This is a genomic window from Limosilactobacillus gastricus PS3, assembly GCF_000247775.1.
Taxonomy (GTDB): domain Bacteria; phylum Bacillota; class Bacilli; order Lactobacillales; family Lactobacillaceae; genus Limosilactobacillus; species Limosilactobacillus gastricus_A.
This window is the reverse complement of record NZ_AICN01000013.1, coordinates 1-56,718: the sequence shown is the minus strand read 5'-3', so window position 1 is coordinate 56,718 and position 56,718 is coordinate 1. Positions and strand designations below refer to the sequence as shown.

Sequence of the window (56,718 nt, the reverse complement as noted above, 5' to 3'; positions counted from 1 at the left end):
GGTAATGCCAACCTTTGATAATACGGATACGTCCTTGCCAGATGCAGTTAAGACCGCTGCTTACAAGCTGAAGAATGGTGAATACACCACCAGTCCAGTGCAAGGCGATGATGATACTTACTATGTAATTTATATGATTAAGCACCCTGCTAAAGGGAAGTATGCTAATCACATCAGTGACTTGAAAGACCAGATTGTCACAGAAAACATGAATGATAGTGATTTCGTCAAGAAAGTTGTTTCCAAGGCTTTGAAGAAGGGTGACGTCTCAATTAAAGATAGTGATTTGAAGAATATTCTTGCTGATTACTTGAATACTTCTTCATCTAGTTCATCCAGTTCTTCAAGTTCATCTTCTAGCAGCACTAGTTCAAGCTCAGCTAGCGATAGTAGCTCCACGGAATCAAGTTCGGCTTCCAGCAGTAGTGCGGAATAATAAATTGGTTGCAAGTCTAAGAGCTTTTTAATAATAATTATTGACAAATAGTAAGAGATCAGGTAAAGTTACTTCAATAAGCAAGCGAAGAAAGGAGCTGAGATTATGTTAAGAAATGTATTTTGTTGTTGTACTCGTCAAAATATCCGAACTGACATGGTCTCAGTTGGGTCTTTTGAGGTACGATAGGATCTCGAAAACCTTGATCTAAACGGTCACTAGCCATGTTGGTTAGTGACCGTTTTTGTTTGCAAAAGATAAAGGAGGGTGACTATAACGACTACGATTGGAATTTTAAATTTAATGCATGATAAGCTTGACACTCAAAAACGATTTTAAGAAGTTTTAAGGTTCGCTGCCCCCCAAGTTCAAATTGAATTTTTGTATCCGGTTGATCATTATCTTGATCGTCCCGTTCCAGAGTTAGTGGCTAAAATTTCGCAACCCCTGGCGATTGATCAAGTTTATCGGTATGATGCTTTTATTATCACCGGAGCGCCGTTAGAACAAATTGATTTTGAAGAAGTAACTTATTATGATGAGATAATCGCATTATTAGAACAATTAAAAGCTAATCGCACCCCGACCCTCTTTGTCTGTTGGGGAGCCATGGTCGCAATGCATCATTTTTATGGGATTGATAAGCACCCGTTAGCGAACAAATTATTCGGTGCTTATTCTCATCAAATTACCCAACCAACCGCCTTGTTAAAGGGGTTGCAGTCAGGTTTCATGGCTCCGCACGCTCGCTACGCGGAGATGGATTCAGATCAAATTGCTGCAACTAAAGATTTGGTAGTGAATGCGGTAGCTTCTAATCATCGAAACTTTTTACTCACCAGTCGTGAATTTCCGTTTACTTTCCTGTTTTCGCATTTGGAGTATGGTCAACGCGCTCTATTAAAGGAATACCAACGAGAAGTGCAAGCGACCCAAAGTTCGCCTGGCTTAATCGCCCGACCGGTAAATTATTATATGCAACTAGGTGAGCCAGTTTATCACTGGCAAACCGTTTCGCAACGTTTTTTTGAAAATTGGTTAACTCAAGTCAAAGGAGAAATAACAATATGACAAAGCAAATCTACAACTCAATCAATGAATTAATTGGCAACACCCCGATTGTTAAACTTAATCGGGTGGTTCCAGAAGGGGCCGCTGATGTTTACGTTAAATTGGAATTCTTTAACCCAGCCGGTTCGATCAAGGATCGGATTGCCTTAGCCATGATTGAAAAGGCAGAAGCAGATGGTCTTTTGAAAGCTGGGGATACCATTGTCGAACCGACTTCGGGGAATACTGGAATCGGATTAGCGGCCGTTGCAGCTGCTAAAGGTTATCATTTAGTCATTACCATGCCAGAAACCATGAGTGTAGAACGACGTAAATTGATGCAGGGCTATGGGGCTGAACTAATCTTGACCCCCGGAGCCGATGGAATGAAAGGTTCGATTGCTAAGGCTCAAGAATTAGTCGATCAAAAAGGCTACTTTATGCCGATGCAATTTGAAAATCCAGCCAACCCAGCGGCCCATGAAGCAACGACTGGGAAGGAAATTATTGCTGCATTTGGTGAAGATGATTTACCAGATGCCTTTGTTGCCGGGGTTGGGACTGGTGGAACTCTGACGGGAATTGGTCACGACTTAAAGGCGGTTAATGATCAAGTCAAGGTTTATGCTTTAGAACCGGCTGAATCACCATTACTAAAGGATGGTCAAGCTGGTAAACACAAGATCCAAGGAATTAGTGCTGGTTTTATTCCAGCTACTTTGGATCAAGATGTTTATGATGGAATCGTTGAAATTTCCAGCGATGAGGCGATTGCGACAGCCCAAGCGGTTTCCCGACAAGAAGGATTCTTGCCAGGGATTTCGGCAGGGGCTAATATTGCCGGAGCAATCCAATTAGCTCAAGAGTTAGGAGTAGGTAAGAAGGTCATTACAGTAGCACCGGATGGTGGGGAACGATACCTCTCAACCGATTTATTCAACTTTGAATAAGTAGACAATAAGCCGGAAAAGACATGCAGGAACTCCATCGAGATAGCTTGAAACTCATGGAGCACTTTTTGACATAATAGTTACCAGTGTGATAAAGAAAATGAGGATTGGAGGAACCAGCATTAGGTTCTTCCAATCCTCATCTTTTATGATTGATGATATTTTTCTAAAATATGATTAATTCGGTCCAAATGAGCTTGATTGCGGAAATTAAACAATTCCAGATCGTGATTAATTTCTGCAATCACTTGAGTTAAATTAGCCAGTTCATTCGTTAAGGTTTGGGCATGGTTACCTAAATCTTGACCGGCCTTTGTGATTGCTTTTAGATGATCCTGATAATCTTTAACTTCAGTTTTTAATTTGGTAAACATGATTAATCCTTGAACTGAGCTGCGATGGATTGGCGAACAGCTTCGTAATCTTCGCTAGCGTAATCGTTAGAGTGATCAGTAAAGTTAATCTTGAACTCATCATCACTAGAATAGCGTGGTAAGAGATGCCAGTGACTGTGGAAGACACTTTGATATGCCACTTCACCATTATTATTCATGACGTTCATCCCTTTGATGTCGGGATTTGATGCCTTAATTGCCCGAGCAATCTTAGGAATCCGTTTAAAAACTTCGGCCGCTAAATCTTCATCGTATTCAAAAATATCTTTGACATGCTTCTTAGGAATCACTAGCGTGTGACCAGGTGTATTTTGGGAAATGTCCAAGAAAGCCTTGACGACATCATCTTCGTACACGGTATAGCTAGGGATTTCGCCAGCAATAATTTTGCAAAAAATACAATCTTCCATCTTCATAACCTCGCTTTCATTTCCATTAGTATACCGCAACTGGGGTGATAATTGCATTTTGATCTTTGGATTACTATGATATAATCAGTGAACTAATAAAAGGAGCGACAAATGTTAACAATTGACCAACTGGTCGGCGGATATTCCCAAGTGCCAGTTTTAAAAAATATTAGCTTTCAAGTTCAACCCGGCGAATTAGTAGGGTTGATTGGCTTAAATGGGGCTGGTAAGTCAACCACGATTAATCATATTATTGGTCTGTTACAACCATTCTCGGGTTTGATTCAAGTTAATGGGGCCACTTTAGCCAATGATCCGCTTACCTACAAAAAAGCCATCGCTTATGTTCCAGAAACACCGGTTTTATATGAAGAACTGACCTTACGGGAACATCTCCAATTAACCATCAATGCTTATCAATTAGCGCCAACTTCAGCTTGGCAACGGGCCAAGGAGCTATTAAAGACTTTTCGGTTAGAGAATAAATTAGATTGGTTTCCAGTTGATTTTTCAAAGGGGATGAAGCAAAAGGTCATGATTTGTATGGCCTTTATGACCGAGGCAAAGTTATTAGTAATTGATGAACCTTTTTATGGTCTGGATCCCTTAGCCGTCCACGACTTACTGACAATTATTGATCAAAAGAAGGCGCAAGGGGTAGCCATTCTCATGTCGACGCACGTTCTTGATACGGCTCAAAGATACTGTGATCGCTTCGTTTTGTTAGCAGATGGACAAGTGCAAGCTCAAGGTAGTTTACAAGATTTGCAGGCTTTGAATGGTCATCAGGGAGAATCCTTGGATGAAATCTATTTGCAATTAGCGCAAGGAGATCGCCATGCTAAATAAATTATTTTGGCAGCGTCAGCAAAGTCGTTGGGTCCATTATCTGCATTACTGGCGACTGGTTTTTAATGATCATTTTATTATTGCCCTTTTCTTTATGGCAGGAGCGATGGCTTACAGTTATGATCAGTTGTTACCGCAGGTTAATTCGCAACCATGGTGGCGACTGATACTAATTGGATGGGTTACTTTAGCTATGCAAGTCGGACGCTGGGCCCTGTTTGTTGAACAACCTGATCCAGTTGTTTTATTGCCCTTAACTAGTCAAATCAAGCAGTACTTAAAACCAGCAAGCTATTATAGTGCGAGCCTAGGTTTAATTATGACGTTGGCCCTAACGGTTATTGCTCTGCCCTTGGCTTTAACTATCATGAAAATATCGACCCTTACTATGATCGTGATGGGGTTGACAGTCGTAACTTTAAAATTAAATTGGTTAGTTTGGGAAAAACAACGTTTCTTGAATTTTACGAAGAACACACGATTAATTAATTTCGTGCAGTGGGGCATGACCCTGGTGATTGCGGCGATCATGTGGATGGAGTGGCCATTGATGGCCTGGATTTTCAGTTTAATGCTTTTGTTGACTGGCCAATATTTAAATTCGCGAACCAGCTTCGATTGGTCAGCCGCCATTGCTTATGAACAGGCACGAACCGAATCGATCTATCGGTTTTTTAATCTCTTCACGGATGTTCCGCAAGTGCAAGGACGAGTGAAACGTCGGGCTTGGGCGGATGGAATTATCAAATATTTATCCCATCAAGATGGTCAGTGGGGCTATTTATATGCCCGAGGATTCGTACGAGGTTCCGATACTAGTGGATTGGTGGTGCGCTTAACATTAATCTTAGCAATCATTACCTTTTTCATTCCGATCAATTGGTTGCAGACGGTCGTATTAGCATTAAGTTTATATGTAATTGTCAGTCAATTAGGACCTGAGTATCATCAATTTGACAATAAGGTCTTTACTTATCTGTATCCCCTGGAAGTTAAGCAACGTCAAAATGCTTATCTAAGCTTAACTCGACGGGTGCTATGGCCAGTCGCAATTATTTTAATATTGGCGACGGTGATGAGTTCATACCTTATCTTAAATGTTTTCATTATTATAATTGAAGGTGAATTATTAGTGCATTGGTATTTGCCAATGCGAGTTTTTAAGGAGAAATAAATGCGTGTAAAACACAAGAAGTGGGCCGACCCTTATTTAGAAAGTCATCCCGAAACCGTGAGTATCAATCCGACAGAATACAAAGGTAAGTGGCAAAATCGCTTTGAAAAGGATCAACCTTTGCATCTAGAAGTAGGAATGGGGAAAGGACAATTCATCATTGGGATGGCTCAAAAATATCACCAGTTTAACTTCATTGGCTTGGAAATTGAAAGCACGGTGGCGGCGATTGCAGCTAAAAAAGCTGAACCCTTAGCTTTACCTAATTTGACCTTTGTGCGGGCCGATGGGGCAGGATTAGATACCTATTTTGCTGAAGACGAAATCCAACAGTTATATTTGAATTTTTCCGATCCTTGGCCTAAAACGCGACATGAGAAACGACGCTTAACTTATAAGAGTTTCTTGACCAACTATCAACGGGTGCTAGTTGACCAAGGATGTATTGAAATGAAAACCGATAACATGGGCTTATTTGAATACTCACTCCAGAGTTTAAATAATTATGGGATGGTTTTTGATGGAGTTTGGCTGGATTTGCATCATAGTGATGAGCAGGAAAACAATGTTGAAACCGAGTATGAACAAAAATTTGCGGCGAAGGGTCAACCGATTTACAAATTGAGGGCTCATTTTAAATAACGAAAAGGCAGGTAAACACCTTGATTGAACAAGGTGTTTACCTGCCTAAATATTTTTACTTGGCTTCAGTCGAATCCGTTAATTGTAACTCTACGACGGTTCCAGTTCGCCGATCAACGAAAAATTCATAGGATAAAATTTCATAACCAACTTGTTGACGAAATCCACCATGGTAAACTCGGAGAATCGAATCCTGATAAGGGTACTTTTCGGGGTGTTTGTGGATCCAAGTTCCGATAATTTCACCATTGGCTTCAAAAGTATTAATAACATGTCGCAAAACCTGTTCGGAAGATAAGCCACGATCAGCTAAAAGGTACCCAGCTGAGTAACCGGCAATTCCTGCTAAACCAAGGGCCGAAACCACGACTAGGGGATTTAGATGTGATGATCTTTCTGACATATTGAGCCCCCACATATCAATTTAGTAGTTTTATTTTATCATAAATTCGCTTGAGGTGCTGATGAGCGTTTAATTGGCATTTGAAGATTAAATTCAGTAGACTAAATAAAAAGCTTTCTGGAGGTTGGCAATGAAAGATTTACCAAAAACTAATTTAACTGATTTAGAAGCACAATTACAAAGCGGTCGCTACATCCTCTTTTTTACGGCTGATTGGTGTCCAGATTGTCGTTTTATCAAGCCTGCGATGCCGGAAATTGAAGCGGAATATGCAGATTTCACCTTTATTAAAGTTGATCGCGATGAAAACATTGATTTAGCCGCTGAAATGGGCATTATGGGGATTCCGAGTTTTGTTGCTTATCAAGATGGTCAAGAAATTGGACGATTTGTAAACAAGGATCGGAAAACCAAGCAAGAAGTAGAAACTTTTATTAACGGATTGAATAAGAATTAAACAAGGGATTTGGGATCAATTGATATTTGACCCAAGTCCTTTTTATAAGCAAATGACTATGGTAAACTAGACCCTGATTTGAAAAGAAATGAATGAGGTTAGAAATGTTAATTTCAAGTTACAATCAAGCTGGGATGGGGGACGTCCTAGTCACAATGGTGGCTCCAACAGTTGGTGGACAAACCGTCCACAAAGCAGGTCAAGTAGTGCAACTAACATCGAGTGAGAATGGTAGTTTGTTAGGATATAACTTCTTAGCAGCAAGCGAACTTTTACCAGAATTAACCAGTCAAGCTGCTGTGCAACTATTCTTAACTGATGGTCAGGTTGCTAAGTTGAACCAGGCAGTACAAGCGGCCGGCTTTGACCAATTATTAGTTGCGGATCATGACCCTAAATTTGTAATTGGCTATGTGGCTGAAATGGAAGATCATCCTAAGTCTGATCATTTGCATATTACAAAGGTGGACGTTGGCGATCAACAGTTACAAATTGTTTGTGGTTCACCTAACATTGCTAATCATGTAAAAGTGATCGTTGCCAAACCAGGAGCAATGATGCCAAGTGGTCAGATGATCTGGCCAGGTGAGTTAGTTGGGGTACCTAGTTTTGGGATGATTTGTGCCGGGAGAGAACTGAACCTGGCCAATGCACCACAACAACCAGGCTGTGTGATTCTACCAGATGACTTTGGCCAAGCTGGGGATGCATTTGATTTTGAAAAAGGAAATCAATTATTTGTCTAAGGGAAGTGACAAAATGAGTACATATTACTTTGTGGGAATTAAGGGAACTGGAATGGCTTCCTTAGCACGATTATTAAAGGATCAAGGGCATGAGGTACTTGGATCTGATATTGAAAAGGAAACGTTCACTCAGGCTCCACTTGAAGCTGCGGGAATCAAGATTCTACCCTTTAATCCTGACAATTTAAAACCAGGCATGATTGTGGTCCAAGGGAATGCCTTTAATGATGACCATCCTGAAATTGTTCAGGCGCATGCCATGGGCTTAACGGTCCAAAGTTACCCCGCAACGGTGGAAGAACAAGTCCAGAGATATACCAGTATTGGGATTGCCGGAGCTCATGGAAAAACCAGTACGACCGGATTGTTATCGCATGTCTTGGCCAAGCTTGCGCCAACTAATTATTTAATTGGTGATGGGGTCGGGCGTGGTGTTGCCGATGCGCAATTCTTTGTCTTTGAAGCCGATGAATACCGCGATCACTTCTTGGCTTACCATCCCGACTATGCCATTATGACAAATGTTGAATTTGATCACCCCGATTATTTTAAAGATTTAGCTGATGTAGTTGAATCATTTAAAGCCTACAGTCAACAAGTAAAAAAGGCCGTTTTTGCCTGGGGAGAAGATCCACAATTACGGCAAATGACGTTTGACGTGCCGGTTTATTATTATGGAACAAATGAACAAGATGATTTTCGGGCAGTAAATATCCAACGGACAGCATCGGGCTCGGCATTTGACGTATATCATCAGGATCAATTAATTGGACATTTTAATATTCACCTATATGGACAACACAGTGTGTTAAATGCTTTGGCCGTGGTTGCGCTAGCCTATACTGAACAATTAGATATGGCGGTCGTTGCTGAAGTTTTGCAAAGCTTTAACGGAGTCAAGCGGCGGTTTAGCGAAACCGATAAAGGTGATATTGCCATTATTGATGATTACGCTCACCACCCATCGGAAATTAAGGCGACACTGGATGCAGCCCGCCAAAAATATCCAGATCGTGAATTGGTAGCGGTCTTCCAGCCGCATACTTATTCTCGGCTTAAAGCCTACTTAAATGAATTTGGGGAATCCCTAAAAAAAGCCGATCAAACATATGTAACCCCGGTCTTTGGATCGATTCGGGAACAAGCTGGCGATATTTCGAATCAAGATCTGATTGATCTGATCCCCAATGGACATGCAATTGATGAGCATACCCTTGATCAGTTACTCCAATATCACCAAGCAGTAGTGGTCTTCATGGGAGCCGGTGATATCGAAAAATATGAAGATCAATATGAGAAATTGCTAGGTTAAATTACTTGCTTGAAATGGTAGCATTTGCTACCATTTTTTTAATCAATCAAGAATAATTTGGGAAAAATTTAGGAGGTAAAATAGTGAACAACTATACACAAGAGCCGCAACGGCGTGAAGTCAATGCTGCAGTGGGCTTAAATGCCTTTTTGACACGGATGTATGGGATTATGACCTTAGCCGTCTTAGTTTCAGCGGCGACAGCTTACTTGTCCATGACAGCCTTTCGGACGACTTTAATGCTTTTCGCGGCACAACACACGGGGATGATTTGGTTAATCCTATTATTACCAATTGCGTTATCTATGGGAGTGAGCTTCAGTGCTACTCGGAACCCCGCGGGGGCCTTTTTGATGCTAATGTTGACGGCAATTATTTATGGCTTTGAGTTTGCTTTAATCGCGGGGGCCTTTACGACTGCCAATATTGCGGCAGCTTTTGTTTCCTCGTCGGCGGTATTTATCACCATGGCTTTTTACGGAACGGTTACAAAGCGTGATTTAACCCGGGCTGGTAGCCATGCGATGGCAGCATTAATTGCTCTAATTATTGCCACCATTGTTAATATGTTTTTACGTAGTGCGGCAATTACTTACATCTTTTCTTACATTGCGGTGATCATTTTCGTTGTTTTAACCGCTTGGGATGCTCAAAAGATGAAAGCAATTTACGTAAATTATGGTCATGAGGTTTCCATGACAGGTTTAGCAATTCAGGGAGCTTTGCAACTTTACCTTGATTTTGTTAACCTATTCATCCAATTCCTTCAAATTTTTGGGATGAGTAATCGAGACTAATTGAATCATGAACCGGCGATCTAATGAGATCCCGGTTTTTTATTTATCAGGTAATTAGGCATCAGATTAAAAATTCTGATAAATGTTTGGTACAATTGAACAATGAATACGAACGGTTAATGGGGAGTTAAAATGGCAAAACAATTATTATTGATCGATGGTAATAGTATTATGTTTCGGGCTTTCTTCGCCATGCATAATCAATTAGAGCGATTCACGAATCAAGATGGCTTACATACCGCAGCGATTTATGGATTTAAACTAATGCTTGACCATGTCTTAGCAGAATATCAGCCGGATGCTGCGTTGGTGGCTTTTGATGCGGGAAAGGTTACTTTTCGAACTCAGTTGTTTGATGATTACAAGGGAAGTCGTGATAAAACGCCTAGTGAATTAACCGAACAAATCCCCTATGTTCGGCGGCTGGTTCAAGATAGCGGAATTCAAAGTTATGAGTTGCCTAATTATGAAGCCGATGACATTATTGGCACCTTAGCCCAAGAAGCTGATCAAGCGGGATACGAAACTACGATTATTACCGGTGATCGGGATTTAACCCAATTAGTGACTCCGCAAACCACGGTGGCGGTAACGAAAAAAGGGGTAACCCAAACGGAAGATTATACGCCTGAATATATGCAAGAAAAACTGGGCGTGACGCCGGTTCAATACATTGACGTGAAGGCGTTAATGGGGGATAGCTCGGATAATTATCCAGGCGTTACTAAGATTGGCGAAAAAACAGCAGTTAGTTTGATTCAAGAGTATGGCTCTCTCGATGGCTTATACGAGCATGTTCAAGACATGAAACCAAGTAAGCGGAAGGAAAACCTAATCAATGAGGAAAAGATTGCCCGGGAATGCCAAACTTTAGCGACGATTAAACGTGATGCCCCAGTTGAAGTACAGCTAACAGATTTAACCTATCAAGGACCTGATCAGGAAGCCTTAGCGGAGTTATATCGGGAATTAAATTTCCAATCGTTTTTATCTCAAATGGGCGTTGAAGCTCCCGTACCGACTGTTAAACCCGTTCAATACGTAGAATTAACGGCGGATAATCTATCCTTACTAGATCAATTTAAGACCAGCTTGGTTTTTCATCTAGAAATGCTAGAAGCAAATTATCATTTGGCTCAACCAGTTGGTTTTGTCTTAGGCAGTCCCGATTGTTGGTTAGTGAGTCGAGATATTAATCTTTTGCAAAAACCAGCAATTAAGCAATTATTGGCTAATGATGAAATCAAAAAAGATGTCTTTAATGCGAAGGCACAACTGGTAGCCTTGCATCGATTAGGGGTATCGCTTCATCACGTAGCATTTGATTTATTATTAGCTTCTTATCTGTTAGATACGAATGAAAATAGTGATGATCTAGGTTTACTAGCCCAAGTTCATGATTATCATGATGTGCAACCTGATGAAGTAGTCTACGGCAAAGGGGCGAAACGAGCCGTGCCGGAGGATAATGAAATTTTTTACACGCATTTAGCTAATAAGGCTCGCGCCATTTATGAATTGCGGCAGCCGCTGTTTGACCAGTTAAAGGCGAATGAACAACTATCCTTATACACTGATATTGAACGGCCACTGTCAGCAGTTCTGGCTCAAATGGAAATTGATGGTGTAATGGTGAAAACTAGCACTTTAACTCAGATGCAAAGCCAACTAACTGAGCGACTGAGTGAATTGGAGCAAGCAATCTATCAAGCGGCCGGTGAAGAATTCAACATTAATTCAACTAAACAACTAGGGGTAATTCTTTTTGAAAAGTTAAAATTACCGGTGATTAAGAAGACCAAAACTGGCTATTCAACAGCGGTGAGTGTTTTAGAGAAGCTACGTGACCAGGCCCCAGTAGTTGATTTGATTTTACAATATCGGCAGATTGCCAAAATCCAGTCTACCTATGTAACTGGGCTGCTGAAGGTAATTCATCCTGATGACCACAAGATTCACACTCGCTATCTACAAACTTTGACGCAAACGGGACGTCTATCTTCGGTCGACCCCAATTTACAAAATATTCCGGTTCGTGTCGAAGAAGGTCGACGAATCCGACAGGCCTTTGTACCGAGTGAACCGGGTTGGGAAATCTTCTCGTCGGACTACTCACAAGTGGAACTGCGGGTTTTAGCCCATGTTAGTGGCGATCAAAATATGCAAGCGGACTTTATCAATGGTGAGGATATTCACGCAGCAACTGCCCGACGGATCTTTCATCTCTTACCCGACGAAGAAGTCACCCCTAACATGCGGCGTCAAGCGAAGGCCGTCAATTTTGGGATTGTATATGGAATTAGTGATTATGGACTAGCCCAAAATATTAATGTCAGTCCTAAACAGGCGAAAACTTTTATTGAGAGTTATTTTGCTGAATTTCCAGGAGTTCATGACTATACCAAGTCGATTGTCGAAACTGCTCGGCAGCAAGGTTATGTTGAAACCATTACCCATCGGCGCCGGTATTTGCCAGATATTCATGCTAAAAACTTTAATTTGCGTTCTTTTGCTGAGCGGACCGCTATGAATACACCTATTCAAGGGAGCGCGGCTGATATTATTAAAATTGCCATGATCAGAATGGGACCAGCGCTTGCTGCACATCATTTGCAAGCTCGGATGCTCCTGCAAATCCATGACGAATTGGTATTTGAAGCACCGAAAGAAGAGTTAGCCACCCTTCGTCAAGTTGTGACGGAGGTGATGGATTCGGCAGTTAAGTTATCTGTCCCGCTAAAAGTTGAAAGTAAAGTTGGACCAACTTGGTATGATTTAAAGAAAATTGAGGATTAACAATGCCTGAGTTACCAGAAGTAGAAACAGTTCGTCGGGGATTGATGCGAATTGCGGCCGGGCGGCAAATTAATGGGATTGATGTTTTGTATGGAAAAACCATTACAAATGATGTTGAAGAATTCCGCCAAGCTTTAATCGGACAGACCATTACGGATATTGATCGTCGAGGAAAGTATTTGCTCTTTCGATTTACGAATCAATTAACGATGGTTTCCCACCTCCGAATGGAAGGAAGTTATTTTAACCAACCCACAGGCGGTGAAGTAGATAAACATACGCACGTCATTTTCCATTTTACAGATCAAACGGATCTCTGTTATCGCGATACCAGGAAATTTGGCCGGATGACTTTGGTTAAAACGGGGAATGAATATGAAGTGGGAGGCTTAAAAACGATTGGTCCGGAACCAACGGAACATGATTTTAAGTTAGATTATTTTATCGATATTTTGAAGCACAGTCGCGGCAAGATTAAGCCGTTCCTATTGAACCAATCGCATGTAGCGGGCTTGGGGAATATCTATTGTGATGAAGTCTTATGGATGGCCAAGATTAATCCTGAGCAACCGGCAAATTCCTTGTCAGATACCCAAGCAAGTATATTGCGAAAAAGTATTATCAGTGAGATTAAAAGGGCAACGAAGTTACATGGAACTACCGTCCATACCTTCAAAAATGCCTTTGGTAATGCGGGCGAGTTTCAAAATGAACTCCAAGCCTATGGACATGCTGGCGAGCCTTGTCCTCGGTGTGGAACGACGATGATTAAAATAAAGGTAGCTCAACGTGGCACCACATATTGTCCGCAGTGCCAGCCCTTACGAGGTCAAAATGACTAAGGTAATTGGCTTGACCGGCGGAATTGCCACCGGTAAATCAACCGTCAGTCAGTATTTAAGAACCAAAGGGTTAAAAATAATTGATGCTGACATAGTAGCTCGCCAAGTTGTCGAACCAGGAACCAAGGGGCTCGCTTTAATTCAAGAAGCCTTTGGTAAAGAGGTTATCAATCCTGATGGCAGCCTTAATCGAGCACAATTAGGTAAGGTTGTGTTTGCTGATTCACAGGCTCGCCAGAAGTTAAACCAGATCCTCCATCCGTTAATTTTTCGGACCATTTTAGGGCGTTTTGAAGAATTAAAAGCCCAGCGATGTCCAGTAGTGGTCCTGGACATTCCCTTGTTATTTGAGACGGGCTGGGAGCAAAGATGTGACTTGACCTGGGTGGTCGCTTGTTCTCCTCAGCAGCAACTGACCCGTCTAATGGCTCGGGATCATTTGGATCAAGCAGCGGCTCAAGCCCGGATCGCAGCTCAGTATCCCTTGACCGAAAAGATGGCCAGGGCCGATGTGGTCTTGATGAATGATAATAATCAATCTGGTTTATATCACCAAGTTGATCAAGCCCTGGCTAAATTATCGTAAATGATATTCATGTGATATAATTAATAAAACAAGTTGAGAGGGGATAGAGCAATGATTTGTCCACATTGCCGACAAGAAGGATCACGGGTAATCGACAGTCGACCAGCCGATGATGGCTCGAGTATTCGACGGCGTCGGGAATGCCCTAACTGTGGTTTCCGATTTACGACCTTTGAACGTTATGAAGAGATTCCATTGTTAGTGATCAAAAAAGATGGCAGCCGGGAACCATTTAATCGGCAGAAGTTATTGAACGGCTTGATTCGTTCGGCTGAGAAACGGTCAGTCGGCATGCAAACCTTAACTGAAATTGCTGATAAGGTTGAGTCCCAAGCCCGGCGGTTAGGGGAAACTGAGATATCCACGCAAGCGATCGGTGAATTTGTGATGAACGAATTAAAGCCAGTTGATGAAATTGCCTATATTCGCTTTGCTAGTGTTTATCGTGAATTTAAGGATGTTGAAGCTTTTCGTAAGGAAATTGAATCAATGGAGAAGAAGTGAGTGTCATGGGGAACAATCTGGTTCGATTACAGTCTCAAACGGGCTATGTAGTCTCTTTGAGTCCTGATTTTGGTAAATTTGACCAAACGACATTTCTTAATTTTTATCAGCCATTGATGAGTCCCACTGCTATGGGGCTTTTTTATGCTTTACAGTTAAATCTCTCTGTCCACCCAGTGCTAACGGACCGGCAACCGCACCAAAAGCTAATGGTGCAACTTGGGGCCGGGATTCAAGCGATTGATCAAGGAAGACAGCAATTAGAAGCATTAGGCTTGCTAAAAACTTTTCAGCAAATCGACGATTTGGGCGAAGTACTTGTTTATGAGTTGCATCCGACCTTATCGCCAGATGAATTTTTAGCAGATGATTTACTAAGTGTTCTATTACTACAAATGGTTGGTGAACAAGCCTTTAATCAGTTATCTCAAAGGGCAAACCAATATTATTTGAAGTCTAGTGAGCTAGCGGAAGTCACCACACCCTTTTTAGACGTTTATACGATTGGTAAACAAGCATTAAAGCAGGTTGATCCAGTGATCGAAACTGCCCGGCAAACCAATGCACTAGTTAAATCCAAGTCTTCGAAGGTGAGTGATCCAGCTTTTGACTGGGAATTATTAGGCCAACAATTACAATTGCAGGGAATTGATCATCAGGTCATGACTGATTATCATCAAGTGATTATGGCGGAGCATCTTTTATATCAATTAGATGAGTTTCAATTAGCCGAATTAATGATTAAGGCAGTTGATGTCACCAATAATCAATTTGATGTTGACCGGTTTAAGCAATTGGTCCGTCAACAAGGACAAGCGAGCCGTCAGCCTAGCGCCCAAACGTCCAATTCCAATGAAGATCTACGTGATTTATCGGAAGTTGAAAAGCAATTAGTTCAACAGGTGCAAGCCTACTCGCCTTTAGATTATTTGACGGGATTAAAAAATGCGACCAATAGTGGCTATGTTAGTAATAATGAACGCTATACTTTAGAACGTTTGGTGGAAGCGCAAACCTTACCGATTAGCGCTATTAATGTTCTTTTACATTATGTTATAGTAGAGCAAGGGAAAGCTTCTCTGAATGCTAATTTAGTGGATGCCATTGCTAATACCTGGACCCGAAAAGGGGTGCAGTCGGCTAGTGATGCCATTCGAGCTTTAAAAGACTTTCGAAAGCAACGCCAGACTAAATCACGTCAATCAAGGCGTACTAGTAATGGGAAGCACGTTAAAGAACAGCTGCCAGAATGGGCAAAGAAAGCCGATTACCAACCACGACCAGCGAAAAAAGCGACGGATGAAGGCAATTTATCTAATATTGAAAATCTGAAATCTAAATTACGTCAACAACAAAATAATCAACCCTAGAGAGGAGGTTCAATATGCAATCATTAAGTGTGGCGATGATGAAACGGATGCAAGCTCAAGCTAATAATCAGGAATATCAAAAAACCGTTGAGCGAGTTTTTTCCGATCCACAGATTCAAGCCTTTTTAAATCAACATCAAGCAGAATTGACCCCCGAAAGTGTGCAACGGGACTATTCCAAGTTATATGAATTTTTCCACGAAAATCACTTGATTTTACAAAATCAAACTTCTATTGCGCCTGGTTATCAACCCAAATTATTAATTAATGCTGGGCAAATTGATGTAGCCTATGTCCCAAGCGCCCAATTACGCGCCGAACAACGAGCTAAAGAACTGCGCGATCGTGTCACGATAATTAGCATGCCGAAGTGGTTGCCAGCTGCTAACTTTGATGATTTTTATACGGATGAAAAACAAGGATCACCATCGCGGAACTTGGCCCTGGAAGAAGCACTAAAATTCTGTATGAATTATTCAGTTGATCATTTTCAGCCGGGACTTTATTTGTCAGGTAGTTTTGGGGTCGGAAAGACCTACTTGTTGGGAGCAACAGCCAATGAATTAGCGAAGCGCAATGTTAAAACAACCATTTTGCATTTTCCTTCATTTGTCGTGAAAATGCGCCAAGCTATCCAAAACCGAACCTTAAACGAGGAACGTGATCAGGTGAGTCAGGCACCCATCTTAATGATTGATGATATTGGAGCCGACGTCATGACCGCTTGGGCGCGGGATGATTTGTTAGCGGTGATTTTAGAATATCGGATGCAAGCAGAACTGCCGACCTTCTTTTCATCTAATATGACCATGAATGAGTTAGAAAATCATTTGGCTGAAGATAACAAGGATAATGTTGAACCGCTGAAGGCTAAACGAATTATGCAACGGATCCAGTACTTATCGCGTGAGATTGATGTACAAGGAAATAATTTGCGAATGTCCTAAGGAATGATTGACAAATGGTCGAAAGTTAGTTAAAGTAATAATCGTTGATAAAAAGCAGAAGCACCCGCTTCTCGCCTAGGTTACTAGAGTAACCGGGCAAATCACTTAATTACTGGCATATTTATATGTTTTAGACTAGTAAATTAATGGTGCGGGGTGCAAAATTGCACGTCGCTTTTTTGATACCAGATCATTGATATTGGAGGTGTATTAACATAGCTCAAGGAATGTTTGTCAACGATGGAATTCGTGCCCGTGAAGTTCGGTTAATCGATCAAAACGGGGAACAATTAGGAGTAAAGACGAAGGCGGAAGCGTTGCAATTAGCGGAAGCAGCCGACTTAGATTTAGTCCTAGTTGCACCAAAGGCACGTCCAGCAGTTGCGCGGATTATGGATTATGGTAAGTACCGTTTTGAGATGCAAAAGAAAGAACGGGAAAACCGGAAGAACCAAAAGACCACGGCGGTTAAAGAAATCCGCTTGAGTCCCACAATTGATACGAACGACTTTAATGTGAAATTAAGTCGGGTGCGGAAGTTTATCGAAAAAGGTGATAAAGTCCGTGTCTCGCTTCGTTTCCGTGGTCGGGCGATCACACATAAGGATATTGGTCGAGACATGATTGAACGGATGGCAGAGGAAACAAAAGATATTGCCACCGTTGAACAACGACCAAAGATGGAAGGACGGAGCATGTTCCTAACTCTTGCTCCCTTGTCCGATAAGCAGAAAAAATAAAATTAAGAAGGTAGGATATAGTTATGCCAAAGATGAAGACAAAGAAGTCTGCTGCTAAGCGTTTTAAGCGTACTGCTAATGGTGGATTTAAGAGTGGTAACTCATTTACTAGCCACCGTTTCCACGGTAAAACGAAGAAGCAACGTCGTCAATTACGTGGCTTAAGCATGATGGACAAGAGTAACGTTAGTCGTTACAAGAAGATGGTTCCTGCTAAGTAATTTAGTAGGCGAGATTTAAATAATTAAAATTACTAGGAGGACACCACAATGCGAGTTAAAGGTGGAACTGTTACGCGCGCTCGTCGGAAGCGCATCATGAAGTTAGCTAAGGGATACACTGGTTCAAAGCACCGTCTTTTCAAGACGGCTAAAGACCAAGTGATGAAGAGTGGAACTTATGCTTTCCGTGACCGGAAGGTTAATAAGCGAAACTTCCGTCAATTATGGATCACGCGGATCAACGCTGGTGCACGGATGAACGACATTAGCTACAGTAAGTTAATGCACGGTTTGAAGTTAGCTAATATTGATCTTAACCGGAAGATGTTGGCTGATTTAGCTGTTAACGATGCTGATGCGTTTAAGGCATTAGTTGACGAAGCTAAGAAGGCTTTAAACTAAATTAGATCAAGGACTGGCATGGTCAGTCCTTTTTATTTTGGCCCTACCGATAAAGATTGATCCACTTTCTAACAATCGGTATAATGGAAGGATCAAAGAAACGAGGGAACAAGATTGTTAGCACGATTTAAACCAACCTGGATGATTGAACGGTTTAGTGATATTGATCCGGACCAATTAAAACAAATGGGAATTCATGTAGTATTCAGTGATTTGGATAATACCTTAATTGCTTGGAACAATCCAGATGGGACTCCTGAATTACGGGAATGGATGCGTAAATTGGCTGACGCACAAATTCAATTAATTGTGGTTTCTAATAACAGCCATGACCGAATTGGGCGTGCCGTTGAAAAAATTGGATTACCATTTGTTTCACGCGCTTTAAAACCACTTCCGGTTGGTATCAATCGGACCTTAAAAAAGATGCAGTTAGCACCTTCAGAAGTGGTGATGGTAGGTGATCAGATTATGACAGATATTTTAGCGGCGAATGGTGCTGGAATTCGTAGTATCCTAGTTAAACCACTCTTACCTAGCGATAAATGGATTACGAAACCGAATCGAATGATGGAAAAGCAAGTGATGCGATTATTGCAAGGCCAAGATTCTCAAATGCAATGGCAAAAGGAGTTAAAGTAAATGGCGACGGTTGATGATGAATTAAGATGTATTGGGTGTGGAGCGGTAATTCAATCCGACCATCCAGATGAATTAGGCTATACTCCGGCGTCAGCAGTCCAAAAAGGGTTAGAAAGTGGCGAATTATATTGTCAGCGGTGTTTTCGCTTACGCCATTATAATGAAATTGCCCCGGTTTCATTAACGGATGACGACTTTTTGCGGCTCTTAAGCCATATCCGTGACACCAAGTCTCTGATCGTTTATGTCGTGGATATTTTTGATGTTAATGGGAGCTTAATTCCGGGTTTACATCGCTTTGTCGGTGATAATCCAGTCATGTTAGTTGGGAATAAGGAAGATCTCTTACCTAGCTCATTACGTCGGAATAAATTACGTGACTGGTTACGCCAACAAGTTAATCAAGCCGGGATTCGACCAATTTCAACGGTCTTGGTTTCAGCCAAAAAGAATCATCAAATTGAGGACCTTTTGAAAGAAATTGATCGCCGACGCAATGATCGGGATGTCTATGTGGTAGGGGTTACTAATGTTGGAAAATCGACCTTAATTAACCAAATCATTAAATTACGGACTGGAATTAAAGATCTAATTACGACTTCTCGTTTTCCGGGAACTACCTTGGATCAAATAGAGATCCCGCTGGATGATGGCCATCAATTAGTTGATACCCCAGGAATTATTCACCAAGCCCAGATGGCTCATGTTCTGCCAGCTAAAGATCTAAAAGTGGTGACACCACAAAAGGAAATTAAACCACGAACCTACCAATTACAAGATCAACAAACGATCTTTTTAGGTGGGGTAGCGCGGTTTGATTACTTAAAGGGACCAAAGGTGGGGATTGTCGGGTATTTTGATAATAATCTACCAATGCATCGGACTAAGTTAGCCCATGCAGACGATTTTTATCATAAGCATTTAGGTGGTTTATTGACACCACCAAGTACTGACGATCTGGCCGATTTTCCACCATTAGAACGATATGAATTTGCTATTAAGCAAAAATCTGATTTAGTCTTTGAAGGTTTGGGTTGGATGACAATCCCCGCTGGGACAGTAGTAGCTGGATGGGCACCAAAGGGGGTTGCCGTACTGATTCGTCCAGCCATGATATAAGGAGAACAAAATGCATTTACGAGGGAAACAAAAGCGTTTTTTACGAGCCCAAGCTAATCACTTACAACCCCTGTCTTCGGTGGGAAAAAATGGTTTAACGCCAGCTTGGCTAGCTCAACTATCGGGGGCCTTAGATAAACGCGAATTAATCAAAGTCAGCATTTTACAAAATGCAGATGAAACAACTAGCGAAGTCAAAGCATATATTGAATCGCAAAGTGATATTCAAGTCGTCCAAAAAATTGGTCGGGTATTGGTTTTATTTAAGGTTGCTAAAGATCCAGAGTTACGTCAACTCTCGGAACAGGTTGAAAAGATTTAAAGGAAGTGACGGGGATGCCGATTAAATCTGCAGTTCGGATGATTCCAAAGGTTGAAGTACAACCATTAACTAGTTTTCGGCATCGACGAATTGGTTTGTATGGTGGGACCTTTAACCCAGTCCACAATGCGCATCTTTTAGTAGCCGATCAAGTTGGTAAAACCTTAGGGTTAGATCGGGTCGATTTTTTGCCAGATCTAATTCCTCCCCATGTTGACCAAAAGTCTGCGGTGGCGGCTGAATATCGGGTTGATATGTTGAAATTAGCGATTGATGACAATCCATATTTAGGTATTGAAATGGCGGAGATTAACCGGGGAGGAATTTCGTATAGCTATGATACGATTAAGGAACTAAAAGAACGACACCCTGAAAATGATTACTATTTCATCATCGGAGGCGATATGGTTGATTATTTACCAACCTGGTATCGCATTGATGATTTAATGAAGATGGTTAATTTTGTCGGGGTCCGTCGACAAGGAGCCGAGAATAATACCAATTATCCCGTTATTTGGGTCGATGTCCCGACGGTTGATTTTAGTTCGTCGGCCATTCGGGAACGGATCAGGAATCGACAATCAATTAAATATATGGTTCCAGCAGGTGTGGAAAATTATATAAAGGAGCATCAATTATACCTTGACTAATAATGACCAACAATTTAAGTATACCGGTGAATTTGCTTACCTAGATCGGGATCAATTAGTAACCAAAATTCAAGCCGCTTTGAGTCCGGAACGTTTTAAGCATGTTTTACGCGTTGAAACTACGGCACGACAATTAGCGCGCCAGTACGGAGTTGATGAACAGTTGGCTAGTATTGCCGGGCTTTGTCACGATTATGCCAAGGAACGACCAGCTGAGGATTTTATACAGGTAATTAAGGCGAAACAATTAGAGCCTGATTTGCTATCCGCTGGCAACGCCATTTGGCATGGAGTTGTGGGGGCTGAGATGGTCGCCGATGAATTGTTAGTTCATGACCAACGAATTTTGGATGCTATTCGCCAGCATACGTTTGGAGGCCCAGTCATGACTAAATTATCTCAAGTGCTTTACATGGCTGATTATATTGAACCTGGTCGAGACTTTCCAGGGGTTGATCAGGCGCGCCAAATCACACAGCAGTCCTTAGCAAAGGGAGTGGCCTTTCAAACCTGGCACACCTTAAATTACTTAGTTCAAAAAGGTGCTTCGGTATATCCAGCAACCATCGATACCTATAATGCATGGGTCCCGCAATACAGAAAGGAATTTTTACTAGATGAATAGCGAAGAAATTTTAAAAATGGTGGTAACGGAGGCGGATGGTCGCCGAGCAGAAGATATTGTAGCTTTAAAAGTTGATCAAATTAGCCCTATGGCCGATTACTTTGTAGTAATGACGGGGGGATCAAATCGGCAAGTTCAAGCCATCTCTGATGCCATTGTAAAAAAGGCACATGAATTAAAATTACCAATTGGTAGTGTCGAAGGTAAAAACGCGGCCCAATGGATCTTAGTTGACCTAGGTGAAGTGGTGGTGCACATTTTCCGCGAAGAAACGCGCCAATTTTATAATTTGGAAAAACTTTGGTCGGAAGCACCTTTAGTTAATATTAACGATTGGATTAAGGATTAATGATCTACCAAACTTTTGCGCGCCTGTACGATGAATTATTCGATGATGATATGTATCAAGCTTGGGCTGATTTTGTCCAAACCATCGTCCCACAACCAACGGCAATTTTGGATGTCGCTGGTGGGGCCGGTCGATTAGCAGTTTTATTGGCTCAACGTGGCTACGAAATGACAGATCTTGATTTATCGCCAGAGATGTTGAGTTTAGCGGTTGAACATCGGGAAGCGGCGCAAGTTGACTTAATGCTAGTTGAAGGGAATATGTTAGCGCTTGGTGATTTACCAAAGTATCCAGTGATTACTTGTTTTGCGGATTCTTTATGTTATCTTGACAATTTTGCTGAATTCCAACAGGCATTGAGTGAAATCTATGCCCATCTTGAAGATGGGGGGCATTTTATCTTTGATATGATGTCACCTTATCAAATGGATCAGGTCTATCCCGGTTATATGTTTAATTACCAAGATGAGGATCATCAACGCGCTTTTATGTGGCAAAGTTTTGCAGACGATGATGTTGACCATGGGGTAATTCATGATTTAACTTTCTTTGTACAGTCTAATAATGGTCAATATGATCGTATTTCGGAAATGCACTTTCAACGTTCGTATCCCCGCGAATGGGTGCTAAAGACTTTGGAAAAATTAGGTTATCAAAAGATTCAAGTACGAGCTGATTTTGGGAAAGCGGCTGTTGATGAGCACACTACTCGTTGGTTCTTTATTTGTCAAAAATAGGAGGATTGGATGCAAGCACTGGGTTTAGTAGCTGAATACAATCCGTTTCATAACGGACATTGTTATCATCTCCAGCAGGCACGGCAACTAACAGGTGCTGATGTAGTGGTGGCTGTAATGAGCGGTAATTTTACCCAACGTGGGGAGCCAACCATTTTAGATAAGTGGCAACGTACCCAAGCCGCCTTGGCTAATGGGGTAGACCTCGTGGTCGAGTTGCCGGTTTTTAATGCCATCCAACCAGCGCATCGTTTTGCGGAAGGGGCATTAAGATTATTAAATGATCTTCAGGTAGTAACCGTGGTTTTTGGTGCCGAACATCCAGCTTGGAACTTTGACTCCTTGGTTGCTGCAGAAGCTAGGTTCAAGGCTAGCGATTTTAAGGATTATCATGCAACCTACGCTACCCAATTTAATCAACAATTGAGTGCTCAAACTGGTTATTCGCTGACTGATCCTAACGATATTCTAGCTTTTGCCTATTATAAAGCGCGTCAAGAGGGGCACTATACCATGAATTTGTTACCAATTCAGCGACGAGGCAATGATTATCATGATCAAACTATTACTGGTAGGCTCGCCAGTGCCAGTGCGATTCGGGCCGCTTGGTCAGATCTAAAAACCATTAAAAATACCGTTCCCGCAACTACCGTCAGTGATTTAGCTCAATTACAGCGCTTACCATCGTGGGACCTTTTATACCCAATTTTACGAAACCAATTGATTCAAACACCTGTTGAATGGCTTCAACAAATTTACCAAATGGGTGAAGGAATTGAATATCGTATGAAGGAAGCAGCTCAACGTGCTTTAACCTATGCTGATTTTATTCGGTTAGTGAAAACCAAGCGGTATACTTATGCTTATTTAAGTCGCTTATCTTTATATGTCATTTTGAATATTAGCAAGGTCGAACATGATCGCCATCAACAAGTCCCTTATCACCATATCTTAGGGTTTAACCAAGTTGGTCAAGCTTATTTAAATCAAGTGAAAAAACAGCTCGACTTTCCCTTAATTGTAAAGGTGAATCGGGATGAACGGGATGGACGCTTTAACCTGGATTATCGAGCAGGAAAGTTATATCAAAACTTTACTAAGGTTGAACAAGATATGAAACATGCGCCAATTCGCACTGTCAAGGAAATAACATTGACAAGCGAATAGGGGATGCGTATAATAAAAAATGTTGCATTAGGAGGAAAAGCTATGAAATGGTCTCTGGAAGACTTATCACGTTACCATGATGAACCACTTCATCTGGCAACCACTTTTGATCTCAACGCAATGATGACGAAACGATTTCCAGAACAGATTTTGGCGGTCGCGCCAATTAAAGTGGATGGTTATTGGTCATTTGATAAAGGTGATGCGACGATCGGGATGCATGTTGACACTACGGTGACAACACCATCGAGTCGTTCGCTAGAACCAGTGGAATTACAACTTTCTTTTGACATTACTGAGTCTTATACCAACGAGCACAGTCATTTTGATCGATATGATGACGATGAAGTAGTTTTCTATTTAGAAGATGATGAGTTAATTGATTTAGATCGAATTTTGTCAGAGAATATTGTGGAACAAATTCCATTAAAAGTTTTAACTGCTGCTGAGAAAGCTGGCGAGGCGCTTCCTAAAGGGAAGGATTGGTCAGTGATAACTGAAGATCAGTTAGACCAGCAACAGCATCAACAGGTTGATCCACGTTTCGCTAAGTTAAAAAATTTATTTCCTGATCAGGATAATGGTAAATAGCGAACGGCTAAAAACCACTAGTGGATAAGAAAATTATAAGGAGGTGTTAAGCATGGCTGTTCCAGCACGGAAAACATCAAAAACGCGGAAGCGTAATCGTCGTGGACACATTAAGTTAACTGTACCTGGTTTAACTGCATGTCCAAATTGTGGTGAATTACGGAAGTCACACATGGTTTGCCCAAGTTGTGGATACTACAACGGTAAGCAAGTGGCTGCTAACAACTAAGATATGGTAAAAGCTTCTCTTCGGTGCCGGACCTGGAGAAGCTTTTTCTTTTATCATAAAATCAGAGAATTAATTAGGGTTTTATGATAAAATATTCAGGGTTATATTATTTTATCCTTGAAGGAGTAGGAATTTATGAGTCGAGTACTAATTATTGAAGACGAAGAAAATTTAGCACATTTCGTTGAACTAGAATTGAAACATGAGGGTTATGAAACCAAAGTAGCCTTAGATGGTCGTGAGGGGTTAGAAGCGGCTTTAGCAGATGATTATGATGTCATTTTATTGGACTTAATGTTGCCAGAACTGAATGGGTTAGAAGTCGCCCGGCGGGTTCGGGAAGTTAAGAATACGCCTATCATTATCATGACGGCTCGTGATTCAGTGATTGATCGGGTTTCGGGATTAGATCATGGGGCGGATGATTACATTGTTAAGCCGTTTGCAATTGAAGAATTATTAGCCCGGGTCCGGGCTCTCTTACGACGGATCAGTATTGAAGAAGATAACGCTTCTGATCACCAAACTAAGGTGACCTATAAGGATCTAGTAATTGAAAAAGAAAATCGGATTGTTCGACGGGACGAAGAAGTAATCAACTTAACGAAGCGGGAATACGAATTATTGTTAATCCTAATGGAGAACATTAACGTGGTAATGTCTCGGAAGGACTTGCTAAGTAAGGTTTGGGGATACGATACCAATGTTGAGACGAATGTCGTTGATGTTTACATTCGTTATCTGCGGAACAAGATTGATCGTCCAGGAGAACCAAGTTACATTCAAACAGTACGGGGAACTGGGTATGTAATTCGTTCCTAAAAGTGGTGAAATGAATGGAAAATCAAGCTTCAACCAAGCGCTTTCTATCATTGAAATTAAAATGGGCCCTCGGTACTGCCGTGGGCTCTTGGCTTATTTCAATTTTATTGATTGTCATTATTTTTAGTTCATTCACGCAAGATTTACTTCGCCAAGAGCGCCAAACGCTTTCGTCGACGATGACTTCGGTCAGTGAGCAAATTAATAATCATCTGGATACTTTATCTTCGCAACAGATTAAGCAAGAGATTAATTCGGAAGTGGGATCCACTTCCAGTAAAGCAGTTTTCTCACGGGATATTGTTCGAGGACTAAGTAATTCTCAAATTGAGATGGCAATCTATAATCAGCAGGGGAAAGTAATTTATCAGCTTGGTAAGGTTCAAGTCAAATTTAAAACCAGTAACCAACGTACGATTTCTTTAATGCGAGGCAATGACCATCAAATTTTGGTGGGACGGATGCCAATTCGTTCGAAAGATCATCAAGTAATTGGTTATTTACAGATTGAAAATAATCTGAATACTTATCACCAGCGCTACCAGCGTCAACTCCTAGTAGTCGTGATCGCCTTATTATTAGTGGTAATCCTAAGTGGTTTGATGGGATATTTCTTATCGTGGTTCTTTTTGCGGCCCCTTAATGATATTGAAGACACGGTGAAGGCGATTAGCGATGATCCAACGAAAGACGTGCGGGTTCCCGAATTACGGCAAAATGATGAATTAAGTGAACTGTCAACCATGTTTAATCAGATGTTGGATCGCACACAACGGTATATTGACCAACAGTCACAATTTGTGGGCGATGTTTCTCATGAACTACGAACTCCTGTGGCTATTATCCAGGGACATATGCAATTACTGGATCGATGGGGAAAAGATGATCCCCAAGTTTTAGCTGACTCGATTCAAGCTTCACTAAAGGAAACGGAACGGATGAATAATTTGGTTCAAGAGATGTTGGATCTAAGTCGTGCTGAACAAGTGGAATTAAACTTCCGCGATGCCACCACACCGGTTAAAGAAGTGGTAATGCAGGTTTATAATAACTTTAAGATGATCCATCCTGATTATACTTTTGTGATGGATGATGATTTACCTGGCGAAGTGATTTCGCCAATATATCATGATCATTTGGAACAGATAATGATTATCCTTTGTGATAATGCTGTAAAATATTCTACCAATCGTCCTGAAGTGGATTTTTCCTTATCCCGAAGTGCTAATTTTGTAGAAATTGGGATTCAGGATTATGGAGAAGGGATCGCGGATGAAGATATTGATAAAGTCTTTGATCGCTTTTATCGGGTTGATAAAGCACGGAGCCGAAAGAAGGGTGGCAATGGGCTTGGATTGGCCATTGCTAAGCGATTGATCGAGGGATATCATGGTATGATCACCCTAGAAAGCACCTTGGGATCGGGGTCAGTATTTACGGTTAAATTGCCAATAATTGATGAAAAAGATTAGTAGCAAAAAAAGAGACCAGTGGCACCTAAAATGGAATTTTCCATTTTGGTGACGCTGGCCTTTTTAGTTAATGCTTCCGCCAAAGGAAATCAACTAAGATTCGATCAACTTTTAAATTGTTGTGGAGCCCGCTATGGTTAGCATGGTATCCCGTGATTTTAATCACCCGATATGATTTGGCGCGATTATTTAAGAGATATTTTAAAGATAGGGTTGACGCGTTAGCAACGTGTCCATCGGTTCCAGAATGATCATAATCACCATAGATATTTAAAATTTTGATTTGTTTTTTAGGGAAAGTCTGACGTAGCTTTAATAATTGTTGGTAAGCGGGCAACATTTCTTGGGGTTTCATATTAGGGTGATTTTTAATGTGGATGGGCTGATGCTTCTTTCCTAAAATTCCATTATAATTGCCGGCAATATCAACAATTTTCTGTAATTTTGGGAGCTGGTGATCATTTCCATAGACCAAAATAAAGTGATAAATGGTCATATTGGCCATTGAATGCCCAACTAGGTTATAGCGGGTGAAGTGATAATGCTGGCGTACTTTAACAATCACATTGCGCAACCATTTAGCGTCGGTATGATAATCACGCATATGGTTATCATCGAAATTAATCATAATGATGGGATTCTTGGCCGCAGAATTCAGATTTTGGGAAAGGGTCACTCGACCTGAACGATGAACCCGGGCCACGATGATATTGGTAGTAACGCCTTGTTTTTTTGCATAATTAACCATTTGTTGTTCAGCATGATAAGAAGATTTCCAACCATGGAGAAAAAAGGTTGGGACTGATGATTGGATAAAATCAGCGTCAGAACGATCTGGACGATCTTGGTGAAGGCTCCCGATGAAGAGCCAGATCCCACTAATGCTCACTAGACCAATTAGGCTAGTTATAAGATACCATTTTAAATTTTTCATGATTAATACTCCTGGATAGCTTATGAGATAGCTTACGGGAGTTTTTTACTTTTCACAAGTAAATTCATAATTTCTCGTTGGAATTCATATTTCGTTCCGAAAACAACCAGAAAAAGTAGACTTTTTCATTCATAAATTGGTCGAAACCGTTCGGTAAACTAGCAATCATGATAAATCGAAAGGAGCTGAGGCCATGGCAACCACCAAAAGAAAATATTTATACGAAGTGGATTTAATGCGTTGTATTTTTATTTTTGGAGTTTTAGCTAACCATACAACCTCGACTTTTACGGCGGCAGCAGCAAGTAATAGTTGGGCCTACAATTTTTTGGTTTCTACCCACTTGATCCTTCATTTCACCCGGATGGGTTTCATGTTCGTTACCGGATTGGTTTTATTTCTGGGTTATTATTACAAACCAGAAATTAATTACTGGGTCTTTTGGAAGAAACGATACAAGGGATCCGGGATTCCTTATGTTTTCTGGATGGGATTCTTTTTAATTATGACCGCTGTTTTTACGGGAAGTACGATCACTTTTTCATCATGGCTGAGTGAATTGGGCTTGGGATTGCTACATGGAAATTATTTCTATCTTTACTATATCCTGGTCACAATGCAACTTTACCTAATTTTCCCAATTATGGTATGGATTTATCGAAAGACAGAAGGACACCATGGTTTACTCTTAGTGATTAGTGGGATTTTACAGTTAGTATTTTTATTCTTTGTCAAATACCAATTACCGCATTTAGACACTAGCAACTGGCCATACTGGATCCGCAATTATGGGATTAATGTTTTTGCCTACCAGTTTTACTTTATGGCGGGGGCTTATGTAGCAATTCATTATCAAGCCTTTACTAACTGGCTTCAAACTCATCGAAAAAAGATTTATGCAATCACTGCTTTTTTGGCACTCGGAACTTTAGTTCTTTATCAATATAATGTTCAGGTTCTACACCTTAATCGCCATTATGCAAACCTGATTCATCAACCATACTTGATGTTTTATGCAAGTTTCATGATTTTGACAATCATTGCTTTAAGTCAACAATATGCGCAACGTCGTCAATTACCCAATTGGCAACAATTTACTAAGGCTGTGGATCTATCTTCTAAATTATCCTTTGGGGTTTATCTAACCCAAACGGCTTCACTATCCTTGTTAGCCGGTCTGTTAGGGTTAATCAAAAATAATGTATCCAGTTGGGAATTAATTATCCTCTTACCATTTGGCTATCTGATTGCCCTTGGGGGAGCATGGTTAATCTCATTCTTCTGCTATAAGGTGCCACCATTCGGTGTGCTAGTCGGTCGACCACAAAAAATAAATTTTCGAAAGAAGGTAAGAAACTATGACCAAGTTAACTCATGATTTAAAAGCACAATTAACTAATAATTGGCGGCGCCCGGTTGTGAAAGATATTCGGTTAGGGCGTTGGTTTACGGGTGAAGACCTGGAAAATGATATTCAAACTTTGCAAGCCGTCTTTCAGACCATAAATTTGTCAGTTGATGATGTGGTCTTTATGGCTTTGGCCAATACGGCGGCTTATTTACCAATTAATCAAGCCTTATGGCGCTATGGCATGACGGCCCACCCGGTATCTGCAACCTCGACGGCAGCAGAGTTAGTGGCTGATTATGAAGAACATCAATATCCAGCAATGATTTTTACGGCCGAGATGGCCACTGCATTTGAGGGTCGTGATGATTTGAATTCGGTGTTAGTGACCTTGGAAACCTTCCCGGAAGGATTGGTGATCTTGAGTAAAAAAACGAATCGAAATGATGGCCGTCTACTAGAACCTAATGAAGAAAGTTTGGGCTGGATTTTAAATACTTCTGGAACCACCGGAAAGCCCAAGCAAGTTGGTTTACCCCATAAGTTCATGTGGCAAGCGGCCCAAGATGATGCCTATACCCACCGCATGACATCGGATGATACGGTTTTGATTGTAATGCCAATGTTTCATATCAATGCCCAAGAGTTAATCATTAATTCGATGCTCCTAGTCAGTGGTCGAATTGTGATTGCTCCCAAGTTTTCCGCTTCAAAATTCTGGCATTGGATTAATGAAGATGATTGTACTTGGTCGTCGGTTGTTCCAACGATTGTCACGATTCTTTTGAAAAATGAAGCCTCAAAAGCCGAATTTAATCCTAACCATCATTTACGGTTTATCCGTTGTGCATCAGCCATGTTACCAGTGGGACGGCATGAACAATTTGTAAATGAATTTAAGGTGCCGATTCTGGAAGGCTACGGCATGACGGAATCATGTAGTCAATGTACCTTGAATCCATTAGATGCTATTAAATTGGGTTCTGTTGGAATCCCATATGGTTCCGAAGTCAAGATTGTTACTGATAATGGTTATACAGATGATCCCCAGGTTGAAGGAGAAATTGCCATTCGTGGTCCCCATGTCATTACGGAATATTTAAATGGTGACGAACGCGCTCAAAAAGATTTTCATGATGGTTGGTTCCATACCGGTGATTTAGGTTACTTTGATGAAGATGGCTATCTATGGTTAAACGGTCGGAAGAAACATTTAATTAATCACGGGGGCGAAAAAGTAAATCCAACCCTGGTTGAAGATGTGATCGGGGAACTTGATTACGTTAAAAATGTGGCAGTTGTGCCAACCCCTGATGAAATTTATGGGGAAGCCGTAACGGCCGTGGTTATTTTACAAGATGATCAAAAGAAATCTAATTTCTTAAAACATCAAATTATGGAATATGCAGCCACTAAATTAGCTAAATATCGGCGACCGACGGCAGTATATTTTGTGGATGAGTTCCCATTAAATCCAACCGGCAAAATTATGCGACCACAATTGTCACAACAGGTGACGCAGTTAATGCAAGCCGAATTAGCTGTATAAGGAGCGTGAGTTAATGAGAGAGAAACGTACGGTTCGTAAAATTGTAACCTTAGTTCTATTAGTGGCCTGGCTAGTTGTGGCATTTATTGGTTACCGCTTAACCCATGCAGATTCAGCAGGAGGATTAAAAACCATTACGATTGGTTATCAGGCCGGGGATGAATTTGATATTTCAAAAACCCGCGGTGAGTTTGCTAAGAAGATGAAAGCCAAGGGCTACAAAGTTAAGTTTAAAGAATTCTCCAACGGATCGGCCGAAATGCAAGCACTGGCTTCGGGGAATATTGATTATGCTCGAACGGGTGATACCCCTGGAGTAACGGCCTTAGCTTCTGGAACTAAATTGACTTACATTGCTGCTGGGGCGGATAAAGCGAATGGATCGGGAATCTTAGTCAAAAATGATTCCGGCATTGATTCCTTATCTGATTTGAAAGGGAAGACGATTGCTTATACAAAAGGAACTAGTTCGGAATACATGTTACGAATGGCTTTGAAGAAGGCGGGATTGTCGACTTCCGATGTTACCTTAAAGAATTTGGATCAATCGGCGGCCAGTGTTGCTTATAACAACGGCGAAGTGGATGCATGGGCAAACTGGGATCCTGCAACTTCACAAGCTGAAGTAACTGGCAATTCAAAATTACTAATTAACGGTAAGACCTTAGGGGTTAATAACCGTTCATACTTGATGGCTAGCACCAGTTTTGCTGAAGATAATGAAGAAGCTTCTCGCTTGATTATTAAGTATGCTAATCAAGATATGCAATGGGCTAACAAACATAAGTCCAAGGTTATTAAGATGATGGCTAAGAAGTTGAAATTAAGCACTAAAGTAGTTACTAAGATGGTTAACCGGCGGTCTTATAGTTGGGAAGCGATGACGAAAGCAACCGTTAAGGAAGAACAAGAAATCGCAGATCTATTCTATCAAGCTAAAGTGATCACCAAAAAGGTTGACATCAGTGATCATGTGCAATATTTGAAATAAGATGAGGGGTGATGAAGATGGAAATGGTTGAAAGTAAACAAATTCAAGTACAACAACCTATCTCACCCAAGGTTAGTCAACGAACCTTGGAGGATCGGTTAATTAAAATTCTACCGTGGGCAATTCCCGTCCTCTTGGTAGTTGCCTGGGAAGTAGTTGTCGATACCGGAATCGTCACTTCGACGTTTTTGCCCTCACCAGTGGAAGTACTGCAACAAGGATGGAAATTAGCGCTCTCGGGTGAATTATTTACTAATATTTGTATCTCGCTCTATCGGGCCACTTCTGGTTTACTAATTGGTGGTGGAATTGGTTTTATTTTAGGGTTTGCCAATGGTGTTTCCCGGTTATCCCGGGCAGCCTTTGATTCCACCATTCAAATGGTCCGGAATATTCCGCACTTAGCCTTAATTCCTGTGGTGATCTTGGTATTAGGGATTAATGAAGGAGCTAAAATCTCATTGGTGGCTGTTGGATGTATGTTCCCGGTCTATGTAAATACATTTCATGGGATTACTTCAGTCGACCCTAATTTAATTGAAATGGGTAAATCTTATGGATTAAACAAGCGACAAATGTTTACTAAGATTATTTTTCCCGGTGCCTTACCAACTATTTTAATGGGGCTTCGGTATGCACTTGGGGTTATGTGGACTACCTTAATTGTTGCTGAAACGGTTTCTGCTGATTCAGGGATTGGTTATATGTCCACCAACGCTCAACAATTAATGAATATGAAGACAATTTTCCTATGTATTGTGATTTATGCTTTACTCGGAAAATTATCGGATATAATTGCGAAAAATCTCGAAGTGATGTTCTTGAATTGGCGCCAACAAGGCTAGGAGGGAGAATGATGTCTAAATTATTAACGATCAATGATGTGACAAAAGTATATGGACAAAAAACCGCTCTAGGCAATGCTAATTTAACGATTAATCAAAATGATTTTGTCGCCTTAGTTGGAATGAGCGGTGGTGGGAAAACGACCTTATTACGGATGATTGCCGGGTTAGAACAACCGAGCACTGGTAAGATTGAACAATCTGGTCAAGAAATTAATGGCATTAACCGTCAGTCACGAGTGATGTTCCAAGATGATCGGCTCTTGCCTTGGATGACGGTACGTGATAATTTGACCTTTGGTAATCATCAAGATGATAAAGTTCGACAAGCGGATGAATTGTTAGCAGCAGTTGAATTAGCTGATTTTGGTGATTATTATCCGAGTCGCCTTTCAGGAGGACAGAAGCAACGAATTGCTTTAGCGCGAGCATTAATGGATAATCCACCATTGTTATTGTTGGATGAACCGCTCGGCGCCTTAGATGCCTTAACACGACTAAAAATGCAAGATTTAATTATGGATCTAACGCAAAGTCGTCAGTTAACTACGGTCCTCGTTACTCATGATGTCCATGAAGCAACTCGGATGGCCAATCGAATTGTAGTTGTTAAGAATTCACATATTGCCCAAGTCTTTGAGAATCCTTATCGTGGTTCAGGTGATGATAAAAAAGCCCATCAGGCGGTCTTAGCTGAGCGAATTTTAGATGAGATTTATGCCGAAGAAGTAGTATAAAAAAATCCCTTGGATAAACCTGATTAGGTTCATTCAGGGGATTTTTGCTTAAATGATAATGCCATGGCAATGATCGATCTCGTGTTGCACAATTTGTGCGGCCCAGCCATGGAGGGATAATTTTTGTTGGTGCCCAGTTTGATCTAGATAAACAAGGGTAATTTCTTGATAGCGCCTGGTTGGCCGTTGACCAATCAGGCTGAGACATCCTTCTTGAGTTTGATAAGGTTGCTCCTTAACGGTAATCTGCGGATTAAGCATGGCGATATTAATAGGTCCTAGGCTAACGGCAATGATTTGTTTGTTAATCCCAATCATATTCGCGGCTAGCCCGACACATTCTTTTTGATGAGCAACTAGCGTATCGAGAAGATCTTGGGCGATTGGCCAATCATGAGGGGTTGCTGGTTGGCTAGGCTGACTTAGGACCTGAGGATCTTTACAAATGGGTTTAATCATAGGTTTTCCTTTCAAAAGAAAAGTCGGGCGAACCCGACCTAGTTTTATGATTGATGATGTTGTTTACCAGCATTCCGCCCTTTAGGATGATGTTCGTGATCCGCTTTTTGGTGATCATTCCTTAATTGATCAATGGTTGCTTGAACATCCGATTGAGAATTAGCAGGTTGGATTGGATCAGGTACCTTAATAGGGTTATCTTTTAATTCTTCTTCAATCTGTTTCCGGATTCTTGGACGATAGAGATTAATTAAAACGGTTTGCAAAATGGCAAAAATTCCGCCAGCAAAGAAATAGAGCCCTAGTCCAGCTGAAGAAGTCCAAGAAATAAACAAGATCATAATCGGACTAATTAACATGGCACTGCGCATTTGAGCTCGTTGCTCTTGGGGAACTCCTTGCAAAGACAAGACTCCTTGAATTGCGTAAGTAACAAAAGCTAACAGAGCCATAATGATGCTTGGTTTACCAAGTGGAATCCCAAAGAAAGGAGAACTTGATAATTCGGGAGAATAACGAATTGCTGCATACAAGGCGGCGAAAATTGGAAGTTGAATCAATAATGGTAAACAACCAATGCCACCCGTTAAAGAGACATTATTATCACGATAAAATGACATCATTTGTTGGCCAACTAGAGCTTGTTCTTCTGGAGTCTTGGCATTTTTTTGCCGTTCCTGTAGTTCCTTTAAATGCGGTTGGAGTTTAGACATCCGCTCTTGCATCATGGTTGACTTTTTCATCTGGTTAAACATGATGGGAAACAAAATCAACCGGATAATAATGGTTAAGGCAATGATAGCTAAGCCATAGTTACCGCCAAAGATACCCGCTAACCATTCCATAAAATGTTGCATTGGTTTCGCCAAGTAATCATAGATGATCCCATAAGGCTTTCCGCTTTTAGTGGTTCGAACACAACCACTGAGGACCAAGCCGAGAAGGGTTAGTCCGGATAAGGTGAACAATCGTTTATGTTTCATGCTAGACTTCCTTTAAATAAAATGTACAAGTGCTATCTTACCGTAAAAGCGGGTTAAATACCACTCCTAACCTACATGGTTACTTGAAAGTTATGGAAGTCGCCGATGTTCTTTTGGCTAACATAGACATGGTCAACTTGACAGTATGGATTCGGTCCCTGTTTGAGTTGGTTAACAAATGCGGTCATTTGCTCTTTGGGACCTTGAGCAATAATAAAAACTTTGCCATTTGGCAGATTTCGGACTAGGCCGACTAAGCCCAGTTGATCGGCAATTTGTTTTGTAGCCCAGCGGAATCCAACGCCATGGACAATACCATCAACAAGGATTTCATAATTAATCATTCGATTCATCTCCAGTTTCTAACTTATGGTATGATTAAACAAATTAAACAAATAGGTGACAAATGGTGGAAATAATAACCTCAACCCAAAATCAACGGGTTAAACAATGGAAAAAATTACAAACTAAGAAAGGGCGTCAACAAAGCCAAAGCTATCTATTGGATGGGTGGCATTTAGTTCAAGAAGCCCTGCAAAGCCAAGTTCAAATCACGGCTCTAATCGGAACAAAAGCGGAATTAGCTTTACATAATGATATTGTAGCACGCGTTAATCAAGTCTATCAGGTTACTGGTGGAATTATGCAAGAAATCACGGCTACAGTAACCCCTCAAGGCATTGCAGCAGTTGTCGGGTCACCCCTTTTACAATTGAAGACAATTCCAAGATCGGGCAAGTGGTTATTACTAGATCGGGTCCAAGATCCAGGAAATGTGGGTACCATGGTTCGAACGGCGGATGCGGCTGGATTTAATGGAGTAGTTGCTGGAAAGGGAACGGTAGATTTTTTTAGTCCTAAAGTTATGCGTTCAATGCAGGGAAGCCAATTTCATATCAGGTTAGCAACGGCTGAGTTGAGTGATTTAATACCCGCGATGCAAGCCAATGGCATGCCGGTTTACGGGACGGAATTAAATCCCCAAGCCATTAGTTATCGCGAGCTACCACAAAGTGATCAAGTGGCTTTCGTAATGGGGAATGAAGGACAGGGAATGGCCGATAACCTGTTACAGTTAACGACTAAAAATGTTTATATTCCGATGCCCGGACAGGCCGAATCGTTGAATGTGGCGGTGTCGGCCGGGATTTTAATGTTTTCCGTGAATTAGTTCTTAAGTTTGTAATAATTTAGATGAAATGGCTTACTTTTCGCTAGCCAAACCGGGTAAAATATAATAAAGGACCTGGATTTAGAAAGGACACGACCCATTATGAAGACAGATCAAAGTTGGCGAAAAGATCCAGAATATGTTGCGATTGTAGAAGATCTTTTAGCAAAGCCAGAAGTAAAAGCATTAGCAAATTATACTCAACATCATCATTCAAACCGGCTCCAACATTCGATCGCTGTATCATATGATAGTTATCGAGTCGCTAAAAAATTGAACCTAGATTATGAAAGTACGGCCCGGGCCGGGATCTTACATGATTTATTTTATTATGATTGGCGTACGACCAAATTTGATTTAGGAACCCACGCGTTTATTCATCCGCGCGTTGCCTTACGAAATGCAGAAAAGTTGACAGACCTGAATGACAAGGAGCAAGATATAATTTTGAAGCATATGTTTGGTTCGACTTTAGCTGTGCCTAAGTATTGGGAAAGTTTGATTGTCTCTTTAGTGGATGATTATGAAGCCGAACACGAATTTTTCCGTCCTATGCGGAAGAAATTGCGACATCAAAAGCGGAATCTACAGCGTCGTTACCAAGCTAGTCGACGTCAAACACGTCATCAAATGAGGGGAGAGCGAGTGAATGGAACAGTTATCAACAACCACCAGTGATTTCAGTTTGTGTCCACATTTTGCGAAGACTTTTGAGATTTTAGGCAAGAAGTGGAATGGTCTAATTATTGAAGTGCTCTTAAATGAACATGAAGCGCGATTTAAGGATTTAGCCTGCCAAGTTGAAAAATGTAGTGATCGGGTCCTTTGTGAACGATTGCGAGAATTAGAAGATGAAGAAATTATTGAACGGGTGCTTGATGGCGGCCATTCATCTCGACCAGCCTATCGATTAACCCAATCGGGTTTAGAATTAGCCCCAATTATGGATGCCGTTCATGATTGGAGTAAGAAATGGCGGTAAAATCTTAGGAGAATTCTTGAAAGATCTTGACCATTGTTAACCAGTTCGATAGAATGGCAATGTTAATAACCAAGATGGAAACTAGTAGTTGATGTCGGGAAACAGGGACAATGGCCATGGACTGGAAGCCATTGAGTACCAAGTCAATGAATTTCACTTCCGGAGTTGATACTTTGTATCCGGTTGATTATCGTTACCAATCACTAAGTGTTTGATATAGTTATATCATGAATTAGGGTGGTACCGCGAAGCCTCGTCCCTTGTGGACGGGGCTTTTTTCGTACCCTAGTAAGGAGAATGAAATGAGTTTAAAAGACCAATTAACTGAACTGCGGGCGCAAGCCTTAGAAGCAATTCAAAATAGTACTGATGATCAAGCCATTAATGAAGCACGCGTTAAGTTCTTAGGGAAAAAGGGACCAATTACCGCCGTTTTACGGGGAATGAAGGATTTATCAAAGGAGGAACGTCCAAAGGTTGGTCAATTTGCAAATGAGATCCGCGATCAAATTCAAGTGGCTTTAGATGAAAAACGATCGGCAATTGAAGCCGCTCGATTAAACCAGCAATTAGCTAGCGAAACTTTAGACGTAACCCTACCTGGTCGGCCAGTAATTCAAGGACAACCACATGTTATTCAGCAGATCATCGATCAAATCATCGATTTATTTGTTGGGATGGGCTACGAAGTCGCTACCGGGCATGAAGTGGAAGAGGAAGTTTATAATTTTGAAAAATTAAACTTACCAAAAGACCATCCAGCCCGTGACATGCAAGATACTTTTTACATTACCCCTTCCATCTTGATGCGAACTCAAACTTCCCCGATGCAAGCTCGGATGATGGAAAAACATGATTTTTCACGGGGACCTTTAAAAATGATCTCGCCCGGAAAAGTTTACCGACGGGATACTGATGATGCTACCCACAGTCATCAATTCCATCAAGTCGAGGGAATTGTAATCGGTGAGCATATTACGATGGCTGACTTAAAGGGAACTTTAGAAGCGGTAGCGCAAAATCTATTTGGCGACGAATTATCAGTTCGTTTGCGACCTAGCTATTTCCCATTTACAGAACCTTCAGTGGAAGCAGATATTACTTGTTTCAATTGTCATGGTCAGGGTTGCAGTATTTGTAAGCAAACCGGTTGGATTGAAGCTTTAGGGGCCGGGATGGTTCACCCTAATGTTTTAAAAATGTCAGGAGTGGATCCCGAAGTATACGGTGGGTTTGCCTTTGGCTTGGGACCAGACCGTTTTGCAATGCTAAAGTATGGAGTGGAAGACATTCGAAACTTCTACTTAAATGACATGCGCTTCTTAACGCAATTTGATCAGAAAGGATAATTAACATGAATTTATCATATCAATGGCTTAATGAATATTTACCACTAGCAGACCATCAGATTGAGCCAGCTGAATTAGCTGAAAAACTGGCGCGGACTTCTGTGGAAATTGATGATGTTTATTCACCAAGTACGGGTTTAAGTAAGCTGGTGGTTGGTTATATTGAATCATGTCAACCACATCCAGAATCAGATCATCTCAAGCTCTGTCAGGTCCAAATTAGTTCAGAGGAAAAGGTCCAAATCGTCTGTGGAGCGCCAAATGTGACGGCTGGTAAAAAGGTGATTGTAGCTTTACCGGGAGCACGAGTGGCTGATAATCAAAAAATCCGGAAGGGCAAAATTCGTGGCGAAGTATCTAACGGTATGTTATGTGCCTTACAAGAAATTGGCTTTAGTGAAAAAGTAGCGCCAAAGGACTATGAAGAAGGGATTTGGTTCATGGCTGATGACGCCCAAGTGGGTGACAGTGTTTTCCCATATTTAGGGATGGACGATACCATCATTGCGACGGATGTAACGCCTAATCGGGGTGACATGTTTAGCGTATATGGGAACGTTAATGATATTGCAGCCATGTACGACTTGCCGGTGAACTTCAGTATGCATACAGTTGAAGAATCCAGTGCAGAAAAGACGACCGATTTATTACAAGTTGAAATCCCTGATCCTGAATTAGCACCGACTTATAAGGCCCGGGTAATTAAAAACGTAACGATTCAAGATAGCCCCATGTGGCTTCAGATTCGTCTTTGGAATGCCGGGGTTCGGCCGATTAATAATGTTGTCGATGTGACCAATTATATTTTGCTGAAGTATGGACAACCGCTCCACAGTTTTGATTTTGACAAACTCAATCAAAAACATTTAACGGTCCGTCATGCGCAAGCTGATGAACATTTAGTTACTTTAGATGGTGAAGATCGGGAATTGACTAGTCAGGATCTTGTGGTTGCCGACGGTGATCATCCGGTAGCTTTAGCTGGGACAATGGGTGGTGATGATAGCAAAATTGATGATCAAACAATCAATGTAGTTCTTGAATCGGCCATCTTTGATCCCATCTTAGTACGGAAGCAAGCCCGGTGTTTAGATTTGCATAGTGAATCCTCCATGCGGTTTGAACGAGGCATTAACCCAGCAATGTGTGAGCAAGCATTGAATGAAGCCGCCTACTGGCTACAAGAATTGGCGGGCGGACAAGCGACCCAAGGAATTGCCACGGGAAGCGAAAAAGTTGCACGCGACGTTAACATTGATTTATCGCTTACCAAGACGAACGATGTTTTAGGAACTGATTTGTCAATGACCGATTTACAACAGATTTTTAAACAACTGCAATTCACGACTCAAGTGATGAATGATGATCATTTGGAAGTAGTAGTTCCACCACGGCGCTGGGATATTGAAATTCAAGCTGATCTATACGAAGAAATTGCTCGAATTTATGGTTATGACAATTTACCGTCAACCTTACCAGCAACCGGCGACACGGAAGGTGGCCTTACTGCTTGGCAAAAATTAGTTCGAGAGGCTCGGCATGTCTTAGAGGGCTTGGGATTAAATCAAGCAATCAGTTATTCCTTGACTACCGATGAAAAAGCGCGTCAATTTAAGATTAATCCTTCTGAAACTGCCCCAGTGCAATTGGACTATCCAATGAGTTCTGATCACACTGCCGCACGGATGAATATCATTAGCGGCCTATTAAACGATGTGGCTTACAATGTCGCTCGGCAAGTTGAGAATGTAGCTTTGTATGAGGAAGGACGGGTCTTTTTACCGCAAGCCGACCAAGCTCGACCAGACGAACCAGAGCATATTGCCATGGCCTTAACTGGCTCCTTAACAACTAATTCTTGGCTAGATAAGGCCCAACCAGTTGATTTCTATACAGTTAAGGGAATTTTAGAACAACTATTAACTAATTTAGCTATTGCGGGGAAAGTTTCTTACCGGGCAAATGATCAACGCGATGAAATGCATCCAGGACGGACGGCGGATGTTTATTTAGATGATCAATTAATTGGTTTTCTTGGACAAGTGCATCCAGTGACCGCCCAAGCCTATAAGATTCCTGAAACTTATGTGATGGAGTTAGATCTGAGTCAGTTAGAAACTGCACCACGTTTAGACCATCATTATGAGCCAATCAGTAAATATCCAACCGTAACCCGCGATGTGGCCTTGTTAGTTGATCAGACCGTTACGAATGCTCAAATTGTGGAAGCCATTCAGGCTAAGGGTGGTCAATACTTGGTTGACGTTCAACTCTTTGATTTGTATGAAGGAGCTCATTTACCAGCAGGGAAGAAGTCACTTGCCTACACGCTGACTTACCAAGATCGGCAGAATACTTTAACTGAAGATCAAGTTAATGCAGCCTTTGAAAAAGTAGTTGATCATCTTCAAACAACCTTAGCGGCGGAAATTCGTTAGGAGTAGATCATGGCAAGAAAACGACCCGTAGTAATTGGGGTAACAGGCGGTTCAGGTAGTGGTAAAACCACGGTAAGTCATGCTATTTATGATCTCATGAATGGTCAATCGATGGAAATTATCACACAAGATACTTATTATAATGATCAAGCTTCTATGACGATGGAAGAACGCAAAGCGGTTAATTACGATCATCCGTTAGCCTTTGATAATGATTTGTTATATCAACAATTAGATCAGCTCCGTCATAATCAAGCAATTGAAATGCCGGTTTATAATTATGCTGAATATACCCGTTCAAATGAAACTCGCCATGTGGAACCACCAGAAATCATAATCCTAGAAGGAATTTTGATCCTAGATGATGAACGGTTACGGAACCTGATGGATATTAAGGTTTATGTTGATACGGATGATGACATTCGGATTATTCGACGAATCCAACGAGATATGGTGGAGCGTGGCCGGTCAATTGAGTCAATCATTGATCAATATTTAACGACGGTCAAACCGATGTATCATGAGTTTATTGAACCGACCAAACGCTATGCCGATATTATAGTTCCAGAAGGGGGCAAGAATCAGGTGGCAATCGATCTTTTAGCCACGAAGGTTCGCGATATTTTGGTACAGCGAGGGCATCGGATCTAATAAATTAGTTGAAAAAAATTTCCGTGAGTGGTACAGTTTAAAAACTGTGAATACATATAGTAAGGAGTGCTTTAATGGCAGATGAAAAAACTTATCCCATGACATTAGAGGGAAAAGCAAAGTTAGAAGAAGAACTTGAAAACTTCCGGTTGGTTCGTCGCCCTGAAGTTATTAACCGGATTAAGATTGCGCGGAGTTATGGGGATCTATCAGAAAACTCTGAATATGAATCTGCTAAGGATGAACAATCTTTTGTCGAAGGACGCATCGCGCAAATTGAAAATATGCTTCAATATGCTGAAATCATTGACAATGATAATGTTGACGCTGATGAGGTAGCATTAGGACGGGAAGTAACTTTTAAGGAGCTTCCAGATGAGGAACCCGAATCGTATGTGATTGTGGGAGAATCAGAGTCAGATCCTATGTCAGGAAAAATTTCCAATGAATCACCGATGGCCAAGAGTTTAATTGGTCACAAAATTGGCGATAAGGTTAATGTTGAATTACCAAATGGTGGTTCTATGGAAGTTGAAGTTTTAGATGTTAAATAATTGGTTTTAAAGTCTTGCCATTGGCAGGACTTTTTTTTAATGGATCGTATTGACAGCGCTTACACTGGTGTTTTATTATTGGTGTATCGATAAACCAAATGAATTCGAGGGATGAAAATGAAATATTATATTGGAGTCGATATTGGAACTACCAGTACCAAAGCGGTTTTGTATGATCAGGATGCGAATGTCATTAATAAATTTCAACAGGGTTATCGGCTGTACCGAGATCAGGATGGGATGGCAGAACAAGATCCAGAAGAAATCGTTCAAGCGGTTTTACAAATGATTCATGATGCAGCCGGGCTAACTAATGAAGAGGACAATCAACTGACTAGTGTTTCTTTTTCCTGTGCTAATCAAAGTTTGATATTACTTGATCAGGATCATCATCCAATTAGTCGCGTGATGACTTGGGCTGATACGCGAGCACGGCGACAAGCGGAAGCATTAAAGCAAAGTTCAAAGGCTAAAACAATTTATGAAAAAACAGGAACACCAATTCACCCGATGTCACCCCTAATCAAGTTAATGTGGTTAAAAGAAATCAAACCAGATTTAATAAAGCAAGCGTCCTTTTATGCCGATATTAAGTCTTACTTATTTTGGCGCTTATTTGGCCAATTTCGAATTGATGTTTCGATTGCCTCTTGTACCGGTTTAATGAATCTTGAAACTCAAAATTGGGATCCAGACATTCTAGCGATGCTGCATGTGTCGGTTGATCAATTACCGGAGATTGTTGATTCAATTGATCAAGCCGTGGGGTTAAGTCCTGTGATGGCTGGCCTAATGGGAGTGGATGCGGAAGTACCTTTTGTCTATGGCGCTTTTGACGGGGCCTTATCCAATCTTGGGGTGGGCGCTATCCAACAAGATACAGTAGCGATCACGATCGGTACCTCAGCAGCGGTCAGGGTAATTTGTGATCATCCAGTCATTGATCCTCATCAGCGTTTATTCTGCTATTCAGTTAATCGTCATTTATGGGTGATTGGTGGACCAATTAACAATGGCGGGGATGTTTTCCAATGGGCGGTTGAAGAGTTGATTGAAGACCAAATTCAAGCTAAATATGATGTTGCCAATCGACTCATTGATCAAGTTCCAGCGGGAGCGCATGGCTTATTATTCCATCCATTTTTAGGTGGAGAACGGGCCCCAATTTGGGAGGCAAATGCGCGCGGGAGCTTTGTCGGTTTAAATCCGTTACACACGCGGGCTGATATGTTACGTGCTGTTATGGAAGGGATCTGTTTTAACATTGCTACGGTCTTTGATGCAGTCCAGACAATGGTGGGCAAACCTAAGCGCATTACGGCAACCGGGGGGTTTGCTAATTCCAAGGTTTGGCGTCAAATGCTGGCAGACGTTTTAGATTGTCCGGTAAACGTACCGAAGTCATTTGAATCGGGCTGTTTAGGGGCCGTAGTGATGGCAATGCAAAGTTTAGGGGAACTATCAAATTTGGCAGACGTTACGTCCATGGTGGGACAAGTGGAAGCCTACTTGCCAGATGAAGCCGTGGCGGCTTTGTATGAACGGTATTTACTTGTTTTCAAACAAGTTGAAGAGCAGTTACTACCAACTTATGCGGCCTTAGTAGAATTGCAGGAAGATCAAAAATAGAGGAGAAAAATCATGCCATTATTGATTGTATTAATTGGGGTTATAATTCTTATTTTCTTAATCGTAAAGTTAAAGCTGAACACTTTTGTTTCACTAGTCGTTACTTCTTTTATTGTAGCCTTACTCTTGCAAATACCAGTTACCAAAATTCCAACCACTATTGAATCTGGGATTGGTTCTCAATTAGGTCACTTAGCCATTATCTTCGGATTTGGTTCTATGCTTGGTTCCCTTGTTTCTGAAGCCGGTGGTGGTTATCGGATTGCCACCACGCTAATCAATAAATTTGGTCGCCGTTGGATCCAAGTGGCAGTCATCTTGGCATCGTTTATCATTGGCTTAGCCTTATTCTTTGAAGTCGGATTAGTAGTAGTTTTACCAATTATTTTTTTCATCGCCCGTGAATTAGACATGCCCTTAATGTACTTAGGTGTTCCGATGGCAGCGACTTTAAACGTGACTCATGGTTTCTTGCCGCCACACCCAGCACCAACTGCGATTACAGAAGTTTTACATGCACAATTAGGCCATGTTCTATTGCTCGGGATCGTCGTTGCCATTCCAACGATTATTATCGCTGGTCCCTTGTATAACTGGGCCTTACAAAAACTTTATCCTAAGGTATATCGGAAAAATATTGATATTTCAGTTTTGGGTGAATATAAGGAATTTAAGTTAGCAGACACACCTGGATTTGGGATCTCGGTGTTAACGGCGATGATGCCAGTAATCTTAATTGCCATTGCGACAATTTGTTTCTTTGTTTTGCCTAGCAAGAGTTTAGTTAACCAAGTGATTCAATTTATCGGAGCGCCAGATTTTGCCATGTTACTTTCCATGCTGATCGCGGTTTTTACCATGGGGATTTTCCGTCAAAAAAATATGAAAGAAATTTCTGATATTATGGTATCGTCAGTTAAATCAATTTCAATGATGCTATTAATCATTGGTGGTGGGGGTGCCTTCAAACAGGTTCTGGTTGATGGTGGAATTTCCAAATATGTGTCCGCGCTTTTTACCAGTACCAACTTATCACCAATCTTTGCGGCTTGGTTAATAACTGCTATTTTGCGGGTTTCTTTAGGATCATCAACAGTGTCCGGAATCACGGCGGCCGGCTTATTAGCACCGATGGCTGAACAATATGCTCCTGGATCAGCAATGCCAGCCTTGATGGTTTTGGCAGTCGGCGCTGGATCAATCTTTTGTGATCATGTTAATGACGCTGGTTTCTGGATGATTAAAGAATACTTTGGGCTGTCCTTGAAGGAAACCTTATTGTCGTGGACGACCTTAACGATAGTAATTTCTTTAGCTGGTTTAGGGGCGGTTTATACCTTATCTTTGTTTATTTAAATGCCTGAATGGTTAATAAACTTGATGTTATAATGATTAACATCAAGTTTTTTGTTTAAAGGGTACGATTATGGGAAAAAGAGCGACTATTTCAGACGTAGCCCGACAAGCACATGTGTCGGCAACCACAGTATCTAGATACTTAAATCATCATTATCAAAAAATGAGTGATGAAACTAAAGCGCGGATTGCCCAAGTAATCGCGGACTTAGATTATTCGCCATCTTCTTCGGCTCGCCAAATGCGACAAAAATCTAGTCATTTAGTAGGAGTCTTGGTTGGTGATATTGCCAATCCCTTTTCATCTTTGATGGCTAAGGGAATCTATGATGTTTTACAGCCGGCGGGCTACGACATTCAATTAATGAATTCAAACGATTCTAAGGAAGCGGAAAGTCGGCATCTCGATCGTTTAATTGAACAACGGGCCGATGGTATTATTGTTCAACCCAGTGCAGCATCGTTTGCACAATTTGAACGGTGCCGAACTAATGGTATCCCAATCATTATTGTCGATCGGACGATGAAAGATTTACCTACTGATGTTGCTTATGTCACCAGTGAAAATTTTGATGCCTGTTATCGGTTAGGACCAATCCTAGTTGATCATGGTTACCAAAATGTCATTTCGGTTAGTTCCCGCTTAGCTGAAGCTTCTGGTCAAATATTGCGGATTAAAGGATTAATGCAAACGGCCAATGATCATCAGCTTCAATATATTAACTTAGAAATACGGGATGGCAATGTGGAGTGGCTCAAAGCTGAATTACAACAAAATTTGCAGGAACTGAGTGGGCGAACCGCTGTTATTTCGTTAATGGGCCCATTGTTATTCAATCTATTGGATATTTTTAGGGGATTAAACTTAACTTTCCCTCAAGATATTGGCTTAATCTCTTATGATGATTGGGATTGGTCACGGTTTGTCGGGGATGGGATTTTCCTATTGCGTCAAGATATGGAGCTTATGGGATCACAAGCAGCCCAATTCTTATTAGAAATGATCCATGATCCGAAAAAAAAGTTAGGAACAGAATACTTACCAGTGACCATGGTGGAGCGACCGTCGATATAAATAATATTTTGGATACTTTAAAAGCGACTGAAGAAGAAATGGGGTTCTTGCTCAGCCGCTTTTTTTGATAACATTTTTAGCTTTTCGTTTTGCCATAATGATCGCCCCGGTCAAACTGATGATAGTCATGATCAGACCAGTAAATAAGAATGGCGGAATAAAGTAGAGGGTAATTCGATAAGTTTTACCTGGACTTAATTTTAGGGCCCAGAAGGTATTAATCACTTTTGTTAATTTAGCGGGGTGACCGTCCACAATTGCGTGCCATCCTTGAGCTGCAGGAATGGTTGTCATCATTACTTTTTGGTTCCGAGCTAGTTTAATCGTTCCAGTCAAGTAATTACTTCCCGACTTACTAATCTTAAATGGCGATTGGCTTAATTTCTGATAGTCAGCTTGAAAACCAGCCTGGTTAAGTTGATAGAGACTGACATTTTGTAACCATAAAGAGGCTTTTTTAAGGGTGAAAGTTATCTTAACGGATTGACCTTTTTGATGGTTAGCAACGTTCATGATAATGGTATTGCGGAAACTCGAAACATTAGTGACGGGGCGACCGTTGACTTCAATCGTGGCATTCGCTACGGCGGATTCGCCCAGGGTTAGATAATAGGGATCGTTTGTTTGCGGGGTAAAGGTTAATTCGACCTTACCGACTAGGAGGGGATCGTTTTTGACGATCATTGCTCCCGTAATTTGTGTTGTTTCATTAGTGTTAGTATAAGTGACATTACTAAAGTTTTGGACCTTAAAGAGGGACTGGTTAGTAGACTTACCAGCTAATGCTTGATAAATCATGGATTGATACTGAGTTGGATCACTTGATGATGATTTAAGATTTAAAATCTTTTGACTAGCCCCAAAAGCAATTGGCAGGGCAGTTGAGTTTTGCTTAATGGTGATCTTGCCATTTTTGGCGATCGTTTTACCCGTCCAATCAGGTCGAATGGTGTTAACTCCTAGCGCTGAATCATTGGTTGCGGTGGTAGAAAGATTGTATTTAAAACCTAAGAGAGAATCCGTAATTTTAGTCCCGTTCGCATATGAGATCACACCGTCCCCAGCTGGTTGCCCAATTAAGGTCATAAATTTAGAGATACTTGGCTCCAAGGTAGACCCAAAGTGATCACCACTATAAAAGTCTGCTTGGAAAGGATCATCTTTAGTTCGGGAAAAACTCTTAGCGATCCGATAAAAGCTCTGATCAGCTTGTTTAATCTTTTTAATTGATTGCTGAAGTTGCGTCGTGTAATTGCCGTAGTCACTTTGGCTGACATATGAAATCTGGTTCAGGGATAAGATGGCGCTAACACTTACATCCACACAAGCTAATAAGATTAAGAAACCATGGTAAAAATAGTCATGCCGGCGGATTGATAAAGCGATGAGAGCTAATAATTCAAAGCTATAGCCGATCCAAATTTGGGTAGTGTTGATATAACTTAAAATTGAATTGACCTTGGTTAATAAAACTACCGTAATTAAGGAACTGATTGCTAAGATAAATAGTAATTGGGGCCATTTAAGCTGGAAATTGGGGGTTAAGGTTCGAGCGGCCAGCCAGATTACCCAAAAAGAAAATAGGAAAGAAAATCGCGATGGATACCAAACCGGGAATTGACCTAAATGCCAAAAGAGATCTAGTGGTTGCACAACAAAAGAGGCCACTAAAAATATAGATATCAGAGCCGCAATGATGCGTGACCATTTTCGATCGCGACGATTAAAGAAATACAAAAGAAAACCAGTCATCATCAACATGCCCACGTATATGTTAGCTTGACCGCTAGGCATCTGAGAAAAATTAAAGGAGCCAGGAACTAACTTACCAAAGAGTTTTAACGGATTGTATTCTAACTTCCAAGTGTAGTCAGTATTATTATAAGTTCCTTTACTTTGGGTCAGGGCATAAATGGTTGGTAATAAGATAACCGCACTGAGTAATCCGGACCAACATGAATAAATTACGTACCGGAGGAAGCGCCGGATTTTTTGGCGCCAGGGGTAACGACTTAAACTTAAATGCCACCAAGTAAATAGGATTGTGAAGACGCAAACCATCCAGGCCATGTAGTAATTAACAATCATGGTAATGGCTAACCAACTTAAATAAAACCAGGGACGGCCACCGTCCAACAACTGCATGAGTCCCACAATTACTAAGGGGAGTAACCATAGGACATCTAACCAGATCATATTTAATTGATTAGCAATCATCCATCCCATTAAGGCGTAGGGGGTACTAAACATTAAAAGTCGGTACCCAGACTGTAAATTAGAACGATCCAATAAATAGGCCATGGATAAACCGGCTAAGCCATATTTAATTAATAGTAAAAATAAAATTCCACTACTCAGGGAGGCACCGGGGAAAAATAAGAGCAATAAATTTAAGGGGCTCATTAAATAATAAGCATTTGTACCCCACATTTCACCGCCGAGTCCTTTGGAAAATGAATATAAAAGGCTCGCCGGATGGTGCAAGATGGATGAGCGGAGATAAGCGTAAAAATCAACGTATTGTTGACCCAAATCAACCGTTAGGATACTACTTTTTCCAAATGGTGCCATGCCACGAAGGGTGAAATAGCATCCCATAATCAAAACGGGAACTAGGAAACTGAGTGCTAGAATATTGCGACGCTGATTTAATTTCGTTAACATAGATTCATCCTTCTCCCTCAATCTAATCAAATTTCATTATAACTGGTCAGACTTTGCATTTAGATTAAATTTATGTGATTTAAAGTGAAATTTTATTTTCAACCACTGTAAAATAGAGTATTATCAAATGGTTAGGGGAAACTTTTAAAAGGAGCGTCAGTTAATTGAGTTTGCTACATAAAAATTCGAATCAATCAACTCGATCGCGGGAACGGCGCCGTCGACGGCGCAGAGTTAAGTCGTCAACTTTGCCAATCCGATTACATGTTTTATTATGGATTGCCGGAATTTTAATGGTAATGTTAGGGGCTCGTTTGTTTTATATGCAAATTTTGCAGGGGTCTTATTATAAATCGGCGGTCCGCAATTCAAATACCTATACTCGGACGACGAATGTTCAGCGGGGCTTAATCTTTGATTCCACAGGTTCTGCCCTTGTGACTAATCAAGCCCACAAGGCCGTTACCTATACCAAGAGTTCGGGGACCAGTAGTTCTGATGTTTATAAATTAGCTAATCGCTTGAGTAAATATTTAACGGTTGATACTGATAATTTATCAACGGCTGATCAGGAAGCTTACTATCTCGCTAATACTAAAAACTATCAAGCCGTTCTAAAAAAGATTAAGACTTCGGATGCTGATAGTTCAACAGAACAATACGAAAAGGCTCTACGGTATCTTGAAAAACATCCTTCGGTATATAAATTAACCGCATCGCAGAAAAATAGCGCACAATTATATACCACGATGAACAGTTCTTATACTATGTCAACCACCTACCTGAAAAAGTCGGGGGTTACATCTAAGGAGATTGCCGAGATTGGTGAACATTTAAGTCAACTGCCGGGGATTAAATTATCGACGGCATGGACGCGAAAGTATGCCGATAATGATATTACCTCGCTGACGGGATCGGTTTCGACAAATGGTTTACCGAGCGACCAATTAAAGACCTTATTAGCCCAAGGATATTCACGTAATGATAGCGTGGGAACGAGTCTATTAGAGAAACAGTACCAGTCAGCGTTAGCGGGGATCAAAGGGACAACGAAGATCACCACTAATGGTAATAAGGTCACCAAAGAAAAGACGACATATGCTGGTCAGCGAGGATCAAGTTTAGTCCTTACGATTAACTACAATTTCCAAAAGAAGGTTCAACAGATCCTATCAGATAATTATTCTTCAGCTGGGAATACGTATTCAACCGGAGTTTACGCAGTTGTAATGAACCCTAATACAGGAGCTGTATACGCCATGGCTGGTATTGATCGGGATCCATCGACCGGGAAAGAAACTGTAGACGAAACGGGAGCGATTACTCAGGCTATGACGATGGGATCGGTTGTTAAGGGGGCTACTTTAATCGCCGGTTTCTTAGAAGGGGTGATTACGCCGTCGAATAATACGTTGACTGATATGCCAATTAAATTAGCGGGAACGAGTGCCAAGACTTCTTGGTTCAATAAGACCGGGAGTGCTAATCAGTCATTAACGGCGGCTCAAGCTCTGCAAGTATCATCTAACTCTTATATGATGCAGATCGCCATGAAAATTGGTGGCTTTACCTACCGAAGTGGCGCTCACTTAGCTTTAAAATCTAATATTTTCTCTAAACTTCGTTATTACTACAACATGGTTGGGTTAGGAACGAAGACGGGAATTGATTTGCCAGGTGAAGTTTCAGGATATGAAGGGTCATCAACGAGTTCCGATCAAGGGAAGGCGCTTGATCTTTCCTATGGTAACTACGATGAATATACCGTAATGCAATTGGCTCAGTACATGTCGACGATCGCTAATGGTGGTAAGAAGATGAAACCGTACCTAGTTAAACAGATTCGGCAAACTACTTCGACCGGATCTTTGGGCAAAGTTGAGTACACAGCTCACCCGACGGTTCAATCGACGCTTCCGGTTACGAAGAGTGAGTTAAATATCATTAAACGTGGATTGTACTTGGTTACTCATGGGACTGATTCCAATACCACGGCCAAATCTTTGGGTTCGGAAACACCATCAATTTCTGGAAAGACGGGGACGGCCGAAACCTATTATAATGGGAATTCAACAACGACCTTAAGTTTTGCTGGATATGCACCAAGTGACAATCCACAGGTAGTGGTAGCGTTAGCGATTAATGGAGCCACGGATGATGATAGTGGGGCTAATATTACCATGGCCAAAGAAATATTCTCAGCTTACTGGTCAATGGTCAAAAATAATAGTTCTAGTAATTAGAAACCTGTCAAGGAAATATCCTTAACATATTCCAAGAAAAAGACTAGTCAAAAGCTGACTTTAATGGTATAGTTGTACGAGTTAGGTTACGGATTGTACGAAAACGTATAACCAATTATAAAATAGCAACGGAGGTTAAAAATAATGCGTGTTAACATTACTTTAGAATGCACTTCATGCCACGAACGGACTTACTTAACGAGTAAGAACCGGCGTAACAACCCAGACCGTCTTGAATTAAACAAGTACTGCCCACGGGAACGTCAAGTGACATTACACCGTGAAACTAAGTAGTTTTATACTTGGTGAGATAGAGGATAGCGTTTAGCTGATCCTCTTTTTTTGACCAATAATGGAGGCCTTTTGATGGATAAACTAACGGTACGTTCACGTCACCTGGAGTTGATGACAATTAGTACAGCGAATCGCCAAAATGAAGAAGCAGCCTTAGTTGATAAATTAACGGCAACATCAGCTTGGCAGACTGCCCAAGTGATTGCGACTACGATGAGTCAGAGTATGGAATTGCAAACGAAGCCAATTTGTCAAGCTGCTTGGCAAGCTAAGAAAATCGTCGTCGTCCCGAAAACTTTTCCTCATCGTCAGATGAAATTTTATCAATATGATCAGGAAACTCGCTTTGAACAAACTAAATTTGGGGTGATGGAACCAATTAATGGTCGTTTCTATCCTACAAATCAGATTGATTTAATGATCGTGCCTGGGGTGGCCTTCACTCAGCAGGGAAAGCGACTTGGCTTTGTGGGGGCTTTTATGATCGTTATTTAGCTAATTTTCATGGTCAAACGATCGCTTTAGCAATGCAATGCCAGTTAGCCCAAGAGGATGAATGGGAACGTGATGCCTTTGATATCGATGTCCAGATGGTATTAACTAGCGGAGGAAGTTATGATTGAAGCTTTTAAACGAACCCCAGTAACGATTACCATTATAGTTATTCGGGTACTCGTATTTATAGCTATGGAGCTGAATGGTGGTTCAACCAATACGGTAACTCTACTAAATTTTGGCGCCGAATATACTCCGCTGTTAGTGGCCGGACAATGGTGGCGATTAATCACATCCGCTTTTGTGCACATTGGTATTATGCACCTTTTATTAAATAGTATTGTCCTATACTATATGGGGAATTACATTGAGCAATTATTTGGACACTGGAAATTGATCCTAATCTATATAATTAGTGTCATTAGCGGTAATTTACTAAGTGCTGCTTTAAGCCCAACAAGTATTGCAGCAGGGTCAAGTACTGGAATTTTTGGTTTATTTGGCGCTTTCATTTTTTTAGGTGCTGAGCATCGTCAACAGTCTTTTTTGCGGATCTTGACCCGACAATATATCATTTTAATGATCATTAATTTAGTGTTTGATTTAATGAGTCCGTCGATTGATATTTGGGGCCATTTAGGCGGATTGTTAGCTGGTTTCTTAGCGGGTGCCTTGTTTGATCCCGAACAATTTGGTAAAATTCGTTTAGTGAAGCGCTTACTAAGTGCGGCGATTTTGATCTTAATTTTGGCCAGCTTAACACGGATGGTATTGTTAAATGGATAATCAACCCCGACTCAGAACCCTATATGATGTTCAACAATTATTAAAACGATTTAATGTTTTTGTATATGTTGGTAAACGATTGTGGGATATTGAATTAATGGCATTGGAAGTTGATAATCTTTTTCGTGCCGGCGTTATTGATCGGGATCTTTATATGCAAGCTAAATTAGTTTTGCGAAAAGAACATCGAGAAGAAGAGCAAGCCAATCGATCAAATAAATAGAAAGTGAGAAGAAAGATGAGTGATAAGAAGTTAATTGGTGTTGATTTAGGTGGAACGACAATTAAATTTGCCATTCTAACTGATGATGGAAAGATTCAACAAAAGTGGTCAATTCGGACCAATGTTTTGGACGAAGGATCTCACATCGTGCCTGATATCATCGAATCAATCAACCATCACATTGATTTATACAAAATGGATAAATCTCAATTTGTTGGGATTGGGATGGGTACTCCCGGAACGGTTAACCGTCAATTAGGGACGGTTATTGGAGCTTATAATTTAAATTGGAAGACGACCCAACCAGTTAAAGAACAAATTGAAGCGGGAACGGGTTTGAAGTTTGCAATTGATAATGATGCCAACTGTGCCGGTCTTGGTGAAGCCTGGAAAGGTGCCGGTAATGACGGCGATGATGTCGTATTCATTACCCTTGGGACCGGTGTTGGTGGTGGAATCGTGGCCAATGGTGAATTAGTTCATGGAATTAATGGAGCCGCTGGTGAAGTTGGTCATATGTGTGTCGAACCCAATAACGGTTACCAATGTACTTGTGGTAACTATGGTTGTTTAGAACAGTATGCTTCAGCCACGGGAATTGTACACCTAGCCCAAGATGCAACCGAGGAATATGTTGGTAATAGTCCCCTTAAGGAAATGGTTGATAACGGCGAAGAAGTTACTTCCAAGGATGTTTTTGAAATCGCCCAAACCGGTGACTATTTAGCAAATCAAGTAGTTGATAAAGTATGTTTCTATTTGGGATTAGCTTGTGCAAACATTAGTAATACCTTAAACCCTGAATCTTTGGTGATTGGTGGTGGTGTTTCGGCTGCTGGGGCCTACTTGCTTGATCGGGTTAAGAATAATTTTGAAAAGTATGCTTTCCCAACGGTTCGGACTTCTACCGTTTTGAAGTTAGCTCAATTAGGTAATGATGCTGGGGTTATTGGTGCCGCTTCATTAGCCAAGCAATTTGATTAATTGTTGGAGGGGCATTAAGCATGAATTCATTTTTATTAGTTTTTGATTTAGTGGTAACGGTTTTACTAGTTTTTTGGCTAGTAACATATGTGATCGGTCGTTATCGGCGGAGTCACTACGCCACAGTCCTTTCGCAGGATGAATTTCAAAAGGGCTCCCATAAGGCGCAAGTGATTGATCTCCGACAAAAAGCCGATTTTGACCGGGGCCACATCTTAGGGGCACGGAATTTACCATACGCATTTATGAAGCAACAATATGGGGAATTGCGGTCGGATTTACCCATTTATATGTATGACCAAGGAATGTCAATGAGCACTAATGCAGCGGCCTTTTTAGGACGACGCGGTTATAAAAAGTTGTATATTCTTGATGGTGGTTACGCAAAGTGGGATGGTAAAACCAAAAAAGCCAAATATTAAATAAAAGGCCTCCTGATCCGTTGTCGGAACCAGGAGGCCTTGTTTTAAACAAGAGGTTTATAGTTGGTGAGCTGACCGATTTTTCCGGTTAGCTTGCCGCCGATTTTGATCAAATCGTTCTTCTTCTTGTTCAATGGGTTCAATAACTGATTTGTGGAAAGCAAAGACGCCACTGGCCAAAGCACCAATAGTAGCTAAACTTCCTAAAAAGAATCCTTTAGTAAACTGTTTCATTTTGAAAACCTCCTCAAACTAATTATCTTTATTATGCAAGATAAAATGTTAAATTACCAGCCTAACGGATATAATGAAAGGATTTTGTGATGGTAAAAGTAGTCGCAATCGTCGGTCCAACAGCCGTGGGGAAAACGGCTCTATCAATTCAACTAGCCCAAAGATTAAATGGTGAAATCATTTCAGGTGATTCCATGCAAGTGTATCGCCACCTTAATATCGGCACCGCTAAGGTCACTCCTACCGAAATGGCAGGGATACCGCACTACCTAATTGATATTAAGGATGTGACAGAACGATTTTCGGTCGCTGAATTTAAAGATTTAGCTCAGAAAAAAATTGACGAAATTAGTCAACGGCAACATTTACCGATAATTGTCGGGGGCACTGGTTTTTACTTAAAAGCCTTAATGGAAAATCTCGCTTTAGGTGATGATCATTTTGATGACCAATCAAGGATCATTCGACAACGGTGGCAAGACCGTTTACAAAGTGAAGGATCAGTAGCAATCTGGCAGGCATTAAAAAGGGTGGATCCTCAAGCGGCTCATCAGATTCCAGTGCAAAATAGTCGGCGGGTAATTCGGGCACTAGAAGTAGTTGAAAGAACCGGTAACTTATTTTCTGCCCAAAGGACAAAACAAGCAAAAGATGAATTTTTAGTAATTGGTCTAACGACTGAACGCTCAACTTTATATGAACGAATTAATCATCGAGTCGATTTAATGATGGAAACTGGGTTGCTCGATGAAGTGAAATGGTTGCAAGATCAAGGTGGGAGTGAATTGCCCGCGGCAAAAGGGATTGGTTATCGAGAATTCTTTTCATATCTAGCTGGTGATGATGATTTAGCATCTGCCATTGAACGGGTTAAATTAGACTCACGTCACTATGCCAAACGTCAACTAACCTGGTTTAGAAATCAAGTAGCAACCAATTGGTATGATCTCGTTAGCGGGGAAAATTCAACTAACGAAATTGAAGAAAGTATAGTAGCGTGGTTAAAAAAATAAAGTATCTTTTCGAGATAACTTTAAGTGTTTCGAACTCTGAACATCTAATTGATTTTCCCTAGCAAGATTGTTATAGTTATATGCAATTGAAAGACGACTGTTAGACGTTGTCAGTTGAGGATTTAGCCTAAAAATCCGAACATTGACCTTTTAGCCGCCGTTAAATTTATAACCGCAAATGCGAAAGGATTTAAGTTTATGGCAAAACACGTATACACAAATGATGAAGTTCGTGAACTAATCAAAAAAGAGGACGTTCGGTTCTTGCGTTTGATGTTCACTGATTTGTTTGGCACGATGAAGAGCGTGGATCTTCCAATTAGTCAATTAGATAAGTTATTGGCTAATAAGGTGATGTTTGATGGCTCGTCAATCGATGGGTTTGTTCGGATTGAAGAAAGTGATATGTACCTATACCCAGACATGGGCACTTGGCTAATTTCGCCATGGGGTGCAGAACACGGGAAGGTAGCGCAAGTAATTTGTTCCGTCCATTTAACTAATGGGGAACCATTTATGGGAGACCCACGGAATAACTTGAAGCGGGTCTTATCTGAAATGAAGGATGCCGGATTTACCGCCTTTAACATCGGACCAGAACCAGAATTCTTCTTATTTGAAACGGATGAAAATGGGGAACCAACTTTAAAGGTTAACGACGAAGAAAACTACTTTGACTTAGAAGCTGCTGACAAAGGTGAAGATTGTCGCCGTGACATTGTGTTAGCTCTGGAAAAGCTGGGCTTTGATGTGGAAGCTGCGCACCATGAAGTGGCACCTGGTCAACACGAAGTTGATTTCAAGTATTCGGACGCCCTTGAAGCAGCTGATAACATTCAAATCTTCAAATTGGTTGTGAAGACAATTGCGAAGAAGTATGGTTTCCATGCAACCTTTATGCCAAAACCTCTTTCTGGGATTAACGGTTCAGGGATGCACATGAACATGTCAGTCTTTGATCAAGATGGTAACACCTTCTACGATGAAAACGGAAAATTACAATTATCTGAAACGGCCTACAAGTTCTTAGCCGGGGTTATGAAACACGCTCGGGCCGTGACCGCGATTTGCGATCCAACGGTAAACTCCTACAAGCGTTTGGTACCAGGCTATGAAGCACCGGTTTACGTTGCTTGGTCAGCTCACAACCGGAGCCCAATGGTCCGGGTCCCAAGTGATCGGGGCATGGGAACGCGGTTAGAATTACGGTCAGTTGATCCATCAGCTAACCCTTACTTGGCCATTGCTGCGATTCTGGCTGCTGGTTTAGATGGACTGAAGAATGATCTAAAGCCAGCTGACAGTGTGGATGAAAACATTTATACCATGACCGAAGAAGAACGGGTTAGTCGAGAAATCTTAACCCTTCCGGACACCCTTCATAATGCATTGAAGAGTTTGGCAACGGATGAAGTGGTTAAAGCAGCCTTAGGTGATCACTTGTTCTACAACTTTATGGAAGCGAAGACGATGGAATATGATGCTTATCGGCAATCAGTATCCCGTTGGGAACAAGATCGCTACATGTCTACATACTAAAAATTAAAGTCGGTCT

The 56,718-nt window shown here is 41.2% G+C and carries 64 protein-coding genes, 1 pseudogene and 1 other annotated feature (1 of these 66 only partly in view); of the genes and pseudogenes, 56 read left to right on the top strand and 9 right to left on the bottom strand.

All coding sequences use genetic code 11. From position 1 onward, the window contains the following. The 3 genes and pseudogenes from PS3_RS01280 to cysK form a co-directional block, all read left to right on the top strand. Positions 1-436 carry the 3' portion of a peptidylprolyl isomerase gene (locus tag PS3_RS01280; protein WP_007121769.1) on the top strand. It extends 569 nt beyond the left edge of the window, so only the last 436 of its 1,005 coding nucleotides appear in the window; its start codon lies beyond the left edge, outside the window; the stop codon is at positions 434-436. A 369-nt stretch (positions 437-805) separates the two neighbouring features. Beyond that, positions 806-1,507: pseudogene (locus PS3_RS01275) on the top strand (homoserine O-acetyltransferase/O-succinyltransferase family protein); the annotation flags it as partial. After that, entirely contained in the window at positions 1,504-2,436 is a 933-nt protein-coding gene (cysK, locus tag PS3_RS01270) for a cysteine synthase A (protein ID WP_007121768.1), read from the top strand. The pseudogene PS3_RS01275 and the gene cysK, both read left to right, overlap by 4 nt. 146 nt (positions 2,437-2,582) lie before the next feature. Here the strand turns inward: cysK and PS3_RS01265 are convergent, their stop codons facing one another. Then, positions 2,583-2,810, bottom strand: a complete 228-nt coding sequence (locus PS3_RS01265) for a hypothetical protein (RefSeq protein ID WP_040467851.1) — start codon at positions 2,808-2,810, stop codon at positions 2,583-2,585. A 2-nt stretch (positions 2,811-2,812) separates the two neighbouring features. Continuing rightward, positions 2,813-3,241, bottom strand: a complete 429-nt coding sequence (locus PS3_RS01260; protein WP_007121767.1) for an HIT family protein — start codon at positions 3,239-3,241, stop codon at positions 2,813-2,815. Positions 3,242-3,352: 111 nt separating this feature from the next. Between PS3_RS01260 and PS3_RS01255 the strand changes: the two genes are divergently transcribed. Genes PS3_RS01255 through trmB form a run of 3 tightly spaced genes read left to right on the top strand, consistent with a single transcriptional unit; the run spans position 3,353 to position 5,906 of the window. Then, on the top strand, positions 3,353-4,090 hold the full coding sequence (locus PS3_RS01255) for an ABC transporter ATP-binding protein (RefSeq protein ID WP_007121766.1): 738 nt from the start codon (positions 3,353-3,355) through the stop codon (positions 4,088-4,090). Next, the gene (locus PS3_RS01250) at positions 4,080-5,264 is read left to right on the top strand and encodes an ABC transporter permease (RefSeq protein WP_007121765.1); all 1,185 of its coding nucleotides are present in this window, start codon (positions 4,080-4,082) and stop codon (positions 5,262-5,264) included. The genes PS3_RS01255 and PS3_RS01250 overlap by 11 nt, the downstream gene beginning before the upstream one ends. Continuing rightward, positions 5,265-5,906: a tRNA (guanosine(46)-N7)-methyltransferase TrmB gene (gene trmB, locus PS3_RS01245; protein WP_007121764.1), complete on the top strand. Its 642-nt coding sequence runs from the start codon at positions 5,265-5,267 to the stop codon at positions 5,904-5,906. A 55-nt stretch (positions 5,907-5,961) separates the two neighbouring features. Here trmB and PS3_RS01240 read toward each other — a convergent pair whose 3' ends face one another. Next, positions 5,962-6,309: a hypothetical protein gene (locus PS3_RS01240; protein ID WP_040467850.1), complete on the bottom strand. Its 348-nt coding sequence runs from the start codon at positions 6,307-6,309 to the stop codon at positions 5,962-5,964. 130 nt (positions 6,310-6,439) lie between these two features. On the opposite strand from PS3_RS01240, the gene PS3_RS01235 reads away from it, so the two are divergent. The 25 genes from PS3_RS01235 (at position 6,440) to PS3_RS01115 (ending at position 26,754) form a co-directional block, all read left to right on the top strand. Beyond that, complete coding sequence (locus PS3_RS01235; protein WP_007121763.1) at positions 6,440-6,766, top strand: thioredoxin family protein; 327 nt, start codon at positions 6,440-6,442, stop codon at positions 6,764-6,766. Positions 6,767-6,870: 104 nt separating this feature from the next. Further along, positions 6,871-7,512 carry a YtpR family tRNA-binding protein gene (gene ytpR, locus PS3_RS01230; RefSeq protein WP_007121762.1) on the top strand — a complete coding sequence of 214 codons (642 nt, stop codon included), beginning with the start codon at positions 6,871-6,873 and terminating at the stop codon, positions 7,510-7,512. Positions 7,513-7,525: 13 nt separating this feature from the next. Next, a complete protein-coding gene (gene murC / locus PS3_RS01225; protein WP_007121761.1) occupies positions 7,526-8,824 on the top strand; it encodes a UDP-N-acetylmuramate--L-alanine ligase in 1,299 nt (432 codons plus the stop codon). Between the two features lie 83 nt (positions 8,825-8,907). Beyond that, a complete protein-coding gene (locus PS3_RS01220; RefSeq protein WP_040467849.1) occupies positions 8,908-9,621 on the top strand; it encodes a Bax inhibitor-1/YccA family protein in 714 nt (237 codons plus the stop codon). A gap of 132 nt (positions 9,622-9,753) precedes the next feature. After that, positions 9,754-12,417 (top strand): DNA polymerase I, encoded by a 2,664-nt coding sequence (gene polA / locus PS3_RS01215; protein WP_007121760.1) that lies wholly within the window; start codon positions 9,754-9,756, stop codon positions 12,415-12,417. 2 nt (positions 12,418-12,419) lie between these two features. Beyond that, positions 12,420-13,259 carry a DNA-formamidopyrimidine glycosylase gene (gene mutM, locus PS3_RS01210; RefSeq protein ID WP_007121759.1) on the top strand — a complete coding sequence of 280 codons (840 nt, stop codon included), beginning with the start codon at positions 12,420-12,422 and terminating at the stop codon, positions 13,257-13,259. Continuing rightward, entirely contained in the window at positions 13,252-13,845 is a 594-nt protein-coding gene (gene coaE / locus PS3_RS01205) for a dephospho-CoA kinase (protein ID WP_007121758.1), read from the top strand. Before mutM ends, coaE begins: the two co-directional genes overlap by 8 nt. Positions 13,846-13,896: 51 nt before the next feature. Then, the gene (gene nrdR, locus PS3_RS01200) at positions 13,897-14,349 is read left to right on the top strand and encodes a transcriptional regulator NrdR (protein WP_007121757.1); all 453 of its coding nucleotides are present in this window, start codon (positions 13,897-13,899) and stop codon (positions 14,347-14,349) included. A 5-nt stretch (positions 14,350-14,354) separates the two neighbouring features. Then, positions 14,355-15,719 carry a DnaD domain protein gene (locus PS3_RS01195; protein ID WP_007121756.1) on the top strand — a complete coding sequence of 455 codons (1,365 nt, stop codon included), beginning with the start codon at positions 14,355-14,357 and terminating at the stop codon, positions 15,717-15,719. Positions 15,720-15,733: 14 nt separating this feature from the next. Then, complete coding sequence (gene dnaI / locus PS3_RS01190) at positions 15,734-16,666, top strand: primosomal protein DnaI (protein ID WP_007121755.1); 933 nt, start codon at positions 15,734-15,736, stop codon at positions 16,664-16,666. A 46-nt stretch (positions 16,667-16,712) separates the two neighbouring features. Continuing rightward, positions 16,713-16,853 (top strand) — a sequence feature (ribosomal protein L20 leader region). A gap of 22 nt (positions 16,854-16,875) precedes the next feature. After that, positions 16,876-17,406, top strand: coding sequence for a translation initiation factor IF-3 (gene infC / locus PS3_RS01185; RefSeq protein ID WP_176662241.1), 531 nt, complete (start codon positions 16,876-16,878; stop codon positions 17,404-17,406). A 23-nt stretch (positions 17,407-17,429) separates the two neighbouring features. Continuing rightward, complete coding sequence (gene rpmI, locus PS3_RS01180; RefSeq protein WP_040467848.1) at positions 17,430-17,627, top strand: 50S ribosomal protein L35; 198 nt, start codon at positions 17,430-17,432, stop codon at positions 17,625-17,627. A 48-nt stretch (positions 17,628-17,675) separates the two neighbouring features. After that, positions 17,676-18,029 (top strand): 50S ribosomal protein L20, encoded by a 354-nt coding sequence (gene rplT / locus PS3_RS01175; protein WP_007121753.1) that lies wholly within the window; start codon positions 17,676-17,678, stop codon positions 18,027-18,029. A gap of 114 nt (positions 18,030-18,143) precedes the next feature. Continuing rightward, positions 18,144-18,671, top strand: a complete 528-nt coding sequence (locus tag PS3_RS10240; RefSeq protein ID WP_007121752.1) for a YqeG family HAD IIIA-type phosphatase — start codon at positions 18,144-18,146, stop codon at positions 18,669-18,671. Next, positions 18,672-19,790 (top strand): ribosome biogenesis GTPase YqeH, encoded by a 1,119-nt coding sequence (gene yqeH, locus PS3_RS01165; RefSeq protein WP_007121751.1) that lies wholly within the window; start codon positions 18,672-18,674, stop codon positions 19,788-19,790. It abuts the gene before it with no gap. A gap of 10 nt (positions 19,791-19,800) precedes the next feature. Further along, positions 19,801-20,112: a ribosome assembly RNA-binding protein YhbY gene (yhbY, locus tag PS3_RS01160; protein ID WP_007121750.1), complete on the top strand. Its 312-nt coding sequence runs from the start codon at positions 19,801-19,803 to the stop codon at positions 20,110-20,112. A gap of 14 nt (positions 20,113-20,126) precedes the next feature. Continuing rightward, positions 20,127-20,762 carry a nicotinate-nucleotide adenylyltransferase gene (locus tag PS3_RS01155; protein WP_007121749.1) on the top strand — a complete coding sequence of 212 codons (636 nt, stop codon included), beginning with the start codon at positions 20,127-20,129 and terminating at the stop codon, positions 20,760-20,762. Beyond that, the gene (gene yqeK, locus PS3_RS01150) at positions 20,755-21,387 is read left to right on the top strand and encodes a bis(5'-nucleosyl)-tetraphosphatase (symmetrical) YqeK (RefSeq protein WP_007121748.1); all 633 of its coding nucleotides are present in this window, start codon (positions 20,755-20,757) and stop codon (positions 21,385-21,387) included. Before PS3_RS01155 ends, yqeK begins: the two co-directional genes overlap by 8 nt. After that, positions 21,380-21,736, top strand: a complete 357-nt coding sequence (gene rsfS, locus PS3_RS01145) for a ribosome silencing factor (RefSeq protein ID WP_007121747.1) — start codon at positions 21,380-21,382, stop codon at positions 21,734-21,736. The genes yqeK and rsfS overlap by 8 nt, the downstream gene beginning before the upstream one ends. Then, positions 21,736-22,473 (top strand): class I SAM-dependent DNA methyltransferase, encoded by a 738-nt coding sequence (locus PS3_RS01140; RefSeq protein WP_007121746.1) that lies wholly within the window; start codon positions 21,736-21,738, stop codon positions 22,471-22,473. Before rsfS ends, PS3_RS01140 begins: the two co-directional genes overlap by 1 nt. Positions 22,474-22,482: 9 nt before the next feature. Then, positions 22,483-23,640: a nucleotidyltransferase gene (locus tag PS3_RS01135; RefSeq protein ID WP_007121745.1), complete on the top strand. Its 1,158-nt coding sequence runs from the start codon at positions 22,483-22,485 to the stop codon at positions 23,638-23,640. A gap of 42 nt (positions 23,641-23,682) precedes the next feature. After that, positions 23,683-24,231 carry a YceD family protein gene (locus PS3_RS01130; RefSeq protein WP_007121744.1) on the top strand — a complete coding sequence of 183 codons (549 nt, stop codon included), beginning with the start codon at positions 23,683-23,685 and terminating at the stop codon, positions 24,229-24,231. Between the two features lie 52 nt (positions 24,232-24,283). Then, a complete protein-coding gene (gene rpmF, locus PS3_RS01125) occupies positions 24,284-24,460 on the top strand; it encodes a 50S ribosomal protein L32 (RefSeq protein ID WP_040467847.1) in 177 nt (58 codons plus the stop codon). A gap of 135 nt (positions 24,461-24,595) precedes the next feature. Further along, the gene (locus PS3_RS01120) at positions 24,596-25,282 is read left to right on the top strand and encodes a response regulator transcription factor (protein ID WP_007121743.1); all 687 of its coding nucleotides are present in this window, start codon (positions 24,596-24,598) and stop codon (positions 25,280-25,282) included. A gap of 14 nt (positions 25,283-25,296) precedes the next feature. Beyond that, positions 25,297-26,754, top strand: coding sequence for a HAMP domain-containing sensor histidine kinase (locus tag PS3_RS01115; protein WP_007121742.1), 1,458 nt, complete (start codon positions 25,297-25,299; stop codon positions 26,752-26,754). 67 nt (positions 26,755-26,821) lie between these two features. On the opposite strand, the gene PS3_RS01110 is transcribed toward PS3_RS01115, so the two are convergent. After that, on the bottom strand, positions 26,822-27,688 hold the full coding sequence (locus PS3_RS01110; RefSeq protein WP_007121741.1) for an alpha/beta hydrolase: 867 nt from the start codon (positions 27,686-27,688) through the stop codon (positions 26,822-26,824). 193 nt (positions 27,689-27,881) lie between these two features. Here PS3_RS01110 and PS3_RS01105 point away from each other — a divergent pair, with 193 nt between their 5' ends. The 5 genes from PS3_RS01105 to PS3_RS01085 are packed head-to-tail and all read left to right on the top strand — an operon-like array spanning position 27,882 to position 33,158. Further along, positions 27,882-29,066 carry an acyltransferase gene (locus tag PS3_RS01105; RefSeq protein ID WP_040467846.1) on the top strand — a complete coding sequence of 395 codons (1,185 nt, stop codon included), beginning with the start codon at positions 27,882-27,884 and terminating at the stop codon, positions 29,064-29,066. Further along, positions 29,047-30,585, top strand: a complete 1,539-nt coding sequence (locus PS3_RS01100) for an AMP-binding protein (RefSeq protein ID WP_040467845.1) — start codon at positions 29,047-29,049, stop codon at positions 30,583-30,585. The genes PS3_RS01105 and PS3_RS01100 overlap by 20 nt, the downstream gene beginning before the upstream one ends. A gap of 13 nt (positions 30,586-30,598) precedes the next feature. Next, positions 30,599-31,576, top strand: a complete 978-nt coding sequence (locus PS3_RS01095) for an aliphatic sulfonate ABC transporter substrate-binding protein (RefSeq protein ID WP_040467844.1) — start codon at positions 30,599-30,601, stop codon at positions 31,574-31,576. A gap of 17 nt (positions 31,577-31,593) precedes the next feature. After that, positions 31,594-32,421 carry an ABC transporter permease subunit gene (locus tag PS3_RS01090; protein ID WP_081478359.1) on the top strand — a complete coding sequence of 276 codons (828 nt, stop codon included), beginning with the start codon at positions 31,594-31,596 and terminating at the stop codon, positions 32,419-32,421. Positions 32,422-32,429: 8 nt separating this feature from the next. After that, a complete protein-coding gene (locus PS3_RS01085; protein WP_040467843.1) occupies positions 32,430-33,158 on the top strand; it encodes an ABC transporter ATP-binding protein in 729 nt (242 codons plus the stop codon). Positions 33,159-33,206: 48 nt separating this feature from the next. Here the strand turns inward: PS3_RS01085 and PS3_RS01080 are convergent, their stop codons facing one another. The 3 genes from PS3_RS01080 to PS3_RS01070 all read right to left on the bottom strand — a co-directional run bounded on the left by PS3_RS01080 (position 33,207) and on the right by PS3_RS01070 (position 34,944). Further along, entirely contained in the window at positions 33,207-33,617 is a 411-nt protein-coding gene (locus PS3_RS01080) for a peptide deformylase (protein ID WP_007121739.1), read from the bottom strand. Positions 33,618-33,661: 44 nt separating this feature from the next. Continuing rightward, positions 33,662-34,600: a membrane protein insertase YidC gene (gene yidC / locus PS3_RS01075; RefSeq protein ID WP_007121738.1), complete on the bottom strand. Its 939-nt coding sequence runs from the start codon at positions 34,598-34,600 to the stop codon at positions 33,662-33,664. Between the two features lie 71 nt (positions 34,601-34,671). Beyond that, the gene (locus PS3_RS01070; protein WP_040467842.1) at positions 34,672-34,944 is read right to left on the bottom strand and encodes an acylphosphatase; all 273 of its coding nucleotides are present in this window, start codon (positions 34,942-34,944) and stop codon (positions 34,672-34,674) included. Positions 34,945-35,009: 65 nt separating this feature from the next. Here PS3_RS01070 and PS3_RS01065 point away from each other — a divergent pair, with 65 nt between their 5' ends. From PS3_RS01065 to PS3_RS01020, 10 genes are all read left to right on the top strand, one after another. Further along, positions 35,010-35,771 carry a TrmH family RNA methyltransferase gene (locus PS3_RS01065; RefSeq protein ID WP_040467855.1) on the top strand — a complete coding sequence of 254 codons (762 nt, stop codon included), beginning with the start codon at positions 35,010-35,012 and terminating at the stop codon, positions 35,769-35,771. A gap of 102 nt (positions 35,772-35,873) precedes the next feature. Further along, on the top strand, positions 35,874-36,449 hold the full coding sequence (locus tag PS3_RS01060) for an HD domain-containing protein (protein ID WP_040467841.1): 576 nt from the start codon (positions 35,874-35,876) through the stop codon (positions 36,447-36,449). Then, positions 36,421-36,753 carry a winged helix-turn-helix transcriptional regulator gene (locus PS3_RS01055; protein WP_040467840.1) on the top strand — a complete coding sequence of 111 codons (333 nt, stop codon included), beginning with the start codon at positions 36,421-36,423 and terminating at the stop codon, positions 36,751-36,753. Before PS3_RS01060 ends, PS3_RS01055 begins: the two co-directional genes overlap by 29 nt. Positions 36,754-37,055: 302 nt before the next feature. Continuing rightward, the gene (gene pheS / locus PS3_RS01050; RefSeq protein WP_007121735.1) at positions 37,056-38,102 is read left to right on the top strand and encodes a phenylalanine--tRNA ligase subunit alpha; all 1,047 of its coding nucleotides are present in this window, start codon (positions 37,056-37,058) and stop codon (positions 38,100-38,102) included. Between the two features lie 5 nt (positions 38,103-38,107). Next, complete coding sequence (gene pheT, locus PS3_RS01045; RefSeq protein ID WP_007121734.1) at positions 38,108-40,540, top strand: phenylalanine--tRNA ligase subunit beta; 2,433 nt, start codon at positions 38,108-38,110, stop codon at positions 40,538-40,540. 9 nt (positions 40,541-40,549) lie between these two features. Further along, positions 40,550-41,191 (top strand): uridine kinase, encoded by a 642-nt coding sequence (gene udk / locus PS3_RS01040; RefSeq protein ID WP_007121733.1) that lies wholly within the window; start codon positions 40,550-40,552, stop codon positions 41,189-41,191. 74 nt (positions 41,192-41,265) lie between these two features. Continuing rightward, positions 41,266-41,745 (top strand): transcription elongation factor GreA, encoded by a 480-nt coding sequence (greA, locus tag PS3_RS01035; RefSeq protein ID WP_007121732.1) that lies wholly within the window; start codon positions 41,266-41,268, stop codon positions 41,743-41,745. 117 nt (positions 41,746-41,862) lie between these two features. Next, the gene (locus PS3_RS01030) at positions 41,863-43,374 is read left to right on the top strand and encodes a gluconokinase (protein ID WP_007121731.1); all 1,512 of its coding nucleotides are present in this window, start codon (positions 41,863-41,865) and stop codon (positions 43,372-43,374) included. A gap of 12 nt (positions 43,375-43,386) precedes the next feature. Further along, entirely contained in the window at positions 43,387-44,730 is a 1,344-nt protein-coding gene (locus PS3_RS01025; protein ID WP_007121730.1) for a gluconate:H+ symporter, read from the top strand. A 70-nt stretch (positions 44,731-44,800) separates the two neighbouring features. Next, positions 44,801-45,805 (top strand): LacI family DNA-binding transcriptional regulator, encoded by a 1,005-nt coding sequence (locus PS3_RS01020; RefSeq protein WP_007121729.1) that lies wholly within the window; start codon positions 44,801-44,803, stop codon positions 45,803-45,805. Between the two features lie 51 nt (positions 45,806-45,856). Here the strand turns inward: PS3_RS01020 and PS3_RS01015 are convergent, their stop codons facing one another. Next, positions 45,857-48,469, bottom strand: coding sequence for a YfhO family protein (locus PS3_RS01015; RefSeq protein ID WP_007121728.1), 2,613 nt, complete (start codon positions 48,467-48,469; stop codon positions 45,857-45,859). A 170-nt stretch (positions 48,470-48,639) separates the two neighbouring features. On the opposite strand from PS3_RS01015, the gene PS3_RS01010 reads away from it, so the two are divergent. The 8 genes from PS3_RS01010 (at position 48,640) to PS3_RS00985 (ending at position 53,916) form a co-directional block, all read left to right on the top strand. Beyond that, positions 48,640-50,712, top strand: a complete 2,073-nt coding sequence (locus PS3_RS01010; protein WP_007121727.1) for a peptidoglycan D,D-transpeptidase FtsI family protein — start codon at positions 48,640-48,642, stop codon at positions 50,710-50,712. A gap of 144 nt (positions 50,713-50,856) precedes the next feature. Beyond that, the gene (gene rpmG / locus PS3_RS10035; RefSeq protein ID WP_081478357.1) at positions 50,857-51,006 is read left to right on the top strand and encodes a 50S ribosomal protein L33; all 150 of its coding nucleotides are present in this window, start codon (positions 50,857-50,859) and stop codon (positions 51,004-51,006) included. Between the two features lie 72 nt (positions 51,007-51,078). After that, positions 51,079-51,501 (top strand): 5-formyltetrahydrofolate cyclo-ligase, encoded by a 423-nt coding sequence (locus PS3_RS01005; protein WP_081478356.1) that lies wholly within the window; start codon positions 51,079-51,081, stop codon positions 51,499-51,501. Between the two features lie 32 nt (positions 51,502-51,533). Next, positions 51,534-51,629: a hypothetical protein gene (locus PS3_RS10855; protein ID WP_141566727.1), complete on the top strand. Its 96-nt coding sequence runs from the start codon at positions 51,534-51,536 to the stop codon at positions 51,627-51,629. After that, positions 51,622-52,287: a rhomboid family intramembrane serine protease gene (locus PS3_RS01000; protein ID WP_007121726.1), complete on the top strand. Its 666-nt coding sequence runs from the start codon at positions 51,622-51,624 to the stop codon at positions 52,285-52,287. Before PS3_RS10855 ends, PS3_RS01000 begins: the two co-directional genes overlap by 8 nt. Continuing rightward, positions 52,280-52,510 (top strand): YqgQ family protein, encoded by a 231-nt coding sequence (locus tag PS3_RS00995; protein ID WP_040467839.1) that lies wholly within the window; start codon positions 52,280-52,282, stop codon positions 52,508-52,510. Before PS3_RS01000 ends, PS3_RS00995 begins: the two co-directional genes overlap by 8 nt. A gap of 15 nt (positions 52,511-52,525) precedes the next feature. Beyond that, a complete protein-coding gene (locus PS3_RS00990; RefSeq protein ID WP_007121725.1) occupies positions 52,526-53,494 on the top strand; it encodes an ROK family glucokinase in 969 nt (322 codons plus the stop codon). A 20-nt stretch (positions 53,495-53,514) separates the two neighbouring features. Next, positions 53,515-53,916: a rhodanese-like domain-containing protein gene (locus PS3_RS00985; protein WP_007121724.1), complete on the top strand. Its 402-nt coding sequence runs from the start codon at positions 53,515-53,517 to the stop codon at positions 53,914-53,916. Positions 53,917-53,973: 57 nt separating this feature from the next. Here PS3_RS00985 and PS3_RS10030 read toward each other — a convergent pair whose 3' ends face one another. Continuing rightward, positions 53,974-54,150: a DUF3042 family protein gene (locus tag PS3_RS10030; RefSeq protein WP_040467838.1), complete on the bottom strand. Its 177-nt coding sequence runs from the start codon at positions 54,148-54,150 to the stop codon at positions 53,974-53,976. Between the two features lie 89 nt (positions 54,151-54,239). Here PS3_RS10030 and miaA point away from each other — a divergent pair, with 89 nt between their 5' ends. Both miaA and glnA read left to right on the top strand, forming a co-directional pair. Continuing rightward, the gene (gene miaA, locus PS3_RS00975) at positions 54,240-55,163 is read left to right on the top strand and encodes a tRNA (adenosine(37)-N6)-dimethylallyltransferase MiaA (RefSeq protein ID WP_007121723.1); all 924 of its coding nucleotides are present in this window, start codon (positions 54,240-54,242) and stop codon (positions 55,161-55,163) included. 198 nt (positions 55,164-55,361) lie between these two features. Next, the gene (gene glnA, locus PS3_RS00970; protein ID WP_007121722.1) at positions 55,362-56,702 is read left to right on the top strand and encodes a type I glutamate--ammonia ligase; all 1,341 of its coding nucleotides are present in this window, start codon (positions 55,362-55,364) and stop codon (positions 56,700-56,702) included. Positions 56,703-56,718: the final 16 nt, after the last annotated feature.

What these genes read in the sequence shown, in the direction of transcription:
- cysK (WP_007121768.1), top strand. Translation starts at nt 1,504, where the DNA reads ATGACAAAGCAAATCTACAACTCAATCAATGAATTAATTGGCAACACC.
- PS3_RS01265 (WP_040467851.1), bottom strand. Translation starts at nt 2,810, where the DNA reads ATGTTTACCAAATTAAAAACTGAAGTTAAAGATTATCAGGATCATCTA.
- PS3_RS01260 (WP_007121767.1), bottom strand. Translation starts at nt 3,241, where the DNA reads ATGGAAGATTGTATTTTTTGCAAAATTATTGCTGGCGAAATCCCTAGC.
- PS3_RS01255 (WP_007121766.1), top strand. Translation starts at nt 3,353, where the DNA reads ATGTTAACAATTGACCAACTGGTCGGCGGATATTCCCAAGTGCCAGTT.
- PS3_RS01250 (WP_007121765.1), top strand. Translation starts at nt 4,080, where the DNA reads ATGCTAAATAAATTATTTTGGCAGCGTCAGCAAAGTCGTTGGGTCCAT.
- trmB (WP_007121764.1), top strand. Translation starts at nt 5,265, where the DNA reads ATGCGTGTAAAACACAAGAAGTGGGCCGACCCTTATTTAGAAAGTCAT.
- PS3_RS01240 (WP_040467850.1), bottom strand. Translation starts at nt 6,309, where the DNA reads ATGTCAGAAAGATCATCACATCTAAATCCCCTAGTCGTGGTTTCGGCC.
- PS3_RS01235 (WP_007121763.1), top strand. Translation starts at nt 6,440, where the DNA reads ATGAAAGATTTACCAAAAACTAATTTAACTGATTTAGAAGCACAATTA.
- ytpR (WP_007121762.1), top strand. Translation starts at nt 6,871, where the DNA reads ATGTTAATTTCAAGTTACAATCAAGCTGGGATGGGGGACGTCCTAGTC.
- murC (WP_007121761.1), top strand. Translation starts at nt 7,526, where the DNA reads ATGAGTACATATTACTTTGTGGGAATTAAGGGAACTGGAATGGCTTCC.
- polA (WP_007121760.1), top strand. Translation starts at nt 9,754, where the DNA reads ATGGCAAAACAATTATTATTGATCGATGGTAATAGTATTATGTTTCGG.
- mutM (WP_007121759.1), top strand. Translation starts at nt 12,420, where the DNA reads ATGCCTGAGTTACCAGAAGTAGAAACAGTTCGTCGGGGATTGATGCGA.
- coaE (WP_007121758.1), top strand. Translation starts at nt 13,252, where the DNA reads ATGACTAAGGTAATTGGCTTGACCGGCGGAATTGCCACCGGTAAATCA.
- nrdR (WP_007121757.1), top strand. Translation starts at nt 13,897, where the DNA reads ATGATTTGTCCACATTGCCGACAAGAAGGATCACGGGTAATCGACAGT.
- PS3_RS01195 (WP_007121756.1), top strand. Translation starts at nt 14,355, where the DNA reads ATGGGGAACAATCTGGTTCGATTACAGTCTCAAACGGGCTATGTAGTC.
- dnaI (WP_007121755.1), top strand. Translation starts at nt 15,734, where the DNA reads ATGCAATCATTAAGTGTGGCGATGATGAAACGGATGCAAGCTCAAGCT.
- rpmI (WP_040467848.1), top strand. Translation starts at nt 17,430, where the DNA reads ATGCCAAAGATGAAGACAAAGAAGTCTGCTGCTAAGCGTTTTAAGCGT.
- rplT (WP_007121753.1), top strand. Translation starts at nt 17,676, where the DNA reads ATGCGAGTTAAAGGTGGAACTGTTACGCGCGCTCGTCGGAAGCGCATC.
- yqeH (WP_007121751.1), top strand. Translation starts at nt 18,672, where the DNA reads ATGGCGACGGTTGATGATGAATTAAGATGTATTGGGTGTGGAGCGGTA.
- yhbY (WP_007121750.1), top strand. Translation starts at nt 19,801, where the DNA reads ATGCATTTACGAGGGAAACAAAAGCGTTTTTTACGAGCCCAAGCTAAT.
- PS3_RS01155 (WP_007121749.1), top strand. Translation starts at nt 20,127, where the DNA reads ATGCCGATTAAATCTGCAGTTCGGATGATTCCAAAGGTTGAAGTACAA.
- rsfS (WP_007121747.1), top strand. Translation starts at nt 21,380, where the DNA reads ATGAATAGCGAAGAAATTTTAAAAATGGTGGTAACGGAGGCGGATGGT.
- PS3_RS01140 (WP_007121746.1), top strand. Translation starts at nt 21,736, where the DNA reads ATGATCTACCAAACTTTTGCGCGCCTGTACGATGAATTATTCGATGAT.
- PS3_RS01135 (WP_007121745.1), top strand. Translation starts at nt 22,483, where the DNA reads ATGCAAGCACTGGGTTTAGTAGCTGAATACAATCCGTTTCATAACGGA.
- PS3_RS01130 (WP_007121744.1), top strand. Translation starts at nt 23,683, where the DNA reads ATGAAATGGTCTCTGGAAGACTTATCACGTTACCATGATGAACCACTT.
- rpmF (WP_040467847.1), top strand. Translation starts at nt 24,284, where the DNA reads ATGGCTGTTCCAGCACGGAAAACATCAAAAACGCGGAAGCGTAATCGT.
- PS3_RS01120 (WP_007121743.1), top strand. Translation starts at nt 24,596, where the DNA reads ATGAGTCGAGTACTAATTATTGAAGACGAAGAAAATTTAGCACATTTC.
- PS3_RS01115 (WP_007121742.1), top strand. Translation starts at nt 25,297, where the DNA reads ATGGAAAATCAAGCTTCAACCAAGCGCTTTCTATCATTGAAATTAAAA.
- PS3_RS01110 (WP_007121741.1), bottom strand. Translation starts at nt 27,688, where the DNA reads ATGAAAAATTTAAAATGGTATCTTATAACTAGCCTAATTGGTCTAGTG.
- PS3_RS01105 (WP_040467846.1), top strand. Translation starts at nt 27,882, where the DNA reads ATGGCAACCACCAAAAGAAAATATTTATACGAAGTGGATTTAATGCGT.
- PS3_RS01100 (WP_040467845.1), top strand. Translation starts at nt 29,047, where the DNA reads ATGACCAAGTTAACTCATGATTTAAAAGCACAATTAACTAATAATTGG.
- PS3_RS01095 (WP_040467844.1), top strand. Translation starts at nt 30,599, where the DNA reads ATGAGAGAGAAACGTACGGTTCGTAAAATTGTAACCTTAGTTCTATTA.
- PS3_RS01090 (WP_081478359.1), top strand. Translation starts at nt 31,594, where the DNA reads ATGGAAATGGTTGAAAGTAAACAAATTCAAGTACAACAACCTATCTCA.
- PS3_RS01085 (WP_040467843.1), top strand. Translation starts at nt 32,430, where the DNA reads ATGATGTCTAAATTATTAACGATCAATGATGTGACAAAAGTATATGGA.
- PS3_RS01080 (WP_007121739.1), bottom strand. Translation starts at nt 33,617, where the DNA reads ATGATTAAACCCATTTGTAAAGATCCTCAGGTCCTAAGTCAGCCTAGC.
- yidC (WP_007121738.1), bottom strand. Translation starts at nt 34,600, where the DNA reads ATGAAACATAAACGATTGTTCACCTTATCCGGACTAACCCTTCTCGGC.
- PS3_RS01070 (WP_040467842.1), bottom strand. Translation starts at nt 34,944, where the DNA reads ATGATTAATTATGAAATCCTTGTTGATGGTATTGTCCATGGCGTTGGA.
- PS3_RS01060 (WP_040467841.1), top strand. Translation starts at nt 35,874, where the DNA reads ATGAAGACAGATCAAAGTTGGCGAAAAGATCCAGAATATGTTGCGATT.
- PS3_RS01055 (WP_040467840.1), top strand. Translation starts at nt 36,421, where the DNA reads ATGGAACAGTTATCAACAACCACCAGTGATTTCAGTTTGTGTCCACAT.
- pheS (WP_007121735.1), top strand. Translation starts at nt 37,056, where the DNA reads ATGAGTTTAAAAGACCAATTAACTGAACTGCGGGCGCAAGCCTTAGAA.
- pheT (WP_007121734.1), top strand. Translation starts at nt 38,108, where the DNA reads ATGAATTTATCATATCAATGGCTTAATGAATATTTACCACTAGCAGAC.
- udk (WP_007121733.1), top strand. Translation starts at nt 40,550, where the DNA reads ATGGCAAGAAAACGACCCGTAGTAATTGGGGTAACAGGCGGTTCAGGT.
- greA (WP_007121732.1), top strand. Translation starts at nt 41,266, where the DNA reads ATGGCAGATGAAAAAACTTATCCCATGACATTAGAGGGAAAAGCAAAG.
- PS3_RS01030 (WP_007121731.1), top strand. Translation starts at nt 41,863, where the DNA reads ATGAAATATTATATTGGAGTCGATATTGGAACTACCAGTACCAAAGCG.
- PS3_RS01025 (WP_007121730.1), top strand. Translation starts at nt 43,387, where the DNA reads ATGCCATTATTGATTGTATTAATTGGGGTTATAATTCTTATTTTCTTA.
- PS3_RS01020 (WP_007121729.1), top strand. Translation starts at nt 44,801, where the DNA reads ATGGGAAAAAGAGCGACTATTTCAGACGTAGCCCGACAAGCACATGTG.
- PS3_RS01015 (WP_007121728.1), bottom strand. Translation starts at nt 48,469, where the DNA reads ATGTTAACGAAATTAAATCAGCGTCGCAATATTCTAGCACTCAGTTTC.
- rpmG (WP_081478357.1), top strand. Translation starts at nt 50,857, where the DNA reads ATGCGTGTTAACATTACTTTAGAATGCACTTCATGCCACGAACGGACT.
- PS3_RS01005 (WP_081478356.1), top strand. Translation starts at nt 51,079, where the DNA reads ATGGATAAACTAACGGTACGTTCACGTCACCTGGAGTTGATGACAATT.
- PS3_RS10855 (WP_141566727.1), top strand. Translation starts at nt 51,534, where the DNA reads ATGCAATGCCAGTTAGCCCAAGAGGATGAATGGGAACGTGATGCCTTT.
- PS3_RS01000 (WP_007121726.1), top strand. Translation starts at nt 51,622, where the DNA reads ATGATTGAAGCTTTTAAACGAACCCCAGTAACGATTACCATTATAGTT.
- PS3_RS00995 (WP_040467839.1), top strand. Translation starts at nt 52,280, where the DNA reads ATGGATAATCAACCCCGACTCAGAACCCTATATGATGTTCAACAATTA.
- PS3_RS00990 (WP_007121725.1), top strand. Translation starts at nt 52,526, where the DNA reads ATGAGTGATAAGAAGTTAATTGGTGTTGATTTAGGTGGAACGACAATT.
- PS3_RS00985 (WP_007121724.1), top strand. Translation starts at nt 53,515, where the DNA reads ATGAATTCATTTTTATTAGTTTTTGATTTAGTGGTAACGGTTTTACTA.
- PS3_RS10030 (WP_040467838.1), bottom strand. Translation starts at nt 54,150, where the DNA reads ATGAAACAGTTTACTAAAGGATTCTTTTTAGGAAGTTTAGCTACTATT.
- miaA (WP_007121723.1), top strand. Translation starts at nt 54,240, where the DNA reads ATGGTAAAAGTAGTCGCAATCGTCGGTCCAACAGCCGTGGGGAAAACG.
- glnA (WP_007121722.1), top strand. Translation starts at nt 55,362, where the DNA reads ATGGCAAAACACGTATACACAAATGATGAAGTTCGTGAACTAATCAAA.